This window comes from Spirosoma koreense (assembly GCF_054777875.1).
The window spans coordinates 57,151-114,821 of the sequence record NZ_BAAHAC010000002.1 but is presented as its reverse complement, the minus strand read 5'-3'; the positions used below and the strand labels follow the sequence as shown (position 1 = coordinate 114,821).

Annotated in this window: 48 protein-coding genes (1 of these 48 running past the window's edge); 15 read left to right on the top strand and 33 right to left on the bottom strand. The window is 52.6% G+C overall.

The genetic code is table 11. The features are described from left to right. Positions 1–1,343, top strand: partial view of a hypothetical protein gene (locus ACYVC2_RS01130; RefSeq protein WP_461100428.1) — the 3' portion only. 229 nt of this gene lie to the left of the window's left edge; the window shows 1,343 of its 1,572 coding nt (coding positions 230–1,572); its start codon lies beyond the left edge, outside the window; the stop codon is at positions 1,341–1,343. A gap of 63 nt (positions 1,344–1,406) precedes the next feature. Here the strand turns inward: ACYVC2_RS01130 and ACYVC2_RS01125 are convergent, their stop codons facing one another. From ACYVC2_RS01125 to ACYVC2_RS01105, 5 genes are all read right to left on the bottom strand, one after another. Beyond that, complete coding sequence (locus ACYVC2_RS01125; RefSeq protein ID WP_461100427.1) at positions 1,407–2,276, bottom strand: aldose 1-epimerase family protein; 870 nt, start codon at positions 2,274–2,276, stop codon at positions 1,407–1,409. 85 nt (positions 2,277–2,361) lie between these two features. Then, positions 2,362–2,829 (bottom strand): 30S ribosomal protein S7, encoded by a 468-nt coding sequence (gene rpsG, locus ACYVC2_RS01120; protein ID WP_461100426.1) that lies wholly within the window; start codon positions 2,827–2,829, stop codon positions 2,362–2,364. Between the two features lie 128 nt (positions 2,830–2,957). After that, positions 2,958–3,386, bottom strand: a complete 429-nt coding sequence (gene rpsL, locus ACYVC2_RS01115) for a 30S ribosomal protein S12 (RefSeq protein WP_461100425.1) — start codon at positions 3,384–3,386, stop codon at positions 2,958–2,960. A gap of 169 nt (positions 3,387–3,555) precedes the next feature. After that, positions 3,556–3,879, bottom strand: a complete 324-nt coding sequence (locus ACYVC2_RS01110; RefSeq protein ID WP_461100424.1) for a DUF3467 domain-containing protein — start codon at positions 3,877–3,879, stop codon at positions 3,556–3,558. Positions 3,880–3,999: 120 nt separating this feature from the next. Beyond that, positions 4,000–4,389 carry a DUF4870 domain-containing protein gene (locus ACYVC2_RS01105; protein ID WP_461100423.1) on the bottom strand — a complete coding sequence of 130 codons (390 nt, stop codon included), beginning with the start codon at positions 4,387–4,389 and terminating at the stop codon, positions 4,000–4,002. A gap of 252 nt (positions 4,390–4,641) precedes the next feature. On the opposite strand from ACYVC2_RS01105, the gene ACYVC2_RS01100 reads away from it, so the two are divergent. After that, positions 4,642–5,361, top strand: coding sequence for a sterol desaturase family protein (locus ACYVC2_RS01100; RefSeq protein WP_461100422.1), 720 nt, complete (start codon positions 4,642–4,644; stop codon positions 5,359–5,361). A 37-nt stretch (positions 5,362–5,398) separates the two neighbouring features. Here the strand turns inward: ACYVC2_RS01100 and ACYVC2_RS01095 are convergent, their stop codons facing one another. Next, on the bottom strand, positions 5,399–8,848 hold the full coding sequence (locus ACYVC2_RS01095; protein WP_461100421.1) for a pyruvate carboxylase: 3,450 nt from the start codon (positions 8,846–8,848) through the stop codon (positions 5,399–5,401). Between the two features lie 325 nt (positions 8,849–9,173). Here ACYVC2_RS01095 and ACYVC2_RS01090 point away from each other — a divergent pair, with 325 nt between their 5' ends. Next, positions 9,174–9,398 carry a hypothetical protein gene (locus ACYVC2_RS01090; protein WP_461100420.1) on the top strand — a complete coding sequence of 75 codons (225 nt, stop codon included), beginning with the start codon at positions 9,174–9,176 and terminating at the stop codon, positions 9,396–9,398. Next, on the top strand, positions 9,398–9,559 hold the full coding sequence (locus ACYVC2_RS01085) for a hypothetical protein (RefSeq protein WP_461100419.1): 162 nt from the start codon (positions 9,398–9,400) through the stop codon (positions 9,557–9,559). The genes ACYVC2_RS01090 and ACYVC2_RS01085 overlap by 1 nt, the downstream gene beginning before the upstream one ends. Positions 9,560–9,572: 13 nt before the next feature. Here ACYVC2_RS01085 and ACYVC2_RS01080 read toward each other — a convergent pair whose 3' ends face one another. Next, positions 9,573–11,582: an acetoacetate--CoA ligase gene (locus ACYVC2_RS01080; RefSeq protein WP_461100418.1), complete on the bottom strand. Its 2,010-nt coding sequence runs from the start codon at positions 11,580–11,582 to the stop codon at positions 9,573–9,575. 273 nt (positions 11,583–11,855) lie between these two features. On the opposite strand from ACYVC2_RS01080, the gene ACYVC2_RS01075 reads away from it, so the two are divergent. Further along, the gene (locus ACYVC2_RS01075; protein WP_461100417.1) at positions 11,856–13,712 is read left to right on the top strand and encodes a pseudouridine synthase; all 1,857 of its coding nucleotides are present in this window, start codon (positions 11,856–11,858) and stop codon (positions 13,710–13,712) included. Between the two features lie 58 nt (positions 13,713–13,770). On the opposite strand, the gene ACYVC2_RS01070 is transcribed toward ACYVC2_RS01075, so the two are convergent. The 3 genes from ACYVC2_RS01070 to pdxA form a co-directional block, all read right to left on the bottom strand. Beyond that, a complete protein-coding gene (locus ACYVC2_RS01070; protein ID WP_461100416.1) occupies positions 13,771–14,406 on the bottom strand; it encodes a DNA-3-methyladenine glycosylase in 636 nt (211 codons plus the stop codon). Between the two features lie 6 nt (positions 14,407–14,412). Next, entirely contained in the window at positions 14,413–15,300 is an 888-nt protein-coding gene (locus ACYVC2_RS01065) for a YicC/YloC family endoribonuclease (RefSeq protein ID WP_461100415.1), read from the bottom strand. Positions 15,301–15,374: 74 nt separating this feature from the next. Continuing rightward, complete coding sequence (gene pdxA, locus ACYVC2_RS01060) at positions 15,375–16,910, bottom strand: 4-hydroxythreonine-4-phosphate dehydrogenase PdxA (RefSeq protein ID WP_461100414.1); 1,536 nt, start codon at positions 16,908–16,910, stop codon at positions 15,375–15,377. Positions 16,911–17,064: 154 nt separating this feature from the next. On the opposite strand from pdxA, the gene ACYVC2_RS01055 reads away from it, so the two are divergent. Then, the gene (locus ACYVC2_RS01055; RefSeq protein ID WP_461100413.1) at positions 17,065–18,015 is read left to right on the top strand and encodes a 2-hydroxyacid dehydrogenase; all 951 of its coding nucleotides are present in this window, start codon (positions 17,065–17,067) and stop codon (positions 18,013–18,015) included. Here ACYVC2_RS01055 and ACYVC2_RS01050 read toward each other — a convergent pair. After that, on the bottom strand, positions 17,999–19,549 hold the full coding sequence (locus tag ACYVC2_RS01050) for an IPT/TIG domain-containing protein (protein WP_461100412.1): 1,551 nt from the start codon (positions 19,547–19,549) through the stop codon (positions 17,999–18,001). The two genes, ACYVC2_RS01055 and ACYVC2_RS01050, sit on opposite strands and share 17 nt — an antisense overlap. Positions 19,550–19,788: 239 nt before the next feature. On the opposite strand from ACYVC2_RS01050, the gene ACYVC2_RS01045 reads away from it, so the two are divergent. Continuing rightward, entirely contained in the window at positions 19,789–21,321 is a 1,533-nt protein-coding gene (locus ACYVC2_RS01045) for a P-loop NTPase family protein (protein ID WP_461100411.1), read from the top strand. 126 nt (positions 21,322–21,447) lie between these two features. Here the strand turns inward: ACYVC2_RS01045 and ACYVC2_RS01040 are convergent, their stop codons facing one another. Together ACYVC2_RS01040 and ACYVC2_RS01035 are read right to left on the bottom strand one after the other, a co-directional pair. Further along, positions 21,448–22,212, bottom strand: coding sequence for an SGNH/GDSL hydrolase family protein (locus ACYVC2_RS01040; RefSeq protein WP_461100410.1), 765 nt, complete (start codon positions 22,210–22,212; stop codon positions 21,448–21,450). Between the two features lie 174 nt (positions 22,213–22,386). Continuing rightward, positions 22,387–22,707 carry a heavy metal-binding domain-containing protein gene (locus ACYVC2_RS01035; protein ID WP_461100409.1) on the bottom strand — a complete coding sequence of 107 codons (321 nt, stop codon included), beginning with the start codon at positions 22,705–22,707 and terminating at the stop codon, positions 22,387–22,389. Positions 22,708–23,069: 362 nt separating this feature from the next. On the opposite strand from ACYVC2_RS01035, the gene ACYVC2_RS01030 reads away from it, so the two are divergent. Further along, positions 23,070–23,582: a lipocalin-like domain-containing protein gene (locus tag ACYVC2_RS01030; RefSeq protein ID WP_461100408.1), complete on the top strand. Its 513-nt coding sequence runs from the start codon at positions 23,070–23,072 to the stop codon at positions 23,580–23,582. A gap of 58 nt (positions 23,583–23,640) precedes the next feature. Here the strand turns inward: ACYVC2_RS01030 and ACYVC2_RS01025 are convergent, their stop codons facing one another. The 7 genes from ACYVC2_RS01025 to ACYVC2_RS00995 all read right to left on the bottom strand — a co-directional run bounded on the left by ACYVC2_RS01025 (position 23,641) and on the right by ACYVC2_RS00995 (position 33,069). Beyond that, positions 23,641–24,315 carry a uracil-DNA glycosylase family protein gene (locus ACYVC2_RS01025; protein WP_461100406.1) on the bottom strand — a complete coding sequence of 225 codons (675 nt, stop codon included), beginning with the start codon at positions 24,313–24,315 and terminating at the stop codon, positions 23,641–23,643. A 70-nt stretch (positions 24,316–24,385) separates the two neighbouring features. After that, positions 24,386–25,489, bottom strand: a complete 1,104-nt coding sequence (locus ACYVC2_RS01020) for a vWA domain-containing protein (RefSeq protein WP_461100405.1) — start codon at positions 25,487–25,489, stop codon at positions 24,386–24,388. 178 nt (positions 25,490–25,667) lie between these two features. Continuing rightward, a complete protein-coding gene (locus ACYVC2_RS01015) occupies positions 25,668–27,560 on the bottom strand; it encodes a CocE/NonD family hydrolase (RefSeq protein ID WP_461100404.1) in 1,893 nt (630 codons plus the stop codon). Positions 27,561–27,724: 164 nt separating this feature from the next. Next, positions 27,725–29,287: a TolC family protein gene (locus tag ACYVC2_RS01010; protein ID WP_461100403.1), complete on the bottom strand. Its 1,563-nt coding sequence runs from the start codon at positions 29,285–29,287 to the stop codon at positions 27,725–27,727. Beyond that, positions 29,284–30,636, bottom strand: coding sequence for an HlyD family secretion protein (locus ACYVC2_RS01005; protein WP_461100402.1), 1,353 nt, complete (start codon positions 30,634–30,636; stop codon positions 29,284–29,286). Before ACYVC2_RS01005 ends, ACYVC2_RS01010 begins: the two co-directional genes overlap by 4 nt. Then, complete coding sequence (locus tag ACYVC2_RS01000; protein ID WP_461100401.1) at positions 30,629–31,633, bottom strand: ABC transporter transmembrane domain-containing protein; 1,005 nt, start codon at positions 31,631–31,633, stop codon at positions 30,629–30,631. The genes ACYVC2_RS01005 and ACYVC2_RS01000 overlap by 8 nt, the downstream gene beginning before the upstream one ends. A 512-nt stretch (positions 31,634–32,145) precedes the next feature. Continuing rightward, a complete protein-coding gene (locus ACYVC2_RS00995) occupies positions 32,146–33,069 on the bottom strand; it encodes an aspartate carbamoyltransferase catalytic subunit (protein WP_461100400.1) in 924 nt (307 codons plus the stop codon). Between the two features lie 234 nt (positions 33,070–33,303). Between ACYVC2_RS00995 and ACYVC2_RS00990 the strand changes: the two genes are divergently transcribed. Continuing rightward, positions 33,304–34,101, top strand: coding sequence for a carboxypeptidase-like regulatory domain-containing protein (locus tag ACYVC2_RS00990; RefSeq protein ID WP_461100399.1), 798 nt, complete (start codon positions 33,304–33,306; stop codon positions 34,099–34,101). A gap of 91 nt (positions 34,102–34,192) precedes the next feature. On the opposite strand, the gene ACYVC2_RS00985 is transcribed toward ACYVC2_RS00990, so the two are convergent. The 8 genes from ACYVC2_RS00985 to ACYVC2_RS00950 form a co-directional block, all read right to left on the bottom strand. Continuing rightward, on the bottom strand, positions 34,193–35,614 hold the full coding sequence (locus tag ACYVC2_RS00985; RefSeq protein ID WP_461100398.1) for an arylsulfatase: 1,422 nt from the start codon (positions 35,612–35,614) through the stop codon (positions 34,193–34,195). 145 nt (positions 35,615–35,759) lie between these two features. Next, positions 35,760–36,692 (bottom strand): M20/M25/M40 family metallo-hydrolase, encoded by a 933-nt coding sequence (locus ACYVC2_RS00980; protein WP_461100397.1) that lies wholly within the window; start codon positions 36,690–36,692, stop codon positions 35,760–35,762. A gap of 142 nt (positions 36,693–36,834) precedes the next feature. Then, positions 36,835–37,383, bottom strand: coding sequence for a hypothetical protein (locus ACYVC2_RS00975; protein WP_461100396.1), 549 nt, complete (start codon positions 37,381–37,383; stop codon positions 36,835–36,837). Between the two features lie 107 nt (positions 37,384–37,490). Further along, the gene (locus tag ACYVC2_RS00970) at positions 37,491–38,933 is read right to left on the bottom strand and encodes an efflux transporter outer membrane subunit (protein ID WP_461100395.1); all 1,443 of its coding nucleotides are present in this window, start codon (positions 38,931–38,933) and stop codon (positions 37,491–37,493) included. A 27-nt stretch (positions 38,934–38,960) separates the two neighbouring features. Further along, entirely contained in the window at positions 38,961–42,170 is a 3,210-nt protein-coding gene (locus ACYVC2_RS00965; RefSeq protein ID WP_461100394.1) for an efflux RND transporter permease subunit, read from the bottom strand. Between the two features lie 14 nt (positions 42,171–42,184). Next, positions 42,185–43,432 (bottom strand): efflux RND transporter periplasmic adaptor subunit, encoded by a 1,248-nt coding sequence (locus ACYVC2_RS00960; protein ID WP_461100393.1) that lies wholly within the window; start codon positions 43,430–43,432, stop codon positions 42,185–42,187. 165 nt (positions 43,433–43,597) lie between these two features. Then, positions 43,598–45,145, bottom strand: a complete 1,548-nt coding sequence (locus ACYVC2_RS00955) for an alpha-amylase family glycosyl hydrolase (protein ID WP_461100392.1) — start codon at positions 45,143–45,145, stop codon at positions 43,598–43,600. Next, positions 45,142–45,732 carry a Maf family protein gene (locus ACYVC2_RS00950; RefSeq protein ID WP_461100391.1) on the bottom strand — a complete coding sequence of 197 codons (591 nt, stop codon included), beginning with the start codon at positions 45,730–45,732 and terminating at the stop codon, positions 45,142–45,144. The genes ACYVC2_RS00955 and ACYVC2_RS00950 overlap by 4 nt, the downstream gene beginning before the upstream one ends. 79 nt (positions 45,733–45,811) lie before the next feature. Between ACYVC2_RS00950 and ACYVC2_RS00945 the strand changes: the two genes are divergently transcribed. From ACYVC2_RS00945 to ACYVC2_RS00925, 5 genes are all read left to right on the top strand, one after another. Further along, on the top strand, positions 45,812–46,333 hold the full coding sequence (locus ACYVC2_RS00945; protein ID WP_461100390.1) for a GNAT family N-acetyltransferase: 522 nt from the start codon (positions 45,812–45,814) through the stop codon (positions 46,331–46,333). A gap of 239 nt (positions 46,334–46,572) precedes the next feature. Continuing rightward, a complete protein-coding gene (locus ACYVC2_RS00940) occupies positions 46,573–48,438 on the top strand; it encodes a hypothetical protein (RefSeq protein ID WP_461100880.1) in 1,866 nt (621 codons plus the stop codon). A gap of 135 nt (positions 48,439–48,573) precedes the next feature. After that, complete coding sequence (locus ACYVC2_RS00935) at positions 48,574–49,029, top strand: MarR family winged helix-turn-helix transcriptional regulator (RefSeq protein ID WP_461100389.1); 456 nt, start codon at positions 48,574–48,576, stop codon at positions 49,027–49,029. 48 nt (positions 49,030–49,077) lie between these two features. Beyond that, a complete protein-coding gene (locus ACYVC2_RS00930; RefSeq protein ID WP_461100388.1) occupies positions 49,078–49,647 on the top strand; it encodes a YceI family protein in 570 nt (189 codons plus the stop codon). Positions 49,648–50,041: 394 nt separating this feature from the next. Further along, positions 50,042–51,511, top strand: coding sequence for a M48 family metalloprotease (locus ACYVC2_RS00925; RefSeq protein ID WP_461100387.1), 1,470 nt, complete (start codon positions 50,042–50,044; stop codon positions 51,509–51,511). Positions 51,512–51,518: 7 nt separating this feature from the next. Here the strand turns inward: ACYVC2_RS00925 and ACYVC2_RS00920 are convergent, their stop codons facing one another. The 5 genes from ACYVC2_RS00920 to ACYVC2_RS00900 all read right to left on the bottom strand — a co-directional run bounded on the left by ACYVC2_RS00920 (position 51,519) and on the right by ACYVC2_RS00900 (position 56,694). Beyond that, entirely contained in the window at positions 51,519–51,935 is a 417-nt protein-coding gene (locus ACYVC2_RS00920) for a hypothetical protein (RefSeq protein ID WP_461100386.1), read from the bottom strand. Positions 51,936–52,124: 189 nt separating this feature from the next. Continuing rightward, the gene (locus tag ACYVC2_RS00915; RefSeq protein WP_461100385.1) at positions 52,125–52,682 is read right to left on the bottom strand and encodes a hypothetical protein; all 558 of its coding nucleotides are present in this window, start codon (positions 52,680–52,682) and stop codon (positions 52,125–52,127) included. A gap of 39 nt (positions 52,683–52,721) precedes the next feature. Continuing rightward, entirely contained in the window at positions 52,722–54,125 is a 1,404-nt protein-coding gene (locus ACYVC2_RS00910; protein ID WP_461100384.1) for an alkaline phosphatase family protein, read from the bottom strand. A 62-nt stretch (positions 54,126–54,187) separates the two neighbouring features. Beyond that, a complete protein-coding gene (gene eboE, locus ACYVC2_RS00905; RefSeq protein ID WP_461100383.1) occupies positions 54,188–55,420 on the bottom strand; it encodes a metabolite traffic protein EboE in 1,233 nt (410 codons plus the stop codon). Between the two features lie 110 nt (positions 55,421–55,530). Then, on the bottom strand, positions 55,531–56,694 hold the full coding sequence (locus ACYVC2_RS00900; protein WP_461100382.1) for a 3-dehydroquinate synthase: 1,164 nt from the start codon (positions 56,692–56,694) through the stop codon (positions 55,531–55,533). A 189-nt stretch (positions 56,695–56,883) separates the two neighbouring features. Here ACYVC2_RS00900 and ACYVC2_RS00895 point away from each other — a divergent pair, with 189 nt between their 5' ends. Then, positions 56,884–57,639 (top strand): SDR family NAD(P)-dependent oxidoreductase, encoded by a 756-nt coding sequence (locus ACYVC2_RS00895; protein WP_461100381.1) that lies wholly within the window; start codon positions 56,884–56,886, stop codon positions 57,637–57,639. The last annotated feature ends 32 nt before the right edge of the window (positions 57,640–57,671 follow it).

Here is a 57,671-nt window from a genome sequence, read left to right as displayed (position 1 = left end):
CGCTGGGTCATTTCAGCTGGACGCCTGGATTTGGTCTGGCCGACCGAATCCAGACATCGAAGAACTATCCGGCGGCTTTCGAGGTAAGAAATCAACATGGGCAGGTTGTTACTCAAACTGTCGATTTTAACGTGTTACACGTAAATCGGCCGCCTTCGGTAGGCGAACTGCTTCCTTTTTACGTGAGTTACCGGACGCAGAACACCTACAAAATGGACCCGCAGGTGGTGCACGATGAGGATGGCGACCCGCTGGTGTTTATTCCTATTGCCGATCAGATGCCGGAAGGGAGTAAGTTGTCTTCGCAGGGTGAATTGACCTGGACCCTGTCGCTGAATCAATTCAATAAATTAAAGCAATCGCCCCAGTATATCGAATTCTGGGTGGAAGATCAGCCGGCGAAAACCCGGACGAAAGGACGCTTGAAAGTAGAAGTGACCCAGATGGATCTACCGCCCGACATTACACTTATTCCGGAAGAAAAGCATTATAAATTACGGGAGAACGCGACGGTCAACCTGAAATTTTATTTGTCCGATCCTAACGGGGAGGATGACGTGAATACGTTCGGGTTCCTTTCGGATAATCAGCAGATCCCGAAGACTACGCTCGTTAAAAATACCAATAATCAGTACGAATTCATCTGGATGCCGGGCTACGATTTTGTCAAGGACCCGTATGATTCGCTGAACGTTACGATTACGTTTTATGTGCTGGATAAATCGCAGAACCGAGCCGAGCGTCGGGTTACGTTTACGGTGTTGAATACCGTCAATGAAGCCGAAAAAGACCGGTATTATTACGTACAGTATCGGCAGCTGCTAGTGCAGGCCTGGGGACTGGTCGAACAACTGGGCGAGAAGGAAGAACAGCTGAAGCGGGATTACAAAAAAGCTAAAGGAGGTAAACGTAATCGGTCGGTAGCCAATGCTTCACTGGGTGCCGTTACGGGCGTTTCGCCAGCTATAACGAGCAATGATCCGACTTCCCAGCGGATTATTTCGGCAGTAGGTGGTACTGCTGTGCTAACAATGGGGACGCTCGAAGCGACCGAAGTCATAGGTAAATCGATGAAAGACCTGCTCGACCGGTATAATTATGTGTTGGGTAAGAAAGCGGAATTACAGAACAAAGGCGATATATTCGCCCGCGAGTTTTCGTTAAAATCAGCCCGTCGGAATGGAGAGTTCATCAAGAAGATGGACGATTTCCGGAATGCTATGAGCCTGAGCGGGCTGGTAGCGCTGGAATTGGACGCAAACTGGCAAAGCAAGAAAGAAGCGACTGATAAAGCCATAAAACGAACGTTTAAAGACTTTACCCCGCTGGAGGAAACACAATAGCCAACCGTTTATTCATCGTTTCAGCGTAACGATGAATAAACGGTTGGATGAAACGATCAGAAACTAGTCTATAGTAATGGAAAAGGAAGCTTCGAAGACATCCCCGACCGATACCTGCTGGATGGCTTCTTTCTCCTGAATGGGTTTTTGCTCACCCTCACTGTCTGCACAACCCAACCAGGGCTCGATACAGACAAACGGCGCGCCCGGTTTCGCCCATATGCCCAGATACGGAAATGCCGGATAATCGACCGTAACGGAATGCTGGTGCTTGTCGCTTCGGATAGCCGCGCGTTTCGAGGTTAGATTTTTGAAGACCAGGGCGTCATTGTCGAATAAATGAGCGGTCAGTGGTAACCGGTTTCCTTCTGTGGGCACAGCTTGGGTTTCGCCCGTAAAATAACCCGCCGACGACAGTTGGTGCGTTTTCAGGGACTCGGCTTCCGGAAATTCGATGAAATAATCTTCATACGTTTCATTTACGTAGAACGGCACAGCAAACGCCGGATGAGCACCGACCGAGAAGTAAACAGTCTTTTCGTCGTTGTTTACCACCCGGTAGGTAATGGTCAGGCTTGGACCATCAAGTTCGTAAATGATCTGAAATTCGAATTCGTACGGATAGTGAACACGCGTAACCGGGCTGGAGCGCAGGGAAAAGACGGCGTGGGTAGTAGTCGATTCGGTCGTTTCTAAAAACGACTGCCGCACAAACCCATGTCGTTCAATGGGATAGGTTTTTCCGTCTACCAGCAACTGATTATTGAGGCATCCACCCACCACCGGAAATAAATTCGGCGCATGCCAGTTCCAGACGGTCGGATCGGCTTGCCACAGGTGCTCGATACCGCTCGGCTTGTGAATGATCGACGTCAGTTCGGCGCCTTTAGGGCGGATGGCCACGCGCAGGTAATCGTTTTCCAATGTTGTCATAGGGCCAAAAATAACAAAAGCCACCCAATGTTGAGTGGCTTTTTGACGTTTACGGCCTTCGGAGACTGGCGCGTACTGACTTGGTTTAGAACCGGAAGTGCGAAAACGCCTTGTTGGCTTCCGCCATACGGTGCGTATCGTCCTTCTTTTTTACAGCGGCACCTTCGCCTTTCGAAGCGGCAACGATTTCAGCTGCTAACCGGTCTACCATGGTTTTCTCACCCCGCGAACGAGCGTACCGGATAAGCCATTTCATGCCTACCGCGACCTTCCGGTCTGCCCGTACTTCGGTAGGTACCTGAAAGGTAGCTCCACCCACGCGACGGCTTTTTACTTCTACTGATGGCATGACGTTGTTCAATGCCTTTTTCCACGTATCCAGACCACTTTCGCTGGTGCGCTTAGCCACCACGTCCAGTGCATCGTAGAAGATGGCGTACGCCAGGCTCTTTTTGCCTTCGTACATCAGATTGTTTACAAATTTGGTTACCAGGACCTCTTTATATTTCGGGTCGGGCAACACATAACGCTTGGGCGGTTTCGCCTTTCTCATGATTTCTTCAGATTTTTGATCTTACTCTGCCGTGTTTTTCAACGGGCAGTCTGATTTTAATGAATAATGTAAAATGAGTAATGAATACTGATCGACTTGTGTGTCAGCATCAATTAGTCATTTTTCATTTACTTTTTCTTACCACCTTTTGCCGGAGCACCTTTACCAGCTGCCGGAGCCTGACCTGGTTTCGGACGTTTAGCACCGTATTTCGAGCGGCTTTGCAGGCGACCATTCACACCAGCCGTATCGAGCGCACCCCGAACGATGTGGTAACGAACACCCGGCAGATCTTTTACACGACCACCCCGGATCAGTACGATCGAGTGCTCCTGCAAGTTGTGGCCTTCGCCGGGAATATAGGCGTTAACTTCCCGGCCGTTTGTCAGACGAACCCGGGCAACTTTACGAAGGGCCGAATTCGGCTTCTTCGGCGTCGTCGTGTACACACGTGTACATACGCCCCGACGTTGTGGGCAGGCGTCAAGAGCGGGCGATTTCGACTTGAATTCAAGCTTCTCGCGGCCTTTACGCACTAGTTGTTGTATAGTAGGCATTTGAAATTAGTTTACAAAAAAACAGTCTCCCCGAATTTTGAGGTGCAAAGATACGGAAAACTGCTTGAAAGTCAACAGGAGTAAGTGAATAGTCGTTAGCTTATAGCGCCTGTAAATCAGGCGCCCGTATTTCTAATGGTAGCTGGAAAACTGGCCAACTATCTGCTGCCTATGCCTGCCCTACGGGGCCACCGAAGCCACCGGTCGGAAACCGGAAGGTATCGGTGGGTTCGTTGATGCCACCATAGGCTTCTTCGTAGCGGCTAATGTTTTCACGAAGCGCTTCCAGCAGGCGTTTGGCGTGCTCTGGAGTCAGGATGATCCGGGATTTTACTTTCGCTTTTGGCACTCCCGGCATCAGCCGAATAAAATCCAGAATAAATTCGCTGTTGGAGTGGGCAATCATGGCCAGGTTGGCATAAATCCCTTCTGCAATTTCTTCGCTTAATTCGACGTCGATAGATCCTTCCGGATTTTGCTGCTGTACACTCATATCAATAAACTGGTTGTTAATGTAAACCAACCCGCAGTTCATATCGCTATGTTGTCTGTTGGTTTTAGGTAAGCTGTTCGGGGTATCAGCAACGCACGGACCTGCTTTTTGCTGTCTTTCTTACTTGATGAATCGAATGGTCAGTGGGTAGCGATAATACTCGCCGTTATTGGCTTTTACGGCAGCAATAATAGTGAAAACCAGCCAGACTACGCCGACCAAACCGATTAGAAAGGCTCCGACCAGAATGAATACGAGTAAAAAGCAAACCGCAAAGGCAAGGGCCATGGTTATCTGAAAATTAACGGCTTCTTTACCGTGGTAATCGACAAAGGCCGATTTGTCTTTCTGAATTTGCCAGATAACAAGTGGCGCAACGACGCTGCCAATAATAAAAAACGACCCAGGAAGTGCGCTTAAGTGGGTGAGCATGGCCCACATGCGGGCATCGGAATCGCTCATAGGAACAGGAGCTGGGGTAAATGGCGGAGGAGTGGGCTGATTTTCCATGGCGTAAAGAGTTAATTGGTAGTAAGTTGGCGTAAAAAATTGGCTAACACAACCATAAACTGAGAAATCGATGAACAGACCGGACCGTCGGATGGGCTGGAGCCACATGGTTCAGCAATCGTGTAACTCCCGATTCTGGGTCTATGACGTTGGTACGCTCGTTATGTAATCGGCGAAATTGATCTGCATCAAGGATTCGGCAAAACGCGGGTGGTTCCTTTGGGGTATTATTTTACATAAACCTCAACCCATATGCTACCTGTTATTTTTGGCGTCTTTGCCTTCTGTTTCATCCTTGAGCGGCTTATTCCCGGCTGGAAATTGCCCGAAGTGCCTACCTGGACGGTACGCGTGCTGGCTATCAATTTTGTTCAACTAGCTGTGGTGGTACTGGCCGGTTTTACGTGGGAGAAGTGGTTCTCGGCTTACTCGATTTTTCATCTATCGAGCCATGTCGGCCCTGTAGCCGGTGGGGTTATCGCTTACGTAATGGCTACGTTTATTTTTTACTGGTGGCATCGCTGGCGGCATACCGTAGACTTCTTGTGGACGCATTTCCATCAAATTCACCACAGTCCGCAACGTCTGGAAGTGATCACGTCGTTCTACAAGCACCCACTCGAAATGACCGTCAATTCGATGATCGGCAGCCTGCTGGTATATACGCTGCTTGGCTTGAGTGCCGAGGCTGGAGCGGTTTACACACTGTGTACGGCGCTGGGCGAATTCTTTTACCACACGAATGTAAAAACACCCCAGTGGATCGGCTATATTTTTCAGCGTCCGGAAATGCACCGGATTCACCACGAATATGAAAAGCACAGCCACAATTATGGCGATATCGTCTGGTGGGACATGCTGTTCGGAACCTACCGAAACCCAAAGGAGTTTCGCTCTACCTGTGGCTTCGACAACGAAAAAGAACAGCGGCTGAGCGATATGCTACTCTTTAAAGACGTACACCGGCAGTAACTAATAACGGGGAAGCCAGCGGCTTCCCCGTTATTAGTTACGCTAATTCAATAACCCAGTCGTCCTGTTCAACAAGCGTCCCTTCTTTCAGCACGACTTTGGTGATCTTGCCTTCGCGGGGAGCTGCGACGATGCTTTCCATTTTCATCGCTTCGATAACGAACAATGGCTGATTCTTCTTGACGGTATCGTCCTGGTTCACCAGAATGCGGGTTAGTCGGCCCTGGAGCGGAGCGCCTATGTCATTTGGCTGGCTCACTTTGGCATTCATGGCTTTCTCGACCTTCAACGCTCGGTCGCGAACGCGCACCTGACGGCTCTGGCCGTTCAGTTCAAACGTAATGGTACGCATGCCGAACTCATCCGGTTCCGATTTGAACAGCAGTCGAACCAGGATGTTCTTGCCTTCTTCGATGTTGATCAGGATTTCTTCGTTCTCTTTCAGCCCGTAGAAAAACGCAGGTGTCGGAATGATGCTGACGTTGCCGTACTGTTCGTTGGCTTTGTAATATTCGTCGTACACTTTCGGGTACATCTGGTACGACAGATAATCGACAAAACCATCGTTGAGTGGGTACTTGGCCTGAAAGGCTTTAAAATCGGCGTCGAAATCGATCGGCTTGAGGTGTTCGTTGGGTCGCCCCGTGATCGGCTCTTCGCCCTTCAGAACCACCTGCTGAATATCCTTCGGAAAACCGCCAACGGGCTGTCCAAGAATACCTTTCATCAGCTCTTTTACCGACTCCGGAAACGACAGCGATTCGCCTTTGGCCAGTACGTCATCGGCCGTCAGGTTGTTGGCCGTCATAAAAATAGCCATATCGCCAACCACTTTCGACGAAGGGGTTACTTTCACAATATCACCGAACAACTGGTTCGCTATGGCATAGTTCTTCTTTAGGGTTTCGAACTTATCGCCCAGCCCTGTAGCAATCGCCTGGGGTTTGAGGTTCGAATATTGGCCCCCCGGAATTTCGTTGTCGTATACTTCAGCGCTCCCGGCCTTCATGCCCGACTCGAAGGGGTAGTAATACTCCCGAACGTCTTCCCAGTAGTTGGAATAAGCGTTCAGCGACGCCAGGTTTGTAGGGCATTCCCGCGCATGACCCTGCATCATCGCGACGACTGAGTTGAAATTCGGCTGCGACGTCAGGCCCGATAACGCTCCCAGTGCACAATCGACAATATCGACCCCTGAATCAATGGCCTTCAGGTACGTAGCCGCCTGTATGCCCGCCGTATCGTGCGTATGTAGATGAATCGGAATGCTCACTGCCTGTTTCAGTTCACGGACCAGCACCTCGGCCGCCAGTGGTTTCAGCAACCCTGCCATGTCTTTGATGGCCAGCAAATGCGCCCCCTGATCCTCCAGTTGCCGGGCCATATCGAGGTAATACTGAAGCGTGTACTTATGCTGATTGGGTGAGAGAATGTCGCCCGTGTAGCAGATGGCCGCTTCGCAGAGCGCATCGGTCCGTTCCCGTACGGCTTTGATACTCACCTTCATGGCTTCGATCCAGTTCAGCGAGTCGAAGATGCGGAACACATCGATACCCGTTTCCCATGATTTCTCGACAAATTTTTCGATCAGGTTGTCAGGATAAGCGGAGTACCCCACGGCATTGGACCCCCTGAACAGCATCTGCAACAGCATGTTGGGCATTGCTTCACGCAACGCGGCCAGTCGTTTCCAGGGACTTTCGTAGAGAAAGCGCATGGCCACGTCGAATGTAGCGCCCCCCCAGACTTCCATCGAAAATAGCTCGGGGTGGTTTTTGGCAAACCCTTCGGCTACTTTCTGCAGATCCTGCGTCCTGACCCGCGTTGCCAGCAGCGACTGGTGGCCATCCCGAAAGGTCGTATCGGTGTAGAGGACGCATTTCTGATCGAGCACCCACTGCACGAATTTTTCCCGGCCCAACTCTTTAAGCCGATCCCGACTGCCAGCCGGGTGAGCGCTGTAAATATCGTAGGGCGGTACGATGGGCGTACGGAACACCTTCGAGTCGTCTTTCTTTTTAACCTCCGGATTGCCGTTCACGATCACATCGGCCAGGTAGTTCAGTACCCGTGTCGAACGGTCCTGAGGCTTGCGGAAGTTGAATAGCTCCGGGTGCGTTTCGATAAACGATACCCGCGCTTCACCCCGCTGGAAAATCGGATTGCTGATAACGTTCAGCAAAAAGCCGATGTTCGTTTTTACACCCCGTATCCGGAACTCCAGCAACGCCCGTGTCAGCCGCTGGGTAGCTCCCTTCAGTGTACGGCCACGCGCGGATACCTTCACGATCATCGAGTCGAAGTAGGGCGAGATTTTCATACCCGCATAACTACTTCCTTCGTCCAGACGAATGCCGAAACCGGCCGCGTTACGATAAGCCGTAATGGTTCCGAAGTCAGGCTTGAATCCATTGGCCGGGTCTTCTGTCGTGATTCGACACTGAATGGCGTAGCCGTTGAGCGGAATTTCATCCTGATGGTTGATGTAAATCCCGTTGGCGGAAAGCGGATACCCCATCGCGATCAGGATCTGCGTCCGGACGATATCGATGCCGGTCACTTCCTCCGTAATCGTATGCTCGACCTGAATGCGTGGGTTAACCTCGATGAAGTAAATATTCTCGTTCTTATCGACCAAAAACTCGACCGTACCCGCGTTCGAATAATTGACTGCCCGACCCAGTTGCAGCGCATAGTCGTACAACTTCGTCTTGGTTTCCTGCCGAAGTCCAAACGATGGTGCTACTTCAACGACCTTCTGAAAGCGTCGCTGCACTGAACAGTCGCGCTCGTATAAGTGAACGATATTGCCGTGCTGATCGCCAAGTAGCTGAACTTCAATATGTTTTGGATCTTCAATAAATTTTTCGAGGAAGATCGTATCATCGCCGAAGGCATTGCGGGCTTCGTTTTTGGCTTCGGCGAAGGCTTTTTCGAACTCTTCGGCCTGCCGAACCACCCGCATACCCCGTCCACCGCCACCGGCAGCCGCTTTGACCATGATCGGAAACCCGATCCGTTCGGCTTCGCTGAGGGCAAATTCGGGAGTCATGTTCTCTTCCCGAGAATCCGGAATCATGGGTACCCCGGCCGTGGTGGCCAAATTCTTGGCGCGTACTTTATCGCCCAGCGCGTCCATAGCCTCGGGCGAAGGACCGACGAAAATAATGTTTTCTTCCCGACAGCGTCTGGCTAGTCGCACGTTTTCCGACAGAAATCCGTATCCTGGGTGAATAGCGTCGATCGTATGCCGTTTGGCCAGTAAAATAATGCCTTCGACATCCAGATAGGGTTTCAGCGGGTCTTCATCGCGACCGATCTGGTAAGCTTCGTCAGCTTTATAGCGGTGGAGCGAATAACGGTCTTCGTACGTGTAAACAGCAACAGTAGTGATGCCTAGCTCGGTGGCTGCCCGCATGATACGGATGGCAATTTCACCCCGGTTGACGACAAGCAGGCGTTTAATCGGTCGGATGTACTCTTTCATGATTTTCAACAAAAGCAGCTTTGGGTTGTAAGCGTGCCAAATAGCATAGCAAGATTGTTGAAAATTTTGAAAATGTTGCCATTAAAGCCACAATCGCTGGAAAAGCCAGTTTTTTCGGGAAATATTGCAGAAAATATGGTCGCAATTACTTTTGAAAAGCCAGGTAGAATAATGCCTTATAGACAGATTCAAACGGATTTAGCTACTATCGAACCCACTCCTGTATAATCATTCCCTTTCTCAAAAACGCGGAAAAAGATATTCGAGAATTTCGTTGTTTACCCGGAAAGTTATTAGGGATACTTGCAGATACTATTTTAGAGTTATGAGTCAGATAACCGTAAACGCTTATGAGCAGCGAGTGCTGCATCTACTCGAATTGATTGATGCACGGCGCGCTATTTTGAAGCGACATCGAGAAGCCATTGAGCCAAGTCAGCTAATGATCGATGAATACACCCATCTGCTCAGACGGCATGTGAGCGAACTAAACAGCCTTATGGAGGAGCATGGTTTATCGGTGCAACTGGTTCAGGATGCAGCAGCTTGATGAACGACAATCTCACTCCTGTTTATCTGAAAGTGCCTGAAGGCTATGTTGGTTTTGTGGAAGAACTACCCGGTGCCAATACGCAGGGAAAACGCTGGAAGAAGTTCAAACCAACCTACACGAAGCGGTCAGGCTCGTATTGGAAGCCAATCGGATCTTAGCCTTAGAAACACCTTAATTCGGCTTCAGGTGCTGGCTGGCAAACTCGATAAACTGATCCAGCGAGGCCGGGTTGCGTAGGGTATCCCGACTGGTAGCCAGCGATACATCGACGCCCGATAATATCTTTTTCACCGGCGTCTCCAGCTTCTTACCGCTAATGGTATAAGGCACTTCCGGTATAGCATAGACAGCGTCGGGAACGTGCCGGGGGCTCAATTGAGTCCGCAGGGTTTGCTTGATCCGGGAAATTAATTCCTCCGTTAGTGAAGCGCCGTTCTGCAAGACAACGAATAACGGCATAAAATACTGACCACCGGGGCGTTCGAGCCCCACGATCAGGCTGTCTGCAATATCGGGCAAGCTTTCTACCGCGCTGTAAATCTCGCTCGTACCGATCCGAACGCCATCCCGGTTGAGCGTAGCGTCGGAGCGACCGTAGATAATGACTCCGTTTCGTTCGGTGATGCGGATGTAATCGCCATGCCGCCAAACGCCTGGGTAATCAGCAAAATAGCTTTTTCGATAGCGCTCATTATCGCGGTCGTTCCAGAAATAAAGGGGCATGGACGGCATCGGTTCCAGGATCACCATTTCGCCCGTTTCGCCCCGAATGGGTCTGGCATTGGCATCGAACGCTTCGACCGAACTACCCAGCAGCCGACACTGAATCTCCCCTTCGTAAACGGGCAATAATGGATTACCGCCCACGAAGCCGCTGCAGATGTCCGTTCCTCCGCTGAACGAAATGAGCCAGACGTTCGCTTTGACGCACTCGTATATCCAGCGGAATCCTTCGGGGGGCAGGGGTGATCCTGTCGAACCAATGGTGCGCAAATTCGAGAGCCTAAACGTGTCCATTGGCTTCAGGCCAGCCCGCAGACAAGCCAGGTAATAAGCTGCTCCACCGCCAAAGTGCGTAATTCGGGCTTCTTCGGCCAGCTTCCAGAGGGCATTCAGATCAGGATAGCCCGCCGAACCATCGTACAGTACCAGGGTAGCCCCAACCAGCATCGACCCTACCGCAAAATTCCACATCATCCAGCCGGTCGTAGAATACCAGAAAAACCGTTCGCCCACGCGCACATCCTGATGCAGGGCCAGCACCTTCAGGTGTTCGAGCAGACAACCGCCTACGCTATGGGTAATGGCTTTAGGTTTGCCCGTCGTGCCCGACGAATACAAAACCCAGATCGGATGATTGAAAGGAACCGGTTCAAAGGTCAAGCCCTCAGGGGCCGGGGTGGTCAGAACGGCCGGCCACCGAAATCCCTTCGTCCCGACGGTTTCGATGGGATTACTGTCCTGGTGTAAATTAGGCACCCAGATCACTTGTTTAAGAGTCGGCAACTGGGCGCACAGGTCACGTATGCTTTCGGATTTATCGACCGGTTTTCCATTATACGTATAGCCGTCGGCCGCAATCAGAACTTTGGGTTCAATTTGCTGGAAGCGATCGACGATACTGGCCGTACCGAAATCGGGTGAGCAACTTGACCAGACGGCCCCAATGGCATTGGTAGCCAGAAAAGCCACAACCGCTTCGGGAATGTTCGGCAGGACGGCCACGACCCGATCGCCCAACCCGACACCCTGTTGCCGGAGGTGGGCCGCCACGGCCGCTACCTGTTGTTCCAGCGTACCCCAGGAAAGCACGGTCAGTCCCTGCCGCTCCGACGCAAACAGAATCGCCGGACTCGTGCGGGACTGCGTTGCCTTATGCCGGAAAATATGTTCGGCATAATTGACGGTTGCGCCGATAAACCACTCGGTACCAACCATGTCTGCGTCGCTGGGACGATAAATAATTTGTTGGTAGGGTGAATGAGATTGAACCTCGAAAAACTGCCAGATGCTTTCCCAGAAGTCTTCCAGATCCGTTACCGACCAATCCCATAAGTCATTGTAATCCCGGAAATACAGCCCTTTTTTTACGAATAACCAGTTGATATACTGTTTCATCAGCGACTGCTCGGCCAAACGGCGATCAGGCGTATAAAGAGGGGTAAGGGTCGGACGCGTCATAGAGATAAATCGATAGTGAACGGTCGATAGTGGTAAGTTGTGTCAGTCGGAAACGTTTAGAAAGGCCGTTGGCCGAATGACTGTCAACTATCGACTAACGACTTTACCCGTCTTCGGATTGTTTTTTTAAGAAAAAGCGTTTGGTTAAAACAGATATGGCAAGGTTCGCTTAAAAAAAGTCTACCTTTGTACCCATTTTCTAATAATTAAAAGAAGTGCGCTGATAATCAGCATCGTTTTATTTTATAAAAGTACGATTTACTGTATTTTTCCATGAATCAGGATTCAGATAAGAACGAGCCCCGCCGTGATGGTGAGCCGCTTCGGCGGCCGGGCCGTTCGTTCGACCGTCGGGATGACGGCCGGAATGCAGACACTCCGCGGTTTAACCGCAGCCGAAATGATGAATCGGCCGGACCGCGAGCTCATAAAGTGGATAGACCATCCCGTAACGATGGTGATTTCCGGCGCACAGACCGGAATACAGAAACTCCCCGTTTTAGCCGGGGCGGTGGAAACCGGACGGACGACCGCCCTAACGAAGAGCGTCGGCCGCGATTTGATCGCGACGACCGACCTGATTTCAAACGTGATAACCGCTCCCGCGACGATAAACCGGCTCGCTTCGATAACGACCGGCGCGACTCCCGTACCAACGATTCGCGTCCCCGCTTCGACCGGAATGATCGCTCCGATAACGCAGATTCTCGCCGGCCTTTTTCCGACCGCCGGGAAGACCGCTCTGGACGTCGGGATGAATCGCCCCGCGTTGACCGAACGAATGACCGTACTGTAAACCGCTTCGGCAACGAGGCCCCGCAACGGGCTGAGCGTTTTCCGGATCGTAATGACCGGGAGCGTCCCCGATTCGATCGGGACCGGGCCGAGCCCCGTAACGACCGCGATGAGCGGCCTCGTTTCAACGAAGATCGTCCGAGAAATAATGACCGGTTTACAGGGGGGCAGAATCGGTTTGGCTCGACGCGTCCGGATCGGAATAGCCGTGACGACCGCTTCTCCGATACGAATGCCCGCCGTAATCAGGACGACCGAAACGAACGACCGGCGCGCTTTTCGGGTGACCGATCCGATAAGCCTGCTTTCAAGCGAGTTGGTGGCTTCAATCGGGAGGCCGACGAACGGAATAAAAACCGGTCCGCTACCGACGATGAGCGCAGTGGCGGCCGTCGGGAGTTTCGCAAAAAAGAGTCTGGCGACAACACCTGGACGGGAGAACCGCGGTTTTCCGGCCAGCAGCGGAAAGACTCGGGCGACCGTCGTACGGGAAAATACCAGAAAGCGCCGAATTATAATCTGGAGCAGCCCCGCAGCTTCGATTCGTTTAGAAAAGGTCCTGCCAGACCAAAGCGTACTGAACGCTCAGGCGATGCAGAAAAGCCAAAGCGGGCACCCGCCAACGACGGCCTGACCCGCCTGAATCGCTATATTGCTAACTCCGGCGTTTGCTCCCGTCGGGAAGCCGATGAACTGATTGCCCGGGGGGATATCTGGGTAAACGGCAAGGTCGTTACTGAGATGGGTTATAAAGTAAAAGAAGGCGACACGGTAAAATATGGCACGAAAGTGCTGGACCCAGAACGGTTCGTTTATGTGTTGCTGAACAAGCCCAAAGATTATATCACGACGACCGACGATCCGGAAGAACGGAAGACCGTTATGGAACTCGTTGCCGATGCCGGCAATTTCCGCATGTACCCGGTTGGCCGCCTGGATCGCAACACAACGGGTTTGTTGTTGTTGACCAACGATGGCGAACTGGCTGACAAACTAACGCATCCGTCGAATAATATCCGCAAAATTTATCAGGCCGAGCTGGACAAGCCAATCACGGACGAGCATTTCGAGGCCCTCAAAAAAGGCATCGAACTCGAAGATGGTCCCATCAAACCGGATGCGCTGAGTATCATTACCCCCGATGCGCAGGTTATCGGAATTGAGATTCATTCGGGTCGAAACCGCATCGTACGCCGTATTTTCGAGCATTTTGGCTACGAAGTGACCAAACTTGACCGCACGACGTACGCGGGTTTGACCAAGAAAGAGCTGCCGCGTGGTAAATGGCGCTTTCTCGATCCCAAAGAAGTTGTGAAGCTAAAGTATTTTAATTAGTGAAAAGACCTGGATGAACCGAGCGATTGGCTGTATTTGCCGATCGCTCGGTTTTGTTTTATCGCTTGCTGACGAATCGGTTACCGCTGATGTAGTACCGGTAGGGTAGGTCAGCCCCGTGCGTGAGGCCGATCCGGGTGGTTGTTACCATGTCGAAATCGTGCAGAACCGGTCCGCGGATGTAAATCTCTCCCGTTGTCAGCGACGAGGCATTGTGTTTCTGACGGCTGATACCCATGGCAATCGTCAGCTTTCCGGGACCGTTGGCCAGGTTACGCTGCCCATCCGCCGTTCCGGCGTCGATGGTGTTGTTTCGATAACGGGCAAATCCGGTTTTGAACGCTTCGTTGCGCCGAATTTCCATCAGATCAAGTCCTTCCGTTGGTTCTAAAGCGCGAATCAGGATGGCCTCACCTATGCCCTGTGGCCCGGTTACAACATTGATGCAGTTGTAGTGATTGTAAATCTGATAGACATACAATGTGCCGGCCGGACCGAACATAGCTGCATTGCGGGGCGTCTGACGCCGGTAGGCATGGCAGGCCGGATCGTCGGTCAAATACCCTTCCGTCTCGACGATGATACCGGCTGTGGTCCCCTCCTCCGATTCATGAACCAGTTCGCAGCCCAGCAGCAACTGAGCCAGCGTCAGCGTGTCGTGCTGTTCATAAAAACTAAGCGGGAGTTTCGGCATAATTCCCTAAATCACGTTCATGGTCTGCTCCTTAATTTTCTCCAGCTCATCTTTCATTTGCACCACAAATCGCTGAATGACAGCATCATTCGCTTTCGAGCCGATGGTGTTGATTTCGCGGCCGATCTCCTGCGAGATGAAATTTAACTTCTTGCCATTGGCTTCTTCGGTTGCCAGCACTTCGAGAAAATACTTAAGGTGGTTTTTGAGCCGGACTTTCTCTTCAGAAATGTCGAATTTCTCTACGTAATAGACCAGCTCCTGTTCGAATCGGTTCTGATCGAAGGTTTCGCTGTCGAGCAGTTCTTTTACCGAATTACGCATGCGTTCGCGGACGGCCGGCATCCGACGGACATCCTGCGCTTCGATATCGGCCAGCCGGTCGCTGATGATCTGAATGTACTGCTGAAATTTGCTTTCCAGCACAGCACCATCCTGTTTGCGAAAGGTGTCGCATCGCTGAATGGCTTCCCTGACAGCCGCCTGTACCGTCTCCCAGTCCGTTACATCAGCCGTGTGGTCGGTCGATTCGGCCAGATAAGCATTGGGTTGCTGAAGCGCCAACTGAAGAATGTCGCTGTCGGGAATGCTCATCAGCATGGTGTTGGCCGTTTCTTTTAAATCGGAGACGTAGGCCAGTACCAATGGGCGGTTGATGGTAACGCCCGGACGAACCGCGCTGGTCCGGGTTAGGTTCAGCGACAGTTCGACTTTACCACGTTCTAACTGATGGGTCAGCAGGGCGCGCAGTTCGATTTCCTTATCCGAAAACTGCCGGGGCATCCGGCAGTAAATGTCCAGAAACTTAGAATTAAGGGTTTTTACTTCCGCCGTAACGGATAAACCTCCGGCTTCTACCGTTGCGTTGCCGAAGCCAGTCATTGATTTGAGCATTCGTTTGTAGTTTGTGGTTTATAGTTGTGGCTATGGAACAACCGGTGGGCCACAAGCTACAGACTATTAACCTGTTATTTTTCCGCGGGCTGTTTCTTTAACGCTCCGGCTTCCAGTTCCCTGAATTCTTTTCGGTTTCGGGCTACGTCGATAGCTGTATAGATGGCCTGCAACATAGAGGTTTCGTCGGCCAGATCTTTCCCGGCAATGTCGTAGGCCGTACCATGATCGGGCGACGTCCGGACGGCAGGCATGCCGGCCGTAAAGTTTACGCCTTCCTCAAACGCAATCGATTTGAAGGGAATCAAGCCCTGGTCGTGGTACATCGCCAGCACCGCGTCGAACTTTCGGTAGGCGCGGGTGCCGAAGAAGCCATCGGCCGGATACGGCCCAAACACCAGTTGTCCTTTGTTGACCAGATCGGCCAGCAGCGGCTTGATGATATCCTGCTCTTCATTACCCAGCAGGCCTTCCTCGCCAGCGTGAGGGTTCAGCCCGAGTACTGCAATTTTCGGTTTTTCGATCCCGAAATCCTGCTTCAGCGACTGCATCATCAGGTTTATTTTCTGCAGAATACGCTCCCGGGTTACGTTCTGCCGAACACGCCCCAGCGGAATATGACCCGTAACGACCCCCACTCGCAGGGTTTCGCTGACCATGAACATCAGGTTGTCGGCCACGCCAAATTCCTGCGCCAGGTACTCGGTATGCCCCGGAAATTTAAATTCTTCCGACTGAATATTGTACTTGTTAATCGGTGCCGTAACGAGCGCGTCCAGTTTTCCGTCTTTCAGATCATCGACGGCCCGCTGCAGGCACGCAAACGCAGCCTGCCCGGCTTCGGGCGTTACCCGGCCCGGTTGAATATCCTGGTTTTGGTCGGGCCAGCAGGTGATGACATTGGTCAGTTTATGACTGATCTGGCCGATCGTCTGCGCCCCGTTCAGGTTCCAGTCCTTCATATTGAGCAGGTTGCGATAGCGGTTTAGAATTCGCATCGACCCGTAAATGACCGGCGTACATAGTTTTTGCAACCGGTTGTACTGCAACGCTTTCAGAATGACCTCGGGACCAATGCCATTGTAATCACCCAGCGAAATGCCGATCACTAAGCGATCGTCACTGCGGCCGGAAGGTTCGGCTACCAGACCCGACTGCTGTCCTGAATCACGCTGACTCACCTCGACGACTGCCGGATCGCGGGGTTGGGGCCGATTGCCTGGCTGGTTTCGGTCGGGACGGGTGCTTTCCCGCTGGCGCGCTTCGTTCGGACGCTGCCCATTGGTTTGAGAGCGGTTCTCCCGTTGTCCGTTCGGCCGTTGCCCATTGTTCCGGTCTGCCGGCTGACGGGGTTCCTGTGGGTCAGTTTCCGGGTGGTCTGTCTGTTCTGCCGGGGCTGGATTCGCTTCACCGCCCTGCTGGTTACCCCCGTTGCGGTTGGGCCGCTGGGGTGTTTCCTGCCGGTTAGTAAGGGGTTGGTTGCCGAATGGTTGTTGCTCCGAAGGTTGTGGTTCGGGGTCTATTGTATGATCAGGTCGAGTATCAGCCGCAGGAGCCGTCAGCGGAGCGTTCGCTGGCTGGTTCGGTTCATCGGGTTGGCGTTGTTCCATGCACTTTTCGTAGTTTCGCCAAATAATTAAATAGTGAAGAATGTAGAGTGAAAAGTGAAGAGCAGGCAATGAGTTCGTTGGATCTATCGACTTACTCTTCACTTTTCACTCTACATTCTTCACTAACATAGCTGCAAGTTACAAAAACCTACGGATGTCCCAGAATCAGCCCGCTATTCTCATTGCCGATGAGATGCACCCATCCCTCTTTGCCATGCTCGACGAGGCTGGATTTACATACAGTTACCAGCCCAAAATCACGCGATCTGAGCTGATAGAGCAGTTTGCTCCGTTCGAGGGCCTTATCATTCGGAGTAAAACAACCGTCGACGAAGAAATGTTGAGTCATGCCCCCAGGCTGCGGTTTATTGCCCGGGCGGGAGCCGGATTGGACTTGATCGACCTCGAAGCTGTCGAACGGCGGCAGATTCGGGTGTTCCATGCGGGCGCGGGCAATCGCGACGCGGTGGCTGAACACACCGTCGGGATGTTGCTCGCCTTGTTGACGAATATTCTGAAAGCTGACCGGGAAGTGCGCCAGGGTATCTGGGACCGGGAAGGAAACCGGGGATACGAACTCGGTAGCCTGACCGTCGGGATCGTCGGTTACGGAAACAACGGGCAGGCAACGGCCCGACGGCTCAGCGGCTTCGGTTGCCGGGTATTGACTTACGACAAATTTCGGACAAACTACGGCGATGCGTTCGCTGAAGAGGCCTCTCCCGAACGAATTATCGCCGAAGCAGACGTGCTGAGCCTGCACATTCCGCTGACCGACGAAACCCGGCTGATGATCGACGATGCCTTTATCCATCGGTTTGCCAGACCTTTTTACCTGATCAATATTGCCCGCGGTGAAATTGTGTCGCTGGCGGCTCTGGTTCGTGGGTTGGAAAGTGGTAAAGTGCGCGGGGCCTGTCTGGATGTGCTGGAAAACGAAAAACTAGCGAAACTTACCCCAGACCAGCAGACGGCTTTCGATTACCTGCGGCAGTCGAACCGGGTTGTTCTGACGCCCCACGTGGCCGGCTGGACCCACGAAAGCTACGTTCGCATCAACGAAGTGCTGGTGCGGCAACTGACCGAAGTTAAGGCAGCACAGTAAACGTGGCTGTTTCGGTCGCGTCATTGGTTTCGTTGATGACGCGAATGGGTCCCGTTTTGGCATCTTTCGGCACAATCACAAAGCGCTGGGTGTCAGTAGCTTTTCCGTTATCGACGGCGGGCTGGAGCGTACCAGCAAAGAAAATCTGCGCGTTTAGCAGAAAATCACCCTTGATACTAACGATGGTGCTGACCTGCGCTTTGGCTGGCAGTACGTCTGTAACGATGGCTTTCTGAATGACCACCAACGGAGCTGCGGCTGTTCCTGCCCGGCTAATCACCGTGACGGGTCCACTGACGCCGTTATCCGGGACGCTGGCTACCAGGCTGGTGCCTTCTACGCGGCTGATGATGGGCGACGAAATTCCGTTGAACTGCACGTCCGTTACCCGGTAGAAATTCTTACCCGAAACGGTAACGAACCGCCCACGCTGTTGCCGGTCGGGGTTGAGTGTGACGGCCGATGGGGGTAAATACACAAACAGCGATTCGACTCCACTCCCGGTTCCGCCGAGGCTGCTCGCCGATACGATTACCGGGGCCGATACCGTTACGGTGGGCACGACGGCTTCCAGCTGCGTATCGCTGATGACGCGGAAAGAAGTAGCTGCGGTACCGCCAAACAATACGCTGGTTACGGCGGCTAAATTTCGGCCTTCGATCAGGATTTTGTCGCCGATGACCGCATCCTGGGCCGATAAACGCGCAACGACGGGCAACTGAAAAATCTGAAGCGAATCGTTGCTGGTAGCCACCAGCTTTTCGAACACCGTGACCGTTACCAGCCCCGAGGTGGCTTCGGTTGGTATTACGGTGCGAATTTCGGTATCCGTTACGGTTGTTTTGGCTTTGTCGGTGGGTTTACCGTTCACCCGCACATCCCCGTTCAGCAGATTTGTTCCTTTGATGACCAATTCGGCACCGGGCTTTGTTTTCAGCGGAGCCAGACTCGTAATCTGCGGAACACCGGCCACGATAAAGTTACTGGTCGACAGCCCCCCTTTCGTTTCGATAGATAGAAAGATAGGGCCCCGGGGTACATTGGGTGGGACAACGACCGTCAGTTTTTGGGCCGTGCTGTCTTTGATGGTGGCATCGATATCGGCAAACCGGATTAGTTTGAGCTGATTGAGAAAATCGCCGGTGATAGTGACGGTGGTACCCGGCAGACCATTGGTCGGGCTTACGGTTGTTACGATCGGACCGGGCTGGAGAGCGATAAACGGCAGAGGGTCGGTCGTACCCTGATCGTTCTGAACACGGATCTGGGTAATGCCCGGCGCTATATACGGAACTTTGCTTTTTATGCTGTTGTCGTCGCTGCTGCTAACGGGTGCAGTTAGAGTGGCCGTACCCGAACCGAAGATAACGACTGGTGCGGAGCCAAACTGGTTACCGCTCAGAACGATCTCGTTGCCCACGGCCGCTTTATTTGGGGATACGCTGATCAGTTCCGGAGGGCTTTTCTGAAGGCGACACCCTGACAGGTTTATGACGAAAACGACAAAAAAGAAAAGCGTTATTCTTGATTTCATAGCGTGCAAAAGCAGCCTGTTGCTGGTGCGTAATCAGTAAAATTAGGCAATTTCAGCGTCCAAAAACCATTTCTTTCGAATGCCTGTTAGAAGTAATGTAGAATGAAGAATGTATAATGCAGCGCAGATGCTGTGATGATAGCCTGGATTATCGATTAAGTACTAGTTGCTCTATCATTATTTATCTGTTTCTGGACGTTATCTTCATTATACATTGATCATTACTCACTTAGATACGGATGAACTACCGCAGCCTGAAAGCATCAAAATTATTATCTATCACCACGCTGGGCGAACTGAAAGCCGCCGGGTACGAAACCCGCTCGATAAAGCAGGAACTACGGGATAACCTGATCGAGCGAATTAAAGAGAAAGAAGTTGTTTTTCCGGGAATCTGGGGCTACGAAGAGACGGTCATTCCCGATGTAGAACGGGCTATCCTGTCGATGCACCACATCAACCTGCTGGGCTTGCGCGGCCAGGCGAAAACCCGCATTGCCCGGTTGATGGTCAACCTGCTGGATGAGTATATTCCAGTCGTAGCGGGCTCCGAACTGAACGACGATCCGATGCAGCCACTCTCGCGGTTTGCTCTCGACCTGATCGCTGAAAAAGGCGATCAGACGCCTGTCTCGTGGCTGCACCGCAACGATCGATATACCGAAAAACTGGCCACGCCCGATGTGTCGGTAGCCGATCTGATCGGCGATGTAGACCCGATCAAAGCGGCTACGCTCAAATTACCGTATTCCGACGAACGAACGATTCACTTCGGCCTGATTCCCCGCTCGCACCGCTGTATTTTTGTCATCAACGAATTACCAGATTTGCAGGCCCGCATTCAGGTGTCGCTGTTCAACATCCTGCAGGAAGGTGACATCCAGATCCGGGGTTTCAAACTACGGTTGCCACTCGATATCCAGTTCGTCTTTACGGCCAATCCGGAAGATTATACCAACCGGGGCAGTATTGTAACCCCCCTGAAAGACCGGATCGATTCGCAGATCGTCACTCACTACCCGAAGTCGATTGAGATCGGGAAGAAGATCACCATGCAGGAAGCTATTGTCAAGACCGAGCAGAAAGGTATGGTGAAAACCAATGACCTGGTCGGTGATCTGATCGAGCAGATTGCGATGGAAGCCCGCGAAAGTGAATACGTCGACTCGAAGAGTGGCGTGTCGGCCCGGATGACTATTTCGGCTTACGAAAATCTGCTGTCGTCGGCCGAACGGCGGGCGTTGCTCAACGGTGAAAAAGAAACCTACGTGCGCATCGCCGACCTGTACGGCGTTGTGCCGGCCATTTGCGGCAAGGTCGAGCTGGTCTACGAAGGCGAGGTAGAAGGACCGGTCATCGTGGCACAAAACCTGATCGGGAAAGCCATTCGCAACCAGTTTCTTCAGTATTTTCCCAATCCGGAAAAAGCCAAGAAAGACAAGCGTGGTAACCCATACCGGAAAATTACAGACTGGTTTGGCGACGGCAACACCATGGATATCCTGAACGATCTGACCAATCGGGATTACGAAGCCCGCTTGCGGACGATCGACGGACTCGACGATCTGGTCGATCAGTATCACCCACGGCTCAGCAAGTCCGAAAAATTATTCATGATGGAGTTTGCGCTGCACGGGTTGGCCGAACACTCGCTGGTGGGTAAAAAAGCGATGGACACCGGACTGTCGTTTAAAGATTTGCTCGGGTCGATGTTCAATCCGGGTACTAACTTTGGCGAAGAAGAGGAAGACGACGATGACGACCGGTTCTAACTTATAGGTATCGCGGTTTAGTCCGCTTTAGTAACAAAGCGGACTAAACCGCGATACATGGAAAAAGCGACGGGATGACCCGTCGCTTTTTGTATTTCAAGTTTTTCGATCAGGAAAATCGGGAATCTACCGAACCGCCGATAATTGAGTCTTTTCTTCGGTAGGTAGTGGCAATTCGCTCAGAAACAGCGCCACAACCATATGCCCCAGACTGTTGAGGTGAACGCCATCGGCCAGAAAATACGGTTGTTGGCACGGAACGGCTTCGAACGTATCGGCCACCCGTAGCCCTTGCCTGATGGCGGCTTCGATCAGGAACGGATGACTGGCTCGGCGTAACCATTGATCGAGTCGGTTCAGGGTCGGAAAAGGCGTTAGGACAACGATTTTATCCTGATAAGCAGCTAGCTGTGCAAATGCTTTGGTTAACTTGTCTCTGAACTGACGCAGAAAAGGAAGCTCACCCCATGTTGCCTGATGCAGGCCCAGTAAAGCAGTCTTGAGTCGGTTTTTCACCTGATACCGTTCGGGCTTGTGGGGCGACTTATGCAGGAAAGTCGAATACGCTGATGGTTTAAAAGATATTCGTTGATAAGTGGGTTCGGACCTGCCCGCTTCAACGGTAGGCTGGAAAAGATCCTGGAAACGCTTCCGCCAGGATAGTTCATAGTGGCCCAATTGTAGAACAATCAGGTCGGCTTCCGTCAGCTCATCCTGATACTGGCTTAGCAGGCTGGGAAGGTGCTCAAGCTTGACCATACTCAGGCAAGTAAGGTGTACCGGTTCGTGGGTACTTACTTTCAGATGCGTTGCCCACTGCTGAACAAAACCCAGGTGCTGCTGAACACCATAATTACCCACATGGCAGCCACCGATTACCAACACGTTCATAGAGGAAAAGAGACTGATACTGTTCAGGAATACGTCTGGTCTTTCCTCACTGTTGCAGCCATGACTTTAAAGTCGGATTAATTCTTCGGTCGTTCTGTACAATCATGCATGCGTAGCCACAAAAAAAGGGCTGCAAAGCCCTTCTGAAGTTTAATTTTCCTATACAACTGATGCTTATGCGACGATCACCGCCGTACCGTTCGCACTGACCATGAGCATCGATCCATTTCCACCGATGGTCTGGTAGTCCAGATCGACGCCGATCACAGCATTGGCTCCCAGCCGGGTTGCCTGGTCGATCATTTCCTTGAGCGCAATGCTCTTGGCTTCGCGCAGGGCCTGTACGTACGCACCCGAGTGGCCTCCGACTACATCGCGGATCGAGGTAAAGAAATCTTTGACAAGATTAGCCCCAATAATGGCCTCCCCATTGACCAGACCTACATATTTGGTGATTTGCTTGCCTTCAATGTTAGAAGTAGTGGTGACGAGCATGAACGAGCGGTAAGTGGTTAGACAAGATTGGCGTTTAACCGGTAAAGTTAGGTAGTTAGTAGTTTATATGAACACCATTTATCAGGCTTCTAGCCCTTATAACCGGAAAAGACCAGCCTGACCGATATATCGGGGCAAATCAAACAGAGGCTGCGAAAAAAAATAAACTGCCGCATCGCATAGAGAGTCGGCTTTTTCGAAAACCAAATATACACCTGATTCTGGTGTTGGCTAAGCAGTACAGACAGGAATATATTCAGTTCAACCAATGAAATCTACTGCCCAGACATTGCTCGCTTAACACGGGCGGTAAGCGCTTCTATTTTTGCCCAAAATCAAAAATCAGTCAATCAATAAGTACTATGAAAATAGCGAAAGTAGGTCGGTTAATGGGTTGGGCGCTGGTAGTCGCCATGCCGCTGTGGTTCGGTAGTTGTAAGAAAGAAAATGGTGGCGGGGGCGATCCGGTAACCCCAAATTCCATTGTTGGCAGCTGGAAGGTTTCGGCTATGACCCTTAAGGATGATAAAAATTCCGTCGATTACCTGGCTCTGCTCAAGACGTATATCGGCGAAGATGGGGTTGCCTGCCTGACCGACACCAAAGGGACGTTTAATAGCGACGGAAGCATTACAGGAACCCCTTCACCGTCTTGTAAATCAACCGGTTCGGATGAATACAATCCGGTTCAGGACAAATCAACCTGGAAAGTGGCCGACAATAAACTGACCATTACAGACAGTGATGGAGCGGAAACGTACGACCTGAAAGTGAGCGGAAATACGATGACCTGGAGTACACAGGAGCAGGAGGATACGGATGGCGACGGGAAGCCGGAAACGTATACAACCACCATTGAATTCAAACGCGTTTAGCAGCACATCCTGGTTGGCAGCGTCGTGTCAGGAGTTGAACTTCTGACACGACGCTGTTCTATAGCAGACAGTCGCCGAGCGTCTGAATGTATTGTTCGAGATAGGTATTCACGTCGCGGCTGCGGTACTGGAGAATATAGCGCGGATGATCGAGGGAAACGATTCGGTCGAAAAAGCCCTGCTGGTCGTTGAGCCGGCGCAGGTACGTTTCGTTTTTCCGGCCCAGACACACGCCCACCCGGCGGTCGTAGCCGAAATGGGTCTGCGTCCGAACAGTTTCCGTAATGGCAGGCCAGAGCGCTTCTGTGGTGGTTCGGTCGTCGTAGAAATTATAATTTTTCCCGTCTTTGGTCAGCGCCAGCGGGAACAGCGACGTCAGGAAAAACTGCCCGTAGAAAGTCTCCGCTCCACCCAGCGCATCGACAACCTGATAAATAAACCGACTCGATAGCTCCGGGGTGTCGCGCAGGGAATTGTCGATACCACAATAGCGACGCAGGTTCTGGGGGGTAGTAAACGAAATACCCGTAACCCCGGCTCCAAATCGCCCTGGGTTGATACCCAGCACGAATACCCGCGGGCGATTGTCGTTATAAAACTTGGTGTAGAATTCTTCGACTATTTGCCGCACCTCCGGCTGATGATACGGGTTCATGACGCCGACACCCGGTGGCAGTGCTGGCGGAGCCGACAGGGTGTGGTAATACGAAATAGCTTTGTCTGCGAAGGTCATTTTTTACCGGCAAAAACAAAGTCGGGATGGTTGGGCCCGACTTTGAAAAATAGCATCGATTACAAACCGCTTATTTGATATTTTTCCGCCGGTTTCGCTGAAAGTCTTCGAACATCATGTTGCCCAAACCCTGCAGACCACTGTAATAAGCCCGCCCGTTGTTGACTTTGGTAAACTCCTGCACAAACTGCTTCAGGTACGGATCGGACGCAATCATAAACGTCGTGATCGGAATTTCCAGTCGGCGGCACTGCGCGGCCAGCGTCAGGGTTTTACTCACCACTTTCCGATCCAGCCCGAATGAGTTTTTATAGTATTTAATCCCTTCTTTCAGGCAGGTCGGTTTTCCGTCGGTAATCATGAAAATCTGCTTGTTCTTATTCTTCCGACGGCGCAGCAAATCCATCGCCAGCTCAAGCCCGGCCACGGTGTTGGTATGGTACGGCCCAACTTCGAGATAAGGGAGATCTTTGGCCTGAATCTGCCAGGCATCGTTGCCGAACACCACAATGTCGAGCGTGTCTTTCGGGTATTTGAGCTTCACTAGTTCTACCAGCGCGAGCGCTACTTTTTTAGCAGGCGTAATGCGGTCTTCGCCATACAGAATCATCGAGTGGCTGATGTCGATCATCAACACGGTCGAAGTCTGGGTTTTTTGCTCTTTTTCCGTTACCTCCAGATCGCGTTCCATTAGGTGAAACTCTTCGACACCGCTGTTGATCTGGGCGTTTCGGATCGACTCCGTCATGGAAATCTGCTCCAGGGTATCGCCAAACTGATAGGACCGCAGGTCGCTGCTCAGCTCATCGCCCGTGCCGGTATAGGGCGTGTTGTGGTTCCCTCCCGACTTCGAGCGCTTCAGCTTGCCGAAAATTTCTTCCAGCGCACTCCGGCGGATCGTCTGCTCGCTCTTGGCTGTCATCACGATCTTGCCTTCTTCGTTTTCTTCGGTCAGGTAGCCCTTTTCCTTCAGATCATCGAAGAAATTGCCGATGCCATATTTGTCGTCGGTGAGGCCGTACTGCCGATCGAGCTGGCTCATCCACGACATAGCCTGTTCCACATCGCCGGAAGTGAGCAGCAACAGTTGCTGAAAAATATTGAGCAGTTTGTCGAAGTTGCTGCCTTCTTTTTGCTCGGGAGGGATATAATCAGAAAATTGAAAGCCTTTCATCAGTAAAGTCGTTTTTTCGGTACGAACGCAGCGCGTTGTTTGCAGAAAATGGAGCGTACCTGGAGAACAGCACGTTTTACGGATTTGTTCGCTAGGCCCTCTGCTCTACGAATTTCGTCAATTTATGGATCAAATGCTAGACTTCCGAAAACCAACCAGCCAACGCTTGCCAGCCAATCTATTTTTTCACAATAGGCAACCGAACCTGCGACGGATACTGGGCTGAGTGGAAAACCTGATTGTGCGCGACCACGCCTTTCGTTTCGCTGTAATTATCACCTCCCGTATTCATGTTCCGGTCGAAGCGGGGAAAATTACTGCTCGACACTTCAATCCGAATACGATGACCCGGCGCAAAATAATTGCTGGTCGACATGGGGGTTAGCGTAAGTTTATACACGTTTCCGTTCGTCAGCCATACCTCTTTATCAAAACCCTCCCGATAGCGAGCGCGGAGAATCGTCTCGTCCAGATTATACGCTTTCCCATCCGGATAAACGTCGATCAGTTTAACCGTAAAGTCGGTGTCTTTGGCATCCGACGAAACGTAAAGCGTTGGTTCGATCGAGCCGGTCAGTTCGACGCCATCCGCGAAGGGTTCGGTGGTATAGACCAGAATATCCTGCCGGGTTTCCATCTGGTGCTGATCATACGATCCGCCCTGTATCGCGTTGCCTGTGCAGCATACATTGCCGCCGTAAGAGGGTACCGGATACGCCGGATCATAGGCAAATGCATCGGGTTTCTGGTCTTTTCCCAACGACTTGGTCATCAATTTCCCGTCGCCGTATAAACTGTTGGCGTGACCACTGCTGGAAAGATAGTAGGTCGTCATTTCGGTGCTGGCGGGTGGCCAGGTATCGGCGCTCTGCCACTTGTTCGACCCCATTGTGTAATACGTCACGTGGGGCGTGTTTTTCAGGATGTTGTTGGCTTCACCTTTCAGCCAGTAATCGAACCAGCCGTACATGAGGGCGTCATAGTCGAGTCGGGCATCGCCTACGCTTCGTTCACCGACAACGGTGTTCTCCGTCGCGCGTTTGTAGGCGCAGTGCAGCGTTGGGGCTATAACCAGAAACTGGTTGTCACGCACCTGCGGGTCGGTCGCGTTCTTACGGACATGGTTGAACAGCGCCAGATTCGGACTGATCGAAACGTCGTACCAGGAGGCAAACCAGAAGCTGGGCACCCCGAAAGGCATGTTGTCGTGGTAAAGACCGCCTTTGTACCAGTCGGGATCGTTGGGTTTACGAACGATCATTTTCTCGTAAATTCCTTTCTGGCCGTTGGCATTTTTGATGATGTCCTTCACGGGCAGGTATTTCAGTCCCTGTGCCCAATCGACTTTGGGCATTTCGGGGGCCAGATCGTAAAAGCGGGATACGCGCGTCAGGTCGTCGCTGGTAGCTGTTTTGGGAAACAGCGGTCGGGCCAGCGCATCCGTTTGAGTGCCGTAGAGCCAGGTCGTAAACAGCATTTGCTGCGCTCCGCCCCGATACCAGTTGCCCTGTTCCATAAAGGGTCCCACGCGACCGACGCCAGCCCCAAACCCCATCGGAACCATGGCCGCGTGCGATGGGTGGTCCAGAGCCGCTACCGCCATCTGCCATTCGGCCGTAGATGAACAGCCGTAGGTGCCGATTTTTCCGTTGCACCAGGGCTGTTTGGCCATCCACGAAAAAGCGTCGTACCCATCGGTAGTGGGAGGTCCGAGAATATCCCAGTCACCTTCCGAGAAAAACTTACCCCGTTCGTTCTGGACAACGTATGCATAACCGTGTTTTACCGCGTCCAGGGCCGCCTGGTAGGAGTTCTGACGAAGTTCACCGTCGCCCCAACCGTTGAAATTATAGGGGGTTTTCGAGAAAATGATCGGAACGGGCTTGTCGGTTTTCGGCCGATAGATGTCGGTTGCCAGCCGAACCCCGTCGCGCATGGGCATCATGATTTTTTGCTCGATGATGGCAATTTCCTGAAGCTTTTTGAGGATATCGTCCTGAGCATGGGCATACCGGACGCAGCACAAGACCATCGCGAACGCCAGTCTTGTGAAAGAGGAGCGGTTTTTCATTCCTGGTTTGGTTAAGCTAAGATGAAGCGCAGTGAAGTAGCGAATTTATGGCCGTAAAACAAAGCAGACGCCCCAAAACCGGGCGTCTGCATGTATGGCACTCAGTAACTGGCGTTCCAGCTTTAGCCTGCTTTACTTATTGCGGACTAAAGCTGGAACGCCAGTTACCGAGTGCCTATGTTCGATCCGGCTGCGTACCATAGACTGGCCAGCGCTTTCTGATGTTTAGCCCGTAGTTCCTCCAGCTTCACCTGATAATCGATGAGCTTGCTTTCCCGACTGTTGACCAGAAAGAGCGAGCTTTCTCCCAGTTGAAACTTTTCTACCTCGGCCTGGACCAGAATCTGCTGATTACTGGCGGTCTGTTGCTGCGTCTGGATTTGCTGCTCAAGTGCGGCCAGTTCATTCCAGGCCCGCTGTACTTCGTTCACAATGTCGCGTCCGGTTTGTTGGCGTTCCAGACCAGTTTGCTGGTTTTTGAGCTGGGTCTGCCGGAGCTTTCCCCGTTCGGCGCGCAGAAAGATCGGGAAGGCCAGATCGACACCGATCTTGTGGTTGTCTGCCTGAAACCCGTAGTAATCGACGCCGTCGTAGCTCGCTTCCGAAAGCGGTCCCCGGCTCAGCAGACTAGCCTGCAGATTTACTTTTGGCATTAACAGCGCCCGCCGGTAGCGTTCTTCGATCGTTAGCTGCTGCTGTTTGCTGGCCAGCTTAAGCAGATCGGGATGGCGCTCGGCTGCCTGGGCAAGCAGATTCTGGAGTTGCATCTGGCTGGTCTGATCGGGTAGGGCGGCCTGCGGAACAACCGTAGCGGGTAGATCGACCGGTTGAGGAGCCGACCCGTCTTTGCTGATCCACAGAAAAGTACTTACCTGCAGACGAGCGTTTTGCCAGCCGACGCCCGCTTGTTGCAGCTGAACCAGTCTATCCTGCACTGTGATCAGGGCTTCAGTCGTATCGATCGGCGCTGCGTCGCCGATCAGCGCTCGCTGACGAACAGCCTGGAAGCGAGCCTGCGCCAATTGATACCCCCGCTCGATCCAGCGAAACTGCTGATACGCCATATACCAGTCCCAGTATGCTTTGGCCGCGTCTAAAAGCGTTTTGTTGATGAGCGAAAGCCGTTCTGCCTCAGCTAGATTGACGGCTACCTGCGCCTGCCGGAGTGTATTGCGTCGGGCATCGATAAAGAGCCCCTGCGTTACCGGTATGCTTATGCCTACGCCCATCAGCCCCGTGGGCGGAACGTTATTTTCCGGATTCAGGTATTTGCCCGTATTTCGGTCGTAGGTCATTTTGAGGTCAAGGCCACCAGGTAATACGGGTACGGAAAGCCCCGACTGCCATTTGTCGTAATACAGCGTATTGCCGAAGTTCTTACGCTGATAGTCCGTGAACAGCTTGGGATCGAAGGCACCACGCGCCTGCTGAACCTGCGCCTGGGCTTCCTGACTCAGCAGAGCCGCCTGCCGAACGATCGGGTTGTGTTGCAAAACCGCCTGGTAGAATTCGGCCGCCGTAAAAACGGGTAAGGTGTCGGGGGGGCTCAACGGAGCCGCCAGTGTACCCGTCGATGTGCCCGAAACCGAAATGGCCGTTCGGGATAAAACATTGGTTGAAATAGGTTCTGTTCGGCCAGAAATCGCCGAAGGCTTCGATTGCCCCAAAAGCAATCCCGACCAGAGCCATAAGCTCCAGAACCCGTAAAGAGCAATGGATAGCCTCATACTTTTTCGGTGTTCTGGGGTTCTTCTTTTAGACTCGGCGGAAAGCCGTTCAGCTGACGCCATATCTCATACCAGATCGGCACGTCATCGAGCATGACCCAGCCTACTACACCCGAGCCGACGCGCAATTGCTCTGGCCAGGGCTGATCGCCGGGTAGGGCATGCGGTCTGACGAGTAACCGATATTTTCCGTTCGTACTGCTGACCGCGTCGATGACGACCACTTTGCCCCCGAACGTGCCAACGGCTACAGCGGGCCACCCTGAGAACTGGATGGCAGGCCATCCGTCAAATTGCAGCCGGACCATGCGCCCACGCTGAATGAGCGGGACGTCCATCGCCCTAACATACAACTCCACGGCGATGGTCGGGCTGGCGGGTTGTAAGGTGGCAATGGATTCGCCTTCTTTAATGGTTTCGCCGATGCCCGCCTTTAGCGTCCGCACGACATAGCCATTCTGGGGAGCCCGTATGACGTATAACCCGCGCCGGACATCAACATTGCTGATTTTGTTGCGCATGGCAGCAACCTCGCTGTTGGCACTGGCCAAACTCGAAACGGCCGAACTACGATCGGACATGGTTTTGGCAACGTCCTGCTCGTATTTTGCCTGGATCAGCTGTAGATTCAACTGCGCATTGGCCAGCGACTGCCGCGAAACGTCCAGCTTATTTTCCTGAACCAGCACTTTGGCGTAGTCCTGCTGAAGGGTCAGCCGTCGGCCCTCCAGATCCGTGAGTGAAAACAACCCATCCCGATAGCCTTTCTCGTAACGTTCGAGCCGGGCAACGGCAATCTGATAGTTACGCCGGACAGCGACCAGATCGGCACTGTCGATCCGGATCTGTAACTGACTCTGGCGGATCTTGTTGCGGGCCGACGCCAGGTCTACTTTGACGCCGGCTCCCAGCGCCTGAATCTGACCGTCCAGCGCTTTAATCTTCGCTTCCGTAGCCAGTCGATTTCCTTTTTTGGCAGTCAGTTGCTCATTGAGCCGCTGGGGTAGATTCGGGTCGAAATATTCATCCTTGATTTCGGAAATGACCAGCAACGTATCGCCTTTTCGGACATACTGCCCTTCCCGGGCCGACCAGCGCTCGATTCGTCCGGCAATGGCATTCTGTAACGATTGCGGACGGTCCTGCGGGGTTAAGGCGGTTATACTTCCCGTACCATTGATGTTCTGACGCCAGGGTAGGAACATAACGACAATGGTCAGAAACAGAAAGAACAGCATCCAGCGGCCAAGCCGGCGGCTGCTTCGCGGCTTCGGAAGCGTCTGTAAGGATTTGAGTGGATGATCGGCGACTATCTGCTCATCGATCCCCTGATTCGATAAGTTAAGCATGAGTCGGTGTATCGGTTTCGATCGGGAGGTCGGTTACGGTGCCAATTTTTTCTACGCCGGCCAGCATGTCGAATATAGTATCGATGCTGGAGGTCAATTTATCGACAGCACTCGTAACCATCACGATAACAAATTCGGATGCCACGAACTGGCCCAGCGACATCTGTCGGCTGACTACCAGCGAGGTTCCCAAAATCAGCAGGCCACCCGTTATGATGGCTCTGAAACCAACGGAACTGTAATAAAAGCGTTTCAGGACGCTGAAATGAGCATTCCGATACTTTAGGTAGCTCGCCACCCGGCTGTCGATCTGGTCGATGGGGTTGGCTGCATCATTCAGCGGTCGGTGTTCTGAAAGCGCCAGCGAGTACTGTTCGAGCCAACTCACCACCTTGTATTTATCACTCGATTCTTTGATACTGGTGCGGGTTCCCTCCGGCCCGAACAACCGGATGACGCCATAGATGACCAGGAGGACAATCAGCCCAAAACCCAGAAAAACCGGGTGGTAAAACGAAAGTAAAATAATGCCGAACAAAATCTGTACGGCAGCCGCCGGTAGGTCGATCAGTACCTTCGACATACCCTTCTGGAGCGTGACCACATCGAAGAACCGGTTCATCAACTCCGGTGGATAGTAGTCGCTCATGGCCTCCGGCTCGATGCGGGGCAGTCGATACGTGAACTCGAAGGCAGCCTTGGCGAAGATGCGTTGCTGAATAATCTCGACCAGCGTAAACTGCACAATTGTCAGCGCTCCTCCCACCAAAACGCCCACAATGACCAGCCCGATCATCACATAGATAGAGCTGAAAAGCATACCGCTGGATACCAGATTAAAAACAGCCTGAATACCCAGAGGCAGGGTAAGGCCAATAAGACCCGTGATGATTGCAAATAAAAGTGTGTAGACAATGTCCTTTCGTTCGGTTCCCAATAGCCGCATCAGTCGCTGGAGGGGCGACGGAGGTGGCTGTAGGTGTGTATTCACCGCCATAATCGTTAAAAACTGTTGACATTAAAATGGCATTAAAAAGACCATCAGCTACTTAACGAAACAACCAGCTTTTTTGTTTCCCAGGATTTGACTAGCTACCTGTCGGAAAGATTAAATTTTTAACTGCCTTATAAACAGATGAATAGATGAGGATGGCTTATGGTTGCACCAGCAGGTATGGCATGGCCATCCGGACGACTAGCTCGTTTTTCTACTTAGAAAAAATAACTATACTTTGAAATAGCCAATCGAATCATTCGTAAATGAGCTTTGGTAAAACGAATGAACGTCAGGGAATAAACTTCATGTCGACTCTGAAAACAGGGCCCGCCGAAATACCCGATCATAAAGCCCATCGGCTGCTCGAAGATCTGGCAGAACTGAACATAATCCAGGTGACCGACTCATTATTGCCCAGGCCCTTGCCCAGTCATGGTCGACGATTTCTGACGATAGCAAATTTAGGCTGTATCCCGTTGAACTGATCGTAGCGTAGGGCAGTTCGATTCACCTTACAACTGCGCCAGCAGATACAGCACGGCCATTCGGACGGCTACCCCGTTTTCGACCTGATCCAGGATGATCGAGTGCGACGAATCGGCGGCATCGGAAGTTAATTCAACCCCCCGATTGATGGGGCCGGGGTGCATCAGTACAATGGGTCGGTCCAGATCGTCGAGCATCTTTTTTGAGATACCGAAGTAGAGCGAATACTCCCGCAGCGACGGAAAATATTTGATCTGTTGCCGCTCCAACTGAATCCGCAGGACGTTCGCTACGTCGCACCAGGCCAGAGCCGCCCGCACGTCGTGTCCGACTTTTACGCCCAGGGCTTCGATATACTTGGGAATCAGGGTCTTCGGGCCGCATACCATCACCTCGGCTCCCTGCTTTTGCAGACAGAAAATGTTGGATAGGGCCACGCGCGAATGCGTGATGTCGCCGATGATCGCGATGCGTTTGCCTGCTACGTCGCCAAGTTTTTCACGGATGGAAAACGAGTCCAGCAGCGCCTGCGTCGGGTGTTCGTGTGTACCATCGCCCGCATTGACGACATTGGCTTTGATGTGCCTGGTCAGGTAGTGCGGAGCGCCGGGACTACTGTGCCGCATCACCACCATATCGACTTTCATCGCCAGAATGTTGTTGACCGTATCCAGTAACGTTTCTCCTTTTTTTACCGAACTGCCTGACGCTGAGAAATTAACGACATCGGCCGACAGGCGCTTTTCGGCCAGCTCGAAGGACAGGCGGGTTCGGGTCGAGTTTTCGAAGAAGACGTTGGCGATGGTAATGTCACGCAGCGAGGGGACCTTCTTGATGGGGCGGTTAATAACTTCTTTAAACTGCCTGGCTGTTTCCAGAATGAGTTGAATGTCTGACTCGGTCAGGTCTTTGATACCCACCAGATGGCGGACGCTGAGGGATTGGGCCATGAGAGCAGTGTCGCGATAAATCGGGCAAAGATAAACTGTAGACGTTTACCGTTCACGTTCGATGAAGTCGATGGGCAGGAAAACTGATTCGATATGTTTCGGTAACAACTTTCGCAATTGACATCGGCATTTCTCCAACTGGTGCCGGTTTTGGTGCAGCTCAGCCCATACCCCGTAGAAAATCTTGTCTGAAGCGGGCAATTTTGACCTGCCAAACAACAAATACACAAGAACATGATGCATTCACTACGTTCACTCGCCCTGGCTTTTTTCGTACTCGCCGGCAGCTTATCGGCCCTGACGGCCTGTACTAAAAAATCGGTCGATCCGGACGCTCCTAACTCCGGCGGTGGTAGCGGTAAAGAAGGGTATCTGATTGGGAAAGTAACGGACCCGCAGGGTAAACCACTGCCACGCGCCACCATTTTTGTCGATCATACCGTCTTTACCGGCGATGGGCCGGAGGTTACTACTGCTGCCGACGGCACCTATAAAGTGCAACTGGTTGAATTTGCCGGCGAATGGATCGCTAAAGGCTTTATCCTGAAACAATACAACGACCATGTGTATAAGATCGCCCTTGATCCGGAAAATATCGATCCGTTTACAAGCGACGAAAAGCCCGTTCGCAATTTTCAATGGAAACTGACGGGTCACATCCCCGATTTGAGTCTGGATCTGTACTACGGTGGTACGATGGAAATGTTCCGCGATCTGAATGCAGATGGCCTGTGGGATAATGAAAACGTCGAGTTCACCCTAACACCCGTTGGTCCGCTCATCGATGGTTCGGCCGGCAGTGTACTCAAATTGCGGGCCAAAAAGCGGTACGACGATTTGATCAAAGACATTCCCATGGGCCGCTACAAAATCACGGCGGTTTACAAACCCACGGGCGAACAACTGCTGGTCTGCGATGCCTGGGGCGGAGAGGATTTCAATTATCAACCGTCGGTGACGCTGGACTTTGTCGGAACCGAATCGGCTACCCGCGCTAATAACATGGGTGTGGCCTTTACGAATCGCCATTAATACGTTTCTGGTTTCTTTCTTAGGCCGGAGCCGTGCTACGGTTTCTAACGTCGTTAGAAACCGTAGCACGGCTCCGGCCTAAGAATAGAACCTACTCGCCAAAGGGAAACAGGGGCGAATCGATATGGGCTTTTTTCATCAGTTGGCTCAACTCTTTGACTTTGTCGGGATATTGACTTGCCAGATTATGAGCTTCGGCCGGGTCTTTGACCAGATCATACAACTCGACCGGGCCGTTTGGGTCGGTCGAAACCTGTAAACGAACCGCTTTCCAGTTGCCCTGACGAATAGCCTGCCGCCCGCCGTTTTCGTGAAATTCCCAGTAGAGGTAATCGTGTTTTTTCTGCGCACCTTTGCCCGTAAGTGACGGAACAAGCGACAACCCATCGAGGTGAGCGGGTGTTTGAGCACCCGCCAGTTCGGTAAACGTCGGAAGCAGGTCCCAGAAGGCACCCACGTACTCACTGCGCGACCCGGCTTTGATCGCTCCTGGCCAGCGGGCAAAGAAAGGTTCGCGGATGCCGCCTTCGTACAGATCCCGTTTTACGCCCCGAAAGCCACCGCTGCTGTTGAAAAAGCCCGGATCAGCTCCGCCTTCGATGTGGGGGCCGTTGTCGCTGGTAAAAATAACCAGTGTGTTCTGATCGAGCCCTTTGGCTTTGAGTTTCGCCATTACCTGCCCAACGTACAGGTCGAGCCGGGCAACCATAGCCGCAAAGGTGGCGTGCGGATAAGCCTGCGATGCGTAGCCGCCCGTTTTGGCATCCGGTCCGTAGTCGGCTCCTTTAAAGGGCTTCTCCGGAAATTTGCCTTTGTAATAGGCCAGCAGGCTGTCGTTGGGGGCCATCAGTTCGGCATGGGGCAGGATGTACGGCAAAAACAGAAAAAACGGTTGGTTGCCGTTGCGGGCATCCAGAAAATCCAGCGCCTGTTTCTGGATCAGGTCGGGCGCGTATTCGTTGGTCTGGCGCAGGTTTTCATTGGCCGGCAGAACGACTTTGCGATCGTTGTCCCACAGATGATCGGGGTAATACCGATGCGCCAGCGACTGGCAGTTATAACCATAAAATCGGTCGAAGCCCTGCTTGTTCGGGTCGCCCTCGGAGCCGACGGGCCCCAGTCCCCATTTCCCGAAAGCGCCTGTTATATAACCCGCCCGCTTCAGCAGCTCGGCCACCGTCGTGACGGAGTCGGCAATGGGTTCCTGCCCTTCGGGTTCCACGCTTTTGTTACCCCGGATGTAGGTATGCCCCGTGTGTTGCCCGGTCATGAGCGACGACCGCGACGGCGCACAAACCGACGTTCCGGCGTAAAATTGCGTAAACTGCATACCTTCTCTGGCCAGCCGATCGATGTTGGGAGTTTTGATCAGTTTCTGCCCGTTGATGCCCACGTCGCCGTAGCCCAGGTCGTCGGCCAGAATAAAAACGATGTTAGGACGGCCGGTTGCGCGGGTTTGCGCCAGACTATCGATACAACAGAGCAGGAGGATAAGCGTGAGGAATCGGTTCATAGACGTATTGCTTTGATAAAACCGGTTAAGGTAAGTTTTTTCGACAGGATTGACAGCCGGCCCGACGCTTCGGATGAACAGGATTGGTTCGCGACGGTAGCTAATAGAATCATGTCAATCTTATCGGAAAATAAGTCCGTTTGCGCTAGTTAACCGCGGTGAATGTCATTTTTGGCTGCTTCATGGCATTCTCCAGCAACCTGATTTCCAACCGGAGGATGGCTTCTTCTGAGACAGCGTCGATTTTTTCGGGATCGTCGGTGGGTTTGTGGTAATCCGGATGACCACCGGTATGGAAAAACAGAACCGGAATCTGTTTGGCGTAGAAGGCGGCATTGTCGGAGCCACCATTGCCTGCCCGATCGGTGAAAAACTTGATCGTACTTTCCACCCCTTTGAAAACGGCTGGCCAGGTATCGCTGGTGCCATAGCCGCCGATACCGACTCCGCGCTGCGAATTGTAGCGACCGATCATGTCCATACAAATCATGAAATTCATCCGGTCGAGGGGTAGCGTTGGGTTATTGAGGTAGTAGCGCGAACCCTGCAACCCTAATTCTTCAGCACCGAAGGCCATGAATAGAAAATTATAAGCTTCTTTCACGCCGTTTTTACTGAAATACTGGGCCAGTTCCAGCAGGCCCGCGACACCCGACGCATTGTCGTCGGCACCGTTATGGATTTTCCCCTGTGGGATCGAATCGAGCGAACTACCCTGTCGGCCCAACCCCAGATGGTCGTAGTGGGCCCCAATCACAATCGTATAAGGGGCTCCGTTGTCGAGAAAGCCAATGACGTTTCGGGCTTCGCGCAAGCTGTCGGGCACAACAACCCGGCGGATTTTTGCCGTGAAGGGCTGATAATACCCAGTGGTCCCTAAAGGTGTCAGGCCATATTTTCTGAAGTGCTTCCGAATGTAACGGGTAGCTTTGGCATTTTCCGGGCTACCTGTGCCCCGGCCCTGCATCTGGTCGGAGGCCAGATAGCGGATATGCTGAGTTATTCGTTTGGCAGAGGGCTCCTGTCCAAAGAGTGGCAGAGCTGGCAATATCAACAGGAAAAGCAGACGGATTTTCATGAAGCTGTTTTCATTCCCGGCAGACCCAGCCGACGGTGCAAAGCTATTTCCTAAAAGGATTTGTTGGCGCGTCTGCAAAGGAAAACGCCTGATTTGGCAAGTTTGACCAGCAAAATCAGGCGTTTTTCAAGGGCCTTTTCAACTAGCGCGGGCCACGTGACTCACCCTGAGGCCGATTGTTGCGTTCCTGGTGGTGGGCACTCCGTCCCGACTGAGCCTGGGCCGCCGGCCGATTACCAGGTCGCGCTTCTCTACCCCGATTGGCGACCTGGTTATGCATAGGATGGTTATTGATGACGTAGTATTTCGAATCGCGGCTGTCGCGGATGGGCTGCTGGTCATATTTGCCTCTGAACGACGCGTATTTTGCCTTATAGACCGCATTTCGCAGATAGGGTTGCTGTTCGTTGATAACTACTTTATGCAATCGGTATAGATCATACTGGCTGTACTGGGGTGGCAAAACGGTAGTAGTGACCCAGCGCCGACCGTCGAAATAAACCCATTGCTGCAGGGGTACATAGTAGTAAATGTCCAGATCGGGCAGGTAGTAGTAATCCACGTGGTCGTAGCCGGTTGGGCCCCAGATGGGCTGGTTGCCAATGTTTATGTTGACATTGACCTGCGCATGGCTGGGTTGGCAGAGCCCGCCGAAGGTCAGCAGGCTCAGGATAATCAGGACTTTTTTCATAGCGAAGCAAAATTTAGTTGGGTGTATTCGTCGATGGCAAGTAGTTACCTATACTTCGGAAAGAGGGCAAACGTGGCGAAAAGGCTTAATCCACGCTTTTCGCGTTACTATCGCCAGCCACCGCCCAGTGCCCGGTACAGGGTTACGGTCGCCTGGAGCTGCTGTAAGCGGTCGTTGATTCCGTTCAACTGGGTGGCCAGGAGGTTTTGTTCGGCGGTCAGCACGTCCGTATAATTGGTGTTGGCGGTGTACTTGAGCAATTCTTTCGTATACGACACGGCTTTTTCCAGAGCGGCCAGTTGCTGTTGCCGGATGTTCGCTTTGTCGACGGCCATCTGATATGAGTAAAGCGCATTGGAAACTTCCTGACCGGCGGTAAGCAAGGTGGCCTGATAGGTATAATATGCTTCCGCCTGGGCCGCCTGCGCCCGACCGAGCCGTTGCCGGTTGATACCCTGATTGAAAATGGGCTGCGTCAGTCCGCTGATCAAACTGCCGTAGAACGTTCCGGCAAAAAAGCCCGTCAGGGTGTTGGCCGTGGCAAAGCCGCCGGTTCCGGTAATGGTCAGGGCCGGATAGAAATACGTACGCGCTACGTTGGTCAGCTCAAACGCATTTCGAAACGAATACTCCGCTTCCTGAACATCGGGGCGGTTACTGAGCAGCTGCGCCGGAAGTCCCGTTTGTAAGGACGTAACCGGTTGCTGCGCGTCGAGCTGAGTCCGTGGAATGCTGTCGGACGGCATGGCCAGTAACTGACTCAACGCGTTTTCGGTCTGCCGGATGTTCTGCCGAATGTCGGGTATGGTTACCTCGGCTGCGTAGCGATTAGCTTCGCTCTGCACGACGTCGGCACCGGTCACGATGGCCCCCACTTTCAGGTCTTTCATCGTTTCCACGTCGGTTTTTCGATTTTCGACGGTTTCCAGCGTAATCTGCAGTTGTTTGTCGTAGGCCAGCAGTGCGTAATAATCCGTCGCAATGTCAGCAATCAACTGGGTCTGTACGGCGCGTCGGTAGGCTTCACTTTGCAGATAAGCCGCCAGATAGGCTCGTTTCGTGCTGCGCAGTTTGCCCCAGACGTCGGCCTCCCAACTGGTGCTGGCGGTTAACGAATATTGATGAATCGTTGGAATAGACGTCGTGCTGACCGTATTGGAGCCGGATTCGGCATTGCGAATATTCAGCGCCCGCAACTGTGCCGACGACGATTTGGATAGGGTAAAAGCCGCGTTGGTACTAAGCGTTGGAAAGAACGCCAGCTTACTTTGCTGGAGGTCAGCCTGGGCCGCCTGCATGCGGGCTACGGCAATTTTTACATCCAGATTGTTGCGAAGCCCCTGCTCGATCAGTCGCTGCAGAACCGTATCGGGAAACATTTGCCGCCAGGGCAGCGACGCCAGCGTCGTAGAATCGGTTGTTTTTGCGCCCCGGTATAGACTGTTGCCCGGAAGCGCCGGCTGTTCAAACGGTTTTGTTACGCTACAGGAAGCCAGCAAAAGCCCCAGTAGCAGAGAGATCAGTGGCGATTTGATCTGTGTTGTGTTCATGGTATGTGCTGTTTCTAAAACCGGCCACTATACGTTCATCGGTCTGGAATCCTGACCGGCCGGGTGCGCTTGCTGACCTGTTTCTGGCGTTGGTTCATCGGCCTCGTCCTGCTCAGACCGACCCGGCGGGCCACTGATTTTTTCCTGTAATCCCTGAAAAATGACGTACAGGGCAGGAATAAAAAACACGCCCAGTAACGTGCCGAACAACATGCCGCCAATGGCTCCTGTCCCGATAGACCGGTTTCCCTGCGCCCCCGCTCCGCTCGAAAACATGAGGGGTAAGAGCCCGAAGATGAAGGCAAACGACGTCATCAGAATCGGTCGTAACCGGGCTTTAGCTCCTTCAATGGCCGATTCCAGCAAGTCCATCCCGCTCTGGCGCCGTTCGACGGCAAACTGCACGATCAGGATCGCGTTTTTGGCCAGCAGTCCGATGAGCATGATGAGCGAGATCTGCATGTAAATGTTATTGTCGAGGCCGAACAGCCGTGCGAAAGCGTACACCCCCGACAAGCCCACTGGCAGCGAAAACAGAACGGCAAACGGCAGGAGGTAACTTTCATACTGCGCGCTGAGCAGCAGGTACACAAACGCCAGACATAACACGAACACATACAGCGTCTGCGAGCCTACGTTCTGCTCCTCCCGGCTGATGCCCGAGTACTCAAATCCGTAGCCAGCGGGCAGTGTCTGGCTGGCTACTTCCTGAATCGCCAGCAGCGCCTGACCGGTGCTGTAGTTCGGGTTCGGCGAACCGTTGACCGACATCGACGAAAACAGATTGAACCGCGAAACGCTCTCCGGTCCGTAGATGCGCTTGAGGCTGATAAATTCAGTAATCGGAGCCATCGTGCCCGAAGCCGTTCGGACGTCAATTTTATTGAGCCCTTCCGGACTCGCCCGGTAGCTGGTATCGGCCTGCATGATCACGCGGTATTGCTTACCGAATTCGTTGAAGTTGGATACGTACGAACTGCCGTAGAATACCTGCATGGCATTCAGCACGTCGCCCACCGTAATCCCGGCTTCTTTGCATTTCGCCACATTGACATCCAGCTGATACTGCGGAAAGTTTGGGTTGAACGAAGTCGTTGCGTACTGAATTTCAGGACGTTTGTTCAGTGTAGCCAGAAAATTCTGCGTCACTTTGTAAAAGTCATCGGTAGAATGCCCGCCTTTATCCTGCACCTGAAACGTAAAGCCACCACTGGTACCAAAGCCGGTAATGGTCGGTTGCTGAATAAAAACGATATCCGCTTCCCGGATGCCTGCGGTTTTCTGCTTCAACTCCCGGATCACATCGTCGTCCGTAACCCCAGGACGCTCATCCCAGGGCTTCAGCCGCAGAATGATCAGGCCGTAGGCGCTCCCATTTCCGGCCACAAAGTTCTGCCCGAGGTTCCGCAGGCTGTTCTGGACTTCGGGGATGGTGTGCGCTATGGCGTCTATTTTATCGGCAACGGCTGTGGTGCGCTCCATGGAAGAGGCTGGTGGCAGGGTAATGTTGACGAAAATGGTACCCATGTCTTCCTTCGGAACGAAGCTACTAGGCGTCGTACGGAACAGTGAGTAGAACACAGCCGCGAAGACCCCGATACCCACGAGCGCGATCCATTTTCGGGTAGACAGAAACGTGACGGCTTTGGTATATCTGGTCGTAAGCGCATCGTAAGCCGCGTTGAAACCGACGCCGAACCGCTGTAATAAATTCTTCGGTTTGGCGTCGTCATTGTGCTGCGGTGGCTTCAGGAAAAGCGCAGCCAGCGCCGGGCAAAGTGTGAGGGCGTTGACGGCTGAAATAATGATAGCGACGGCCAGCGTGATGCCGAACTGCCGATAAAAGACCCCCGCCGACCCGGTAATGAACGTAACGGGCAAGAAGACCGAAGCCATGACCAGCGTAATCGAGATAATGGCGCCCGATATTTCGCTCATCGCGTCGATGGCTGCTTTGCGGGGCGATTTATAACCACTTTCCAGCTTGGAATGAACCGCTTCGACCACCACAATGGCATCGTCGACCACGATCCCGATGGCTAGCACCAAGGCAAATAGGGTGAGCAGATTGATACTAAAGCCGAATAGATAAAGAAAGAAAAACGTGCCGGTGATGGCTACAGGCACCGAAACACCATGAATGATGGTCGAGCGGAAATCCTGCAGAAAGATAAAGATGACCAGAAACACCAGCGCAAAACATTCCAGCAGCGTGTGCAGCACTTTACTGATGGACGCATCCAGAAACTGGTTGATGTCGACCAGATACACGAAGTGGATCCAAGCCGGAAACGACTTGGCCGCCAACTCGATCACCTTCTTTGAGTTATTGATTACATCGCGGGCGTTCGAACCGGGCGTCTGGCTTACCGAAATACCCACCGATTGCTTGCCGTTGGTGGTCGTAAAGCTAGTGTAGGTCTGTGAACCCAGCTCGATCCGGGCAATGTCTTTGAGCCGCAGCAACTGACCATTTGTGGTCGTCTTGATGATGATATCCCCGAACTGTTCCGTCGATTGCAGCCGCCCACTGTACCGAATGACGTACTGAAAGGCCTGGTTATCGTTTTCGCCAAACTTACCAGGTGCCGCATCGACGTTCTGGTCAGTAAGCGCTGTGGAGACGTCGGCGGGGGTGATGCCGTAAATCGACATGACATCGGGTTTCAGCCAGATACGCATCGAATACGTTTTGGCCGAACCAAATACATTGGCCGCTCCAACCCCGTTTACCCGCTGCAACTGCGGAATGACGTTGATGGCCGCGTAGTTTTGCAGAAACGTCTGATCGTAGGCCGGGTCATCGCTGTAGATCGACATGATCAGCAGGTTGCTGCTCTGCTGCTTCCGAACCGTAACCCCGGCCTGCGTTACTTCCTGTGGCAACAGGCTGGTAGCCGCCGACACCCGGTTCTGTACATCGACGGCCGCCTGGTTCGGATCGGTGCCTACCGCAAAGTAGATGCTGATACTGCCCGCACCATCGTTTGTGGCCGATGAGGTCATGTAGGTCATGCCCTCCACGCCGTTGATTTGCTCTTCCAGCGGCACAATCACGCTTTTCAGCACCACATCGGCATTGGCACCGCTGTAAGACGCCGAAACCTGTACGGTTGGGGGCGAGATATCCGGGTATTGCGCAATGGGCAGTTTTACCATTCCCAGAATTCCCAGCAAAACAATCAGGGCGGAGATAACCGTGCTCAAGACCGGGCGCTCAATGAATATCCGAAGCATAAGACAAGGTTGGTTTATAATTCTGAGCTTGCAGCGGTCGTTGGTGTAGCGCTGACCGGGGGTGTCGTTCTGTAAACATTGGCTGGCGATGCTGGCCTGGGCTTAATGGATGCGCCATTTTTCAGACCGGCTCCCCCATCGAGCACTATTCTGTCGCCCGTTTTTAGGCCTTTCTGGACAACAAAATTTTGTCCGTCGGGCATGGGCGTTACGGTTACGGGTGTGCTCTTAGCCACATTGTTCGGGGCAACTACATACACGAACCGTTTATCCTGAAGCTCATACGTAGCGCTCTGGGGCACGACCAACGCTGAGTCGATGGACCGCGGAACCCGTACGGTGCCGCTATTGCCACTTCGCAGCAGCGCCTGTGGATTTGGAAAGGTAGCGCGAAAATTACTCGACCCCGTTTGGGTATCGATCTGCCCAATTGCCGTTTTTATCCGACCCTTGTAGGCATACTGTGACCCGTCGGCCAGCAGCAGCAGTACGTCTGGTAACTTGGCGAGCTTGTCCTGAAGCGTATTGCCGCTGACGTCGCGGGTGAAATCCAGCAGCTGTTTTTCGTTGATCGAGAAATACGCATAGACCTCACTGATTCCGGAAATAGTGGTCAGCGGATTCGTGGTCGTACTGCTGACCAGGCTCCCAATTTTGTAGGGGATAGCTCCTACTATACCGCTGACCGGACTGACCAGGTTGGTATAGCCCAGGTTGGTCTGGGCATTGGCCAGCGCGGCCTGCGCCTGAGCGAGTGCAGCTTTTTTTGAGGCCAGTGTATATTGCGCCGACTCCAGCTCGTATTTGCTGATAATGTCTTTCTCGACCAGTGGGCGCACTTTCTCGACAGCCAGCAATGCCGAACTGACATCTGCCTGGGCCGTTCGGACCCCCGCCTGCGCGGTCAGTACGTCCTGCGCATATTGGGGCGCGTTGATACGAAAAAGCCGTTGGCCCTTGGTGACCGTAGCCCCTTCGTCGACGTAAATAGCCTCAATGAACCCGTCCACTTTAGGCCGGATCTCGACGTTCTGTTCACCCTGGATGATCGCCGGAAAGTCGACGTAAAGAACGGTTTTGCGAGGAACAACAGTCAATACCGAATAGGCTTTCGGTTGCCTGAGCGCCGTAGAGTCAGCCTGCCCTCCCTTTTTCTTTTCCTGACCCGTACAGCCTGCTGCCAGCAAACCGACCGATGCACAAACCGCCAGCAGCCACTGACAATGGATGATATTCTGTGTGTATGTGGAAAACGCTTTCATGCTTTATCCTCTCCTTTGCGGATACTGGATAACACACTGAAAGCCACTGGCGGTTATTAGTAAACGGTTAAAAACCGATGAGTCCGGCGTTTGCGTCGGCGAAGGGGGAATTTTGGTGCTGAGTAACCTGGCTAGTTTTCTATGAGCCAGTAGTTGATACTAGCTTTATTCTAATACAATACACCCATAAGCGGGAACCCGTACGCGGTCTTTTGCTAGTGAACTGCCCGGAATTGTCTCAAACAAAACGCTCTGGCACCATTCCTCGGTCGGCGAGAACACCATCTCAATAGGGGCCTTGGTCAGGTTGTGGAGTATCAAAACCCGTTGTCCATTTTCAGTCTGACGTATAAACGATACCGTACCTTTCTGCCGAATGCCTGACTGGTACAACCGACTCAGGTTGTCGTTCAGCACGGGGTGGCTGTTGCGAAACTGAATAAACCGCTTGTAGTGATTGAAAAGTGACGCCGGATCGGCCTGCTGAACGGCTAATGGCCGAACCGTTAGGCTCGTGCTGTACCGGCCCCGTCGCCAGGAGGTGCGCTGCTTGTCGCGGGCGCGGATGTCCCACAGAAACGGTTCGCGCAGGTTTTCGTCGGGTTTCAGGCCCAGCATGCCAATTTCTTCGCCGTAGTAGAGATACGGTAATCCAGGCAGGGTCAGCAACAGATTCGCGGCTACTTTCAGGTGATCAATATTTCCCTTCAATAAGCTGCCGATGCGATTCTGATCGTGGTTCGAAAGAATCAGCGCGTCGATGAACTGCGGATTGACGCTGGAAAAGGAGCCGTGCACATACGCCAGAAACTCGATCAGCTCTTCGGTATCGTCTTCGCTGCGGACGATCTCTTCCAGCACCAGTCGCAGGTCGAAATTGAAGTTGGCTTTCAGGCCCCGAAAGTAAGGCGCGATATGCTGGGGACGCGTCCAGACTTCACCGACGGTATAGGCACCGGGTTTGGCCGCTTCGACCTGTCGGCCAAATTCTTCCCAGAACGCATGGTTTTTGGGTTCTTCAGCTTCGCGGTAGAGGTGCCGGGCCGCATCGAGCCGGAAGCCATCGACGCCAACCTCGTTCAACCAGTACCGGGCAATGGTGAAAACTTCCTCCCGAACGGGCGGGTGATCGAAATTCAGGTCGGGCATGCCGCTCCAGAACATCCCATAGTACTGCTCTGAGTAACTCGCCCCGCGAACCGAATGCCACGGGCTGCGTTCGCCCGAATCGGCGGTGATGTCGCGGGTCGCCAGTTTGCGCTTCCGAATTTCGTCGGGGCGAAGCCACTTGTAGTAATTCCAGTATGGGTTTGCCGGACCTTTAGCCGCTTCGCGAAACCAGGGGTGCTGGAGGCTGGTGTGATGAATGACCAGGTCGATGATGACAGCGATGTCGCGCCGGTGTGCTTCGTCCAGCAGGCGTCTGAAATCGGCCATCGTGCCGTATTCCGGATCGATCCCGTAATAATCCGTTACGTCGTATTTATGGTAACTAGGTGACGGGCTGATGGGCATCAGCCAGATCGCCGATATGCCGAGGTCTTTCAGGTAGTCGAGGCTGTTGGTAACGCCGTTCAGATCGCCGATGCCGTCGCCATTGGTATCGGCAAACGAACGAACGAAGATTTCATAATGAACACCCGTATGGCCAACCGCTGAATTTAGAGCTAACGAAGCCGGCGTTGCAGCCGACGGATGGAACTGATTTTTCACAAACTAAACTGGTTCAATGCCTGGTAAACCCGGTGTGTCGGTAAGCCCATCACCGTATAAAATGATCCTTCGAGCCGTTCGATACCGACCAGCCCAATGAAATCCTGGGCGCCATACGACCCTGCTTTGTCAAACGGTTTGCACTCGCGCAGGTAGTAGGTAATCTCGTCGTCGGTCAGTGCAACGAACTGAACGACTGTTTCATCCGTAAATGACTGGATGAAGGGGGTATTGTTAGCGTCCGGTGCGAGAATGGCAACCCCCGTTCGTACGCGATGCGCCCGTCCGGATAACGCCCGGAGCATTCGGCGGGCATCCGCTTCGTCCTGTGGCTTATTCAGAATCTGATCGTCTATGATCACGACCGTGTCGGCACAGAGCACAATCCGACTGCCCAAATCCGGCTGAAACTGTTCGGCTTTCTGGCGGGCCAAGTATTCGGCTACCTCGTCGACGGGCATGGTCGCCGGGAAGAGTTCGTCGGTAGGGCGGGTTTCGATGGAAAAGATAAAGCCGGCGTCGGTCATTAACTGCTTTCGGCGGGGCGAACCCGAGGCCAGCACAAGTGGATACCGTAAGGAGAGCATACAATCAGGCGAACGAATCACAAAAGTAACCCAAAGCCGGGGTTTTTACGTAGATTAGTCAGTTCCTTACACGATTATCATGACCATTCGACTCGCTACGCCGTCCGATGCAGCGCCACTGACGGAACTGTCGGCTACTACCATGCGTGACACGTTCGGACCACCGTACAACCCTACTGACCTGGTCGAAGAGTACATTCAGTCGGCTTTTTCGGTGCCGGCCCTTACCGCCGAACTGGCGGATCCACGCGCGACGTTTTTTCTGCTCGAACAGCCCGACGGAACCCCGATCGGCTATGCCAAGCTACGCCGACATGCACCACCGCGTCGAATGACCGAACGAAATGCTGTCGAAATCCAACGGATTTACCTGTCGCAGCGTCAGATAGGGCAGGGGCAGGGGCGTTTGCTGATGGAACACTGTCTCGACTGGGCCCAGACGCAGGGCTATGCTGCCGTGTGGCTAGGCGTCTGGGAGCGGAATGAACGAGCCATTGCGTTCTACGAAAGAATGGGTTTTACCCGATTTGGCTACCATTATTTTCAGTTCGGCTCCGAGCGGCAGCGGGATTTCTGGCTTCAGAAACAATTAGTTATCTAACTCGTTGATGCTGACAGTTATTATTAAACCTTTTAGACCGAATAAGCTCTAAGTTTCGTTCTTAAGTACCCATGAAATTACTACATCCGAGCGGTTTTTTATCAGGCTGGCGCCCCTTAGTGGCGTGTCTGGTGCTGTGTATCGGATGTTGTTTATCGGCCTTGGGCCAACAGGAAACGGCCCCGCCCAAGCCAGCGAACAAACCCGCCGAAGAACTGTCGCCCAATGTTATCCGGGTAATGACACCCCAGACAGAAGAGCGGGGGGCCACCGATTCACTGGCTACTCCGCTGTCGACAGAAACCGCCGACAGTATACTCATGCAGCGCGACAGTGTTTTTTATACCAAGCTGAAAGCCAGTATGTATAAGCGCCGGCTGACGCGCCAGATTTACGATGCGCTGTTTCGGGATGTATACAATAGCCAGATCAAAACCGGGGAGGTGAACCAGATCGAAGTCAACCCGTTTAGCGCCTTTGAAGGCCGTATCATTGGCGATATTTATATTCGGAGGCTGTCGGTGTTTGGTCAGACAGTTTACGACACCTTGCGAAAACCCGCCAACTGGATCGAGCGCACGGGAAATAAATTTCACACCAACACCCGCGAACACATCATCCGGAATTCGTATCTGCTGTTTCAACAGGGGGATGTGTTGAACCCGACCGTACTGCGCGATAATGAGCGTTTATTACGGAGTACGTCCATTTTCCACGACGCCCGGATTCTGGTGGTGCCCCGGCCGGGCAGCAAGCAGTTTGTCGATGTATACGTCATTACACAGGACGTCTGGTCGCTGTCGCCGAACGGCGGAGTGGGCGGACTGACCAATTTCAGTGTGGGCTTCGATCAGGTCAATTTTCGGGGGCTCGGTCATCAGCTCTTTGCGCAGTTCGCCTATTCCGGAACCGATCCGCGTCAGAAAGCCGAGTATCAGGGTCGCTACAAAGTACCGTTTATCGGGAAAACCTTCACGACGGCCGAGGCTAATGTGCTGTATCTGCGGGATCTGAAACAGGTATCGTTTAAGCTGTACCGCCCCTTTATTACGCCGGACATGAAATACGCCGGCGCAATCGAAGTAAATCATACACAGTTGAACAACCGGATTGTCACCCGAGCCGATAGTGTGTTGCTGGTTCCGCTCACCTATAACTATTCCGATATCTGGATTGGCCGGTCGTTTCGGTTGTTCTACAAGCAAACCAACACGGAAGAAAAAGGCCGGTCCCGGCTTGTTATTGCCCTGCGAAACACCAACTACGAATATCTCAAGCGCCCAGATGTAACGGCCGATACCAATCAGATTTATCAGGACAGCCGTACGACCCTGTTCAGCGTTGGTTATTCCCGGCGCAAGTACGTCCGCGACGTGCTGATTTATGGCTTCGGCCGAACGGAGGACGTTCCGGTGGGGCAATCGATCGTTGCGATCGGTGGTTTCGACAATGCCGAACTGGGTCAGCGGATGTATATGGGAATCAATTTCTCGCAGGGCAAATACATCCGCGGTTTGGGGTATCTCTACGGACTGGTTAGCCTCGGCGGCTATCGTCGCCAGGGAGGGACTATCGAGCAGGGTGTTTTTTCGCTGGAATCCAATTTTTTCAGCCCCCTGCTAAAGAGCAAGTGGGGAAATATGCGCCACTTTTTCAACACGCGCTACACAACCGGCATCGATCGGTTTACCAACGAATACATTTCGCTGGGAAACAGCAGTAGCAATGGGATCAACACCGATGGGATCGGTGTTAACAGCGACGCCCTGCGCGGGACAAAGCGGTGGTTTATCAATTATCAGAATATCTTATTCTCGCGGTTGAATCTGGTAGGCTTCCGGGTCGCTTTTATCACCTTCGTCAACCTGGGACTGGTCAACTTCCCAGACCGTGCTTTGCTGCGCGGACCGCTTTATCAGGGCTACGGTATCGGCTTTCAGCTGCGAAACGAGAACCTGACGTTCAATAGTTTTCAGATACGCTTTGCCTATTACCCCAATATTCCAAACAACACCATTCCTTTCCGGCAGGCCTTCGAAGGAGTGCCTACCCTACGCTTCCGCGACTTCGACGTGTCGGCCCCACAGATTATTCCGTATCAATAGGTATTTTCTCTCGCGTTAGGCCAGGGAAGAAACGGAAAGGGCCATAGATCGTCATAAAGGATATTCCTTGAAATCGCTGAAAAAATAATCTTATATAATGTATCAACATTAAATACAATTACATTATCTTTGTGCATGTCTATTGAAACTGACATCAAACAAACGGTACCGTTCAAAACGCCGTACCACCGGGTTATGGTCAATCTGATCTATACCAGTAACTGGGTTATGGACAGTCAGACGCGGGTCTTGAAGCCATATCGACTTACGCTGCAGCAATACAATGTGTTGCGCATTTTGCGGGGGCAGTTGCCTAATCCGATCAAAGTAGCTGACATTACTGAGCGGATGCTCGACAAGATGTCGAATGCATCGCGGCTGGTCGATAAGCTGGTTGCCAAACAACTGGTGCAGCGAACCGAATGCCCAAGCGACCGGCGGGCCGTCGATGTGGTCATCACCGATAAAGGGCTGGATCTGTTGACCCGACTGGATGCACAAATCAACGAATGGTCTGATTTACAACGCCTGAAATTGTCTGAAGACGAAGCGACGCAACTAAGTCAGCTTCTCGATCGTATGCGATCTTAGTACCTTACTTGTTCTTTAATTTTATACTTTTTAAATCGTTTACAACCAATGAAAAAAGTAATTCTGGCTGCTGCCCTGTTGTTCTCGTCGGTAGGCGCATTTGCTCAAAACTGGACGCTCGATAAGGCGCATTCCAGCCTGGGCTTTACCGTTACGCACATGATGCTATCGGAAGTCGATGGTAAATTCCAGAACTTCGACGTGAAAATGACATCCTCGAAAGACGATTTCACCGACGCACAAATCGACCTGACCGCCGATGTGAGCAGCATCAACACGAACCAGGAAAAACGCGACGGTCACCTGAAAAGCCCCGATTTCTTCGACGCTACCAAATACCCCAACCTGTCGTTCAAAAGTAAGTCGATCAGCAAAGTATCGGGTAACAAATACAAACTGATGGGCGATCTGACCATGCATGGCGTAACCAAACCCGTTACCCTCGATGCAGTGATCACCGGGCCGGTCACGAACCCACAAAGCAAGAAAACCCTGGCAGGTTTCAAAGTAACGGGTGAAGTAAAACGCGGTGATTTCACCGTAGGAACGGCACCGGCTGCTGTAGTTAGTGACGAAATCGCTATCCGTGCCAGCGGTGAATTAGTAAAAGCAAACTAATTGATAAGGTTACGTATATGGTCTGAACCCGCAGGGGCCAACAGATGTATCAAGTAATCTAGTCTGATTGCCAAAAAAATAACCCGCCCTGATCGATCAGGGCGGGTTATTTTTTTGGTTTGATCCCGCTCTTCGGGGAATCTAAAACATAACATGCACAGGGCGGCTTGTGCAGGCAGGCCATTGAATCCACGATCATTCGCAGCTGTCACTCGTTTTTATCGAAAGCCTTTGAATGCCCCTTTTATAATGCTTCTCTGAGGGCTGTCCAGCTTAGTGGCTATCCTCGGCTGAGATTAAAAACGCATTAAACAAATAGTGGGTGATTCCGTGTTTATAGCTGTTAGTTTTTGTTAGGCAAAAGCAGGCTTTTACACATTTTGTATCTCCTACCATGTATACACACTCTTACTTTAGACTTCTTACCGGTAGCATTACACTTTTGCTTGTCTGGGCCTGCGCCCGTAATCCGGTAACTGGCAAGCGCGAAATTAGCCTAATGTCGACCGAGCAGGAAATTGCCGTAGGCAAAGAATCTCACCCGTCTGTTGTTGCCACCATGGGGCTATATGAGGATAAAAAACTACAGGCTTTTATGAACGAGAAAGGAAAAGCCATGGCTCACGTTTCGCATCGCCCCGATCTTCCTTATCAGTTCTACATTGTTGATTCACCCATCGTTAATGCCTTTGCCGTACCGGGAGGCTACGTTTATTTCACACGCGGCATTCTGGCCCACTTTAACAATGAAGCTGAATTTGCCGGTGTACTGGGGCATGAAATTGGTCATATCACAGCCAAACATGCCGCCCGCTCGCAGAAAAGCCAGTTACTCAGTACAATTGCCCTCATTGGCGGAGCAGTGCTGGCTCCTCAGGTTGTTGGCCAGAATATCGAAGCGCTTCAGCAGGGACTGGGCCTTTTATCCCTAAAATATAGCCGCGACCACGAATCAGAGTCCGACAAGCTCGGCGTCGAATACTCCAGTAAGATTGGCTACGATGCTCGCCAGATGGGTGATTTTTTCGGGACGCTCAAACGCCTTTCCGACCAGTCAGGCCAGGCTATACCCCAGTTTATGTCGACTCACCCCGATCCGGGTAACCGCTTTACGCGCGTCCATGAACTGGCCAAAGACTACCAAGTCAAGAATCCATCTTCTTATCAGGTAAATCGCGATCAATACTTACGCCTGATTGACGGCATTATGTACGGGGAAGATCCCAGGCAGGGGTTTGTTGAAAACGGCTATTTCTACCATCCCGAACTACGGTTTCAGTTTCCGGTACCGGGTGGCTGGCAGTCGCAAAACTCACCCAGCCAGTTTCAGATGGCCGCTAAAGACGGTAAAGCCGCGATGATTCTGATGCTGGCAAAAGGAAGTTCGCTGGATGAAGCAGCCCAGAATTTAGTAAAGGAATTGAGTCTGAACGTACTGGAGAACGCTAAAACGACTATTAACGGCAATCCGGCCTACGTACTCATCTCACGGCAACAACAGCAGCAAGGTCAACAGCAGCAACAGGACCCTAAAACGGCCCTCCAGATTGGTACCTGGCTAATTCAATACAACAATGCCATCTATGCCCTGCATGGGCTGGCGACAGCCGCCGATTTTAACGCCAGTTTTGGCACGTTTAAGCAGGTAGCCGAAAGTTTTCGCTCACTCAGCGATCCCGATAAGCTCAACCGTAAAGCCGAACGTGTACTAGTGAAATCGGCCCCCCGCGATGGTTCGTTTCGTGAGGTGGTAACTACATTGGGAATGCCCGCCAATCGGGTAGAAGAGGCTGGTATATTGAATGGTCTTAAAGCGGATGATCGTGTTACAAGAAGCACGTTGATCAAGATCATCAGCCAATAGGCCGTTGCTATTTGTCCTCACCACTCCGGCGTGTCGTAACAACTTTACCGTTCTCAACAAGCCGGGTTTTCAGAACCGTTTGTTTCGGTATGGCCAGCAGCAGCATCGGTTGCGACGTAGACGATTGCGGGTGGTTGGTCAGCGACGTGTCGGCCAGCCGAATGTAGCGAACCGTCAGAGTCGAATCCTGCACGAAGACTCTGCTGACCGAAAGCTTAGGAGGCTTGTTGGTTGGCGGAAGTGCAATGCCAATGACCATGTCTTTGGTAAAGTTGGGCACGTCGGGGCGCCTGTTCATGGTTGAAGCGGGTTTGAACACCTGCTCGAACGCGTCGGCCTGCTCAAAAACAAATAAGGTCGGCTTTCCTTTGTTGACGGTCGCGTCGTTGCTCAGAAAATAGCCATTCAGCAATCGATAAGTCAACGTAAGCTGAGCAAGACTGAAAGCGCTAAAAAACAGACCGGTAAGAAACAGAAGGGAAGAAACAGAGACGCGTACTCGACGATTAATAAAGGCAAAAAGAGGCATAATGGGTAATAAACGCTAAACGAATAGTACCCTTTTAACGCCTGATTCCGGAAATCGGTGTACAGACGTGCAGAAAAAACGGATTCACTTTTGCGAGGAGGTCGATGAATCGATGGGGTTATGAATAGTCATGCCTGCCACGTTGAAGCACGAATTGGTATTATCGCTCTTGCATTCGAACAAATCGAATGATTCGACTCCTTTATCCAGCCGCTCGAAATACAGAATGAAGGGCACTTTCTCATCATTTTTTATTTCCCGACTGTCGGGGGTCATGGGAATTCCTTCCGTTTTCAGCAGGGCGTAGGTGCGCTTGCCGTCGGCCGAAGCCAGTACCGCTTTAGGGTTGAAGGAGATGCTGCTGGTGCCGAAATAATTGTTGTTCCGCTCGCTGGGATCTTTCCCAAAGGTGATGTACAGCACCGTATAGCTGGCCGTCAGCCGGATGTCGGTTACGCGAATGTCGGGGTCCTGTGAGTGGCCTAATCCACCCTGCGGGTCCGGATAGAGTCGCGGTTGCGTAACAACCATGGGTTGACCAACCTGGTAATATTCGGCACCGTCAGCAGGCGCGTTTACGGGTGGCATCCGACTCGACGTGCAGGCCGACGCCAGAAAAAGTAGCGCAATAAGGGCTTTCATGGAGGTAAATTACATCCTTTCAGCTAAATAACCAATAACCTACTTCGCCTGTTTTTCCAGTTCTTTGACGGTCAGCATATCCCAGATTCGGTCGTATACATCGGTCGCTGACAGCGAGTTACCCACGTTCTGGCTACTGACATACACCGGGTGGTATTCCCGGGCCGTACCGACCCGACCGTGCGACCCTTTGACCAGCGTGGCATCCAGCGAAATTACGTTCATCAGGTAGCGGAAACCGAGCAGTTTCCGGCCCAGCTTATAACCCGCTTTCAATTTGATCAACGGATTGGTCTGATCCATGAACATCTCGACCGGATCGTAGCCGGGTTTCTGGTGAATGGCTACCAGACGGGCATAATCCGGTGCACGGGCATCGTCGAGCCAGTAGTAGTAAGTGAACCAGCTATCGGCATCGGCCATAACCACCAGATCGCCGGAGCGCTCGTGATCGATGTGATACTGCTTCTGTTGTTCCTTATCCAGCACCAGTTCGATGCCCGGCGTGTTTTCCAGCAGCGACCGCACTTTACTGAACACGGATGGATCGTTGATGTAAACGTGCGCAATCTGGTGGTCGGGGGTGGCAAAAGCAGGCGAAGCCCCGGCGTCGAACATTTCGAGGCCGCGCTCTTCGCGGTACCGGATCATGCCGGCTTCGCGCAGGATGCGGTTAATATGAATAGGCTTGCTTACGTTCGTAATCCCGTATTCCGATAATACGATGATTTCGGCATTCTGCTTTTCGTAGAACTGAATCAGATCCCGGCACACATCGTCGATTTCGCGCAGGTCGTTGGCAATTTTCGAAAAATCCTGCCCGGACCCGGGACCGCCGAACTTTTGCAGGCAGTAATCCAGATGCGGCAGATAAATCAGCGTCAGTGTCGGGTTGTGCCATTGGTCTACCAGCATCGAGGCATCGGCAATCCAGCGGCTACTTTTGATGGTGGTAGCCGGCCCCCAGAACTGAAACAGCGGAAACGTGCCGAGTTCTTTCTGAAGCCTGTCGCGCAGATCACCGGGATGGGTATAGCAATCGGGAATTTTCAGCCCGTCGGACGGATACTGCGGCCGGGGCGTAGCCGAATAATCGGCGCTGGAGTACATGTTGTACCACCAGAACATTTTCGAAACCGTAAAGCTGGGGTCGAGCTTTTTGGCGCGCTCCCAGATTTTCTCCCCCGCTACGAGCTTATTCGACTGCTTCCAGAACTTCACTTCCGAGTCGGTCCGGTCGTACCAGCCGTTGCCAACGATGCCGGTTTCGCTGGGCCATTTGCCCGTTACGTAGGTCGACTGTACCGATGTGGTCACTGCCGGAAGCATCGGATCGATGGTAGCCTGGTGTTTGCCGGCAAACCATTGTTTCAGAAAAGGAGTGTGTTCACCGATCAGTGAGTAGGATAAACCCACGACGTCGAGTACTACGGTCTTTTGCATATGTTTTTAAGAGGATCGATCAGCTAGACAGGGATGATGGAAATCTACAGAATAAATCCGGTTCATCCCGGAAATCCCGTCGTTAAAACCCACTTTATTTCTCGTTCGATAGAATCGACCAGTGGTTTTTTCAGGTCGTTGGGCAGTACGCCCCAGGTGTAGGTTTCTACCTCAAGCTGGTTGGTAAAGCGCCGGTCGGCCTGGAGTTGCAAAACCTCCCGAATATCGTCCTGGGTCGATTGTAAAACCCCGTAATCGGCAACGAACAGGGGGACGTGAAAATGAGACCGCCATTCGACATGATCGTCGTTGAAAGCCGCCAGCGCTTCGGGTAAATCGGGAAACCGTTGTAGGTTTCCTGACTGAGTGCGGGCAACGACCTGATGCAGATATGTCGGCTCGTTGAATTGCTGGAAGGCATCCCGGACCGCTGCCCGCTCTGACTCGGCCGTTGGAAAGGTTGCTTTCAAAGCCGCGCTGATCTGAATTTTACCGACGCGCAGGCCGTATTGCTTCAATTTATCCAGTACTTCCGCCGGGCGTTCGTAGCCAATCGCAAAATGGCAGACGTCGTAACAGAGCCGAACGTGCTCGCAGATGGTCGCTTCGGCTTCTTCGTCGGTCAGGCCAAACTGGTCGCTGATCTGCTCGATACCCATCGGCAGCAGATAATCCGTAAACCAGGCAATGAATTCGTCGGCTGTTTCGATGACCCCGTCGGGTTCGGGTTCCAGATCGAGGTGCATCAGGCGGTCGGTTTGCTGGCGCAGGCGAATCAGCTCGGACACCACCTCAAGCACGTTCTGGGTAGCCTGCGAGTAAATGTAGTCTCGGGCGGGCGGTTGCTCCCACTCGAACCAGTACCGATACGAAAGCGGTGAGGTCGAAACACCCCCCTGAATAGCATTGCCCAACTCATCGACCGGCAGCAGAACCGACAGAAGTCGAAACAGCCGCTTGGTGTATTCGACTCGCGCTTCGGTAGTCCAGTCGGGCGCATGGACCTGGTCTTTCACAACCGTGTCATGAAAACCGCCGAACGGAAACCCATTCATCGTAAACACATAACAGTCATTTTCGGCCAGCCAGTGCTGAAACGAGACTAAGTTTTCGGGTTGTTCGAGTTCTTCGCTGGCAATGTCGGACAGACGCAGCCCGATTCCAAAGGGAGCATCGGGCGACAGGCGCTTTTTCAACTCGGGAATGGCCTGCTGTAGCGCTGCAAAATGCTCCGTCCAGGTTTCGCCCGCATGGATGTTCGAGCAGTAGCTGAGGTGTCCGAGGGGAGTTTTCATAGGGCTTTATGAACACAGAGCAGTCCGCCGTTGCGGCACAGAGAAATATGGCAAAGCGCTGTATTCTTTGTGCCGCAACGGCGGACCGCTCTGTGTTTCAATCAATATTATCAATTCGTTGTTAACAACTCATATTTTTTCAGTGTAGCAATGGCCTGCCGGATCCGATCGGCATCCATATCGTGCACTTCTACTCCCTGCCCGATCTGTTTCAGCAACATAATGGTCAGTTTACCACCCAGGTGCTCTCTGAATTCGGTCAGACCTTTCAGAACACCCGCACTATTGTTAGTGTCGAGCATAGGCTGGTAGAGCACGAAGCCGAGCGTCCGAAGCGTATTCAGGATGCGGTTGGTATCGGTCTCCGTCAGCCAGCCCAACTGCTGCGAGTACAGACTGTCGAGAGCGATGCCTATGGCAACAGCCTCGCCGTGGCGGATATCGAAGTTGGTAAGTTGTTCGAGCTTGTGAGCGCTCCAGTGCCCAAAATCCAGTGGTCGCGACGACCCCATTTCGAACGGATCCCCGCCCGCAATGTGGTCCAGATGCATCTGCGCACAACGGTGGATCAGGTATTGCATCGCGTCCATATCGCGGGAGGCCAGTGCCTGCGCGTTGGCTTCGATCCACTCAAAGAACGGGGCGTCTTTGATCAGCGCTACTTTAATGGCTTCGGAAATACCCGCCCGCCAGTCCCGGTCGTCAAGGGTGGCCAGGAAACTGCTGTCATTGAAAACCGCCACCGGTGGAACGAACGTACCGAGGAAGTTTTTCTTCCCCCGATAATTCACGCCGTTTTTAACCCCTACGCCCGAATCATTCTGCGACAGCACCGTGGTCGGAATGCGGATGTGGCGAATGCCCCGGTGCGAAATAGCGGCTGCGTAGCCTACCAGGTCGAGCACCGATCCACCGCCAATGGCGGCTACATACGAGTGGCGATCGATTCCGTAACGATCCACCGCGTCCACGATTTTTTCCACAAAAGCAGGCTCGTTTTTGGCAATTTCCCCGCCCGGAATAACCAGCAGATCAGGAACCAGCTCAACGTGGGCCGCGTGCTGTGAAAAATAAGCTTTTATACCGTCGAGTAAGTCGGGATGCGCCTTTGCCACTCCCGAGTCGATGACAAACAGCAGCTTCTTCCGGGTTTCATCGGTTGTTTGTTGCGCGAGAAAATCGGCAAACAATGAGTTTGTGGTGTCGAAAAGCTGTTCGGTAAAAAAAACGTTGTACGTAAACCGGACGCTGAACGCCTGATGCAAATGATTCATGTATAGGCAAAGCAGTTGAATAAAGCTGTCTTACTCTCTTAAAAATACAATTATATCCGTATTGGTTCCTTAGGACTCGGGCGGAATTATGGGTAAATCAACCTTTTGGCCAATTAGGCCAGACAGAGCCTCGATAAACAAAAAACCATTGGCAACCTATTTATCTTTGCGAAACTACTTCCTGATATTATGTCCCGTATTGCACTGATCACTGGCGCAACTTCTGGTATTGGCCGCGCCACCGCCGAAGCCTTTGCTGATCTCGAATTTCGTCTGATTCTCTGTGGTCGCCGACAGGAGCGACTCGATGAACTGGAGCAGCAGTTTAGTTCGAAGACCGACGTCACCACGCTTAATTTCGACGTTCGGAATTGGGTGGAAGTCTACGAATCCATCAACACACTGCCCGAAGAATGGCGGGCTATCGATATTCTGATTAATAACGCCGGTAACGCACATGGTCTGGCTCCCATTCAGGACGGCGATGTATCCGACTGGGATCAGATGATCGACGGCAATGTGCAGGGACTGCTGTATGTGTCGAAGGCTGTTATTCCCGGTATGGTTACCCGGCAAAGCGGCCATATCGTCAACCTGAGCTCTATCGCCGGTAAGGAGACGTACGCCAACGGCGCGGTTTACTGTGCCAGCAAAGCGGCCGTCGAAGCACTTAGCACCGGTATGCGGCTCGACCTGACGCAACACGGCATTAAGGTCACAAATGTAGCACCGGGTGCGGTTGAGACCGAATTTTCGGTCGTGCGCTTCAAGGGAGATACCGAACGGGCCGACAAGGTTTACCAGGGATTCACTCCGCTTTCGGCCGACGATGTGGCCGATGCCATCGTGTACGCAGTTACAGCCCCGGCGAATGTTACCATCGCCGATCTGACCATTCTGGCATCGGCGCAGGCATCCGCTACGACCATCCACCGGAAAGGGTAGGCTGAATAGCGAGTTGGCAGTCGATAAGTAAA

Excerpts from the sequence above, each read along its gene's own strand:
- ACYVC2_RS01125 (WP_461100427.1), bottom strand. The coding sequence starts at position 2,276 with ATGACAACATTGGAAAACGATTACCTGCGCGTGGCCATCCGCCCTAAA.
- rpsG (WP_461100426.1), bottom strand. The coding sequence starts at position 2,829 with ATGAGAAAGGCGAAACCGCCCAAGCGTTATGTGTTGCCCGACCCGAAA.
- rpsL (WP_461100425.1), bottom strand. The coding sequence starts at position 3,386 with ATGCCTACTATACAACAACTAGTGCGTAAAGGCCGCGAGAAGCTTGAA.
- ACYVC2_RS01110 (WP_461100424.1), bottom strand. The coding sequence starts at position 3,879 with ATGAGTGTACAGCAGCAAAATCCGGAAGGATCTATCGACGTCGAATTA.
- ACYVC2_RS01105 (WP_461100423.1), bottom strand. The coding sequence starts at position 4,389 with ATGGAAAATCAGCCCACTCCTCCGCCATTTACCCCAGCTCCTGTTCCT.
- ACYVC2_RS01100 (WP_461100422.1), top strand. The coding sequence starts at position 4,642 with ATGCTACCTGTTATTTTTGGCGTCTTTGCCTTCTGTTTCATCCTTGAG.
- ACYVC2_RS01095 (WP_461100421.1), bottom strand. The coding sequence starts at position 8,848 with ATGAAAGAGTACATCCGACCGATTAAACGCCTGCTTGTCGTCAACCGG.
- ACYVC2_RS01090 (WP_461100420.1), top strand. The coding sequence starts at position 9,174 with ATGAGTCAGATAACCGTAAACGCTTATGAGCAGCGAGTGCTGCATCTA.
- ACYVC2_RS01085 (WP_461100419.1), top strand. The coding sequence starts at position 9,398 with ATGAACGACAATCTCACTCCTGTTTATCTGAAAGTGCCTGAAGGCTAT.
- ACYVC2_RS01080 (WP_461100418.1), bottom strand. The coding sequence starts at position 11,582 with ATGACGCGTCCGACCCTTACCCCTCTTTATACGCCTGATCGCCGTTTG.
- ACYVC2_RS01075 (WP_461100417.1), top strand. The coding sequence starts at position 11,856 with ATGAATCAGGATTCAGATAAGAACGAGCCCCGCCGTGATGGTGAGCCG.
- ACYVC2_RS01070 (WP_461100416.1), bottom strand. The coding sequence starts at position 14,406 with ATGCCGAAACTCCCGCTTAGTTTTTATGAACAGCACGACACGCTGACG.
- ACYVC2_RS01065 (WP_461100415.1), bottom strand. The coding sequence starts at position 15,300 with ATGCTCAAATCAATGACTGGCTTCGGCAACGCAACGGTAGAAGCCGGA.
- pdxA (WP_461100414.1), bottom strand. The coding sequence starts at position 16,910 with ATGGAACAACGCCAACCCGATGAACCGAACCAGCCAGCGAACGCTCCG.
- ACYVC2_RS01055 (WP_461100413.1), top strand. The coding sequence starts at position 17,065 with ATGTCCCAGAATCAGCCCGCTATTCTCATTGCCGATGAGATGCACCCA.
- ACYVC2_RS01050 (WP_461100412.1), bottom strand. The coding sequence starts at position 19,549 with ATGAAATCAAGAATAACGCTTTTCTTTTTTGTCGTTTTCGTCATAAAC.
- ACYVC2_RS01045 (WP_461100411.1), top strand. The coding sequence starts at position 19,789 with ATGAACTACCGCAGCCTGAAAGCATCAAAATTATTATCTATCACCACG.
- ACYVC2_RS01040 (WP_461100410.1), bottom strand. The coding sequence starts at position 22,212 with ATGAACGTGTTGGTAATCGGTGGCTGCCATGTGGGTAATTATGGTGTT.
- ACYVC2_RS01035 (WP_461100409.1), bottom strand. The coding sequence starts at position 22,707 with ATGCTCGTCACCACTACTTCTAACATTGAAGGCAAGCAAATCACCAAA.
- ACYVC2_RS01030 (WP_461100408.1), top strand. The coding sequence starts at position 23,070 with ATGAAAATAGCGAAAGTAGGTCGGTTAATGGGTTGGGCGCTGGTAGTC.
- ACYVC2_RS01025 (WP_461100406.1), bottom strand. The coding sequence starts at position 24,315 with ATGACCTTCGCAGACAAAGCTATTTCGTATTACCACACCCTGTCGGCT.
- ACYVC2_RS01020 (WP_461100405.1), bottom strand. The coding sequence starts at position 25,489 with ATGAAAGGCTTTCAATTTTCTGATTATATCCCTCCCGAGCAAAAAGAA.
- ACYVC2_RS01015 (WP_461100404.1), bottom strand. The coding sequence starts at position 27,560 with ATGAAAAACCGCTCCTCTTTCACAAGACTGGCGTTCGCGATGGTCTTG.
- ACYVC2_RS01010 (WP_461100403.1), bottom strand. The coding sequence starts at position 29,287 with ATGAGGCTATCCATTGCTCTTTACGGGTTCTGGAGCTTATGGCTCTGG.
- ACYVC2_RS01005 (WP_461100402.1), bottom strand. The coding sequence starts at position 30,636 with ATGCTTAACTTATCGAATCAGGGGATCGATGAGCAGATAGTCGCCGAT.
- ACYVC2_RS01000 (WP_461100401.1), bottom strand. The coding sequence starts at position 31,633 with ATGGCGGTGAATACACACCTACAGCCACCTCCGTCGCCCCTCCAGCGA.
- ACYVC2_RS00995 (WP_461100400.1), bottom strand. The coding sequence starts at position 33,069 with ATGGCCCAATCCCTCAGCGTCCGCCATCTGGTGGGTATCAAAGACCTG.
- ACYVC2_RS00990 (WP_461100399.1), top strand. The coding sequence starts at position 33,304 with ATGATGCATTCACTACGTTCACTCGCCCTGGCTTTTTTCGTACTCGCC.
- ACYVC2_RS00985 (WP_461100398.1), bottom strand. The coding sequence starts at position 35,614 with ATGAACCGATTCCTCACGCTTATCCTCCTGCTCTGTTGTATCGATAGT.
- ACYVC2_RS00980 (WP_461100397.1), bottom strand. The coding sequence starts at position 36,692 with ATGAAAATCCGTCTGCTTTTCCTGTTGATATTGCCAGCTCTGCCACTC.
- ACYVC2_RS00975 (WP_461100396.1), bottom strand. The coding sequence starts at position 37,383 with ATGAAAAAAGTCCTGATTATCCTGAGCCTGCTGACCTTCGGCGGGCTC.
- ACYVC2_RS00970 (WP_461100395.1), bottom strand. The coding sequence starts at position 38,933 with ATGAACACAACACAGATCAAATCGCCACTGATCTCTCTGCTACTGGGG.
- ACYVC2_RS00965 (WP_461100394.1), bottom strand. The coding sequence starts at position 42,170 with ATGCTTCGGATATTCATTGAGCGCCCGGTCTTGAGCACGGTTATCTCC.
- ACYVC2_RS00960 (WP_461100393.1), bottom strand. The coding sequence starts at position 43,432 with ATGAAAGCGTTTTCCACATACACACAGAATATCATCCATTGTCAGTGG.
- ACYVC2_RS00950 (WP_461100391.1), bottom strand. The coding sequence starts at position 45,732 with ATGCTCTCCTTACGGTATCCACTTGTGCTGGCCTCGGGTTCGCCCCGC.
- ACYVC2_RS00945 (WP_461100390.1), top strand. The coding sequence starts at position 45,812 with ATGACCATTCGACTCGCTACGCCGTCCGATGCAGCGCCACTGACGGAA.
- ACYVC2_RS00940 (WP_461100880.1), top strand. The coding sequence starts at position 46,573 with ATGACACCCCAGACAGAAGAGCGGGGGGCCACCGATTCACTGGCTACT.
- ACYVC2_RS00935 (WP_461100389.1), top strand. The coding sequence starts at position 48,574 with ATGTCTATTGAAACTGACATCAAACAAACGGTACCGTTCAAAACGCCG.
- ACYVC2_RS00930 (WP_461100388.1), top strand. The coding sequence starts at position 49,078 with ATGAAAAAAGTAATTCTGGCTGCTGCCCTGTTGTTCTCGTCGGTAGGC.
- ACYVC2_RS00925 (WP_461100387.1), top strand. The coding sequence starts at position 50,042 with ATGTATACACACTCTTACTTTAGACTTCTTACCGGTAGCATTACACTT.
- ACYVC2_RS00915 (WP_461100385.1), bottom strand. The coding sequence starts at position 52,682 with ATGAAAGCCCTTATTGCGCTACTTTTTCTGGCGTCGGCCTGCACGTCG.
- ACYVC2_RS00910 (WP_461100384.1), bottom strand. The coding sequence starts at position 54,125 with ATGCAAAAGACCGTAGTACTCGACGTCGTGGGTTTATCCTACTCACTG.
- eboE (WP_461100383.1), bottom strand. The coding sequence starts at position 55,420 with ATGAAAACTCCCCTCGGACACCTCAGCTACTGCTCGAACATCCATGCG.
- ACYVC2_RS00900 (WP_461100382.1), bottom strand. The coding sequence starts at position 56,694 with ATGAATCATTTGCATCAGGCGTTCAGCGTCCGGTTTACGTACAACGTT.
- ACYVC2_RS00895 (WP_461100381.1), top strand. The coding sequence starts at position 56,884 with ATGTCCCGTATTGCACTGATCACTGGCGCAACTTCTGGTATTGGCCGC.